This window comes from Microcoleus sp. B7-D4, from assembly GCF_036705125.1.
Classification (GTDB): Bacteria; Cyanobacteriota; Cyanobacteriia; order Cyanobacteriales; family Microcoleaceae; genus Microcoleus.
Genome location: NZ_JAUBTT010000004.1, coordinates 50,714 through 108,384, shown reverse-complemented (window position 1 = coordinate 108,384; position 57,671 = coordinate 50,714). Strand labels below are relative to the sequence as shown.

The 57,671-nt window shown below is 47.7% G+C and carries 44 protein-coding genes (1 of these 44 cut by a window edge); 17 read left to right on the top strand and 27 right to left on the bottom strand.

Translation table 11 applies throughout. The features are described 5' to 3' along the window. The 5 genes from rpoB to QUB12_RS02485 form a co-directional block, all read left to right on the top strand. A protein-coding gene (gene rpoB, locus QUB12_RS02505) for a DNA-directed RNA polymerase subunit beta (RefSeq protein ID WP_333305301.1) crosses the window boundary here: on the top strand, window positions 1-2,196 show its 3' portion. Its footprint begins 1,191 nt before the window's first position; only the last 2,196 of its 3,387 coding nucleotides appear in the window; its start codon lies beyond the left edge, outside the window; it ends in the stop codon at window positions 2,194-2,196. 149 nt (window positions 2,197-2,345) lie between these two features. Then, on the top strand, window positions 2,346-3,434 hold the full coding sequence (locus QUB12_RS02500; RefSeq protein ID WP_333142355.1) for an HNH endonuclease: 1,089 nt from the start codon (window positions 2,346-2,348) through the stop codon (window positions 3,432-3,434). An 83-nt stretch (window positions 3,435-3,517) separates the two neighbouring features. After that, window positions 3,518-5,392, top strand: a complete 1,875-nt coding sequence (locus QUB12_RS02495) for a DNA-directed RNA polymerase subunit gamma (protein ID WP_333142354.1) — start codon at window positions 3,518-3,520, stop codon at window positions 5,390-5,392. A 277-nt stretch (window positions 5,393-5,669) separates the two neighbouring features. Beyond that, entirely contained in the window at window positions 5,670-9,794 is a 4,125-nt protein-coding gene (locus QUB12_RS02490) for a DNA-directed RNA polymerase subunit beta'' (protein WP_333305298.1), read from the top strand. A gap of 27 nt (window positions 9,795-9,821) precedes the next feature. Further along, window positions 9,822-10,007 (top strand): hypothetical protein, encoded by a 186-nt coding sequence (locus QUB12_RS02485; RefSeq protein ID WP_333305296.1) that lies wholly within the window; start codon window positions 9,822-9,824, stop codon window positions 10,005-10,007. Between the two features lie 90 nt (window positions 10,008-10,097). Here QUB12_RS02485 and QUB12_RS02480 read toward each other — a convergent pair whose 3' ends face one another. Then, window positions 10,098-10,493: a response regulator gene (locus QUB12_RS02480; protein ID WP_006632892.1), complete on the bottom strand. Its 396-nt coding sequence runs from the start codon at window positions 10,491-10,493 to the stop codon at window positions 10,098-10,100. 1,907 nt (window positions 10,494-12,400) lie between these two features. Here QUB12_RS02480 and QUB12_RS02475 point away from each other — a divergent pair. The 3 genes from QUB12_RS02475 to QUB12_RS02465 all read left to right on the top strand — a co-directional run bounded on the left by QUB12_RS02475 (window position 12,401) and on the right by QUB12_RS02465 (window position 16,906). Further along, window positions 12,401-14,953, top strand: a complete 2,553-nt coding sequence (locus tag QUB12_RS02475) for a DNA topoisomerase (ATP-hydrolyzing) (RefSeq protein ID WP_333142351.1) — start codon at window positions 12,401-12,403, stop codon at window positions 14,951-14,953. A gap of 187 nt (window positions 14,954-15,140) precedes the next feature. Next, window positions 15,141-16,628 carry an ATP-binding cassette domain-containing protein gene (locus QUB12_RS02470; protein WP_333305294.1) on the top strand — a complete coding sequence of 496 codons (1,488 nt, stop codon included), beginning with the start codon at window positions 15,141-15,143 and terminating at the stop codon, window positions 16,626-16,628. 125 nt (window positions 16,629-16,753) lie between these two features. Then, window positions 16,754-16,906: a chlorophyll A-B binding protein gene (locus QUB12_RS02465; RefSeq protein WP_190735352.1), complete on the top strand. Its 153-nt coding sequence runs from the start codon at window positions 16,754-16,756 to the stop codon at window positions 16,904-16,906. Between the two features lie 210 nt (window positions 16,907-17,116). Here QUB12_RS02465 and rpoD read toward each other — a convergent pair whose 3' ends face one another. The 8 genes from rpoD to trxB form a co-directional block, all read right to left on the bottom strand. Continuing rightward, on the bottom strand, window positions 17,117-18,283 hold the full coding sequence (gene rpoD / locus QUB12_RS02460) for an RNA polymerase sigma factor RpoD (protein WP_333142349.1): 1,167 nt from the start codon (window positions 18,281-18,283) through the stop codon (window positions 17,117-17,119). A gap of 275 nt (window positions 18,284-18,558) precedes the next feature. Continuing rightward, a complete protein-coding gene (locus QUB12_RS02455) occupies window positions 18,559-18,852 on the bottom strand; it encodes a hypothetical protein (RefSeq protein WP_333142348.1) in 294 nt (97 codons plus the stop codon). A 116-nt stretch (window positions 18,853-18,968) separates the two neighbouring features. Further along, a complete protein-coding gene (locus QUB12_RS02450) occupies window positions 18,969-19,133 on the bottom strand; it encodes a hypothetical protein (RefSeq protein ID WP_333054806.1) in 165 nt (54 codons plus the stop codon). Between the two features lie 201 nt (window positions 19,134-19,334). Then, complete coding sequence (locus QUB12_RS02445) at window positions 19,335-19,589, bottom strand: hypothetical protein (protein ID WP_333142346.1); 255 nt, start codon at window positions 19,587-19,589, stop codon at window positions 19,335-19,337. 342 nt (window positions 19,590-19,931) lie between these two features. Continuing rightward, the gene (locus QUB12_RS02440) at window positions 19,932-20,537 is read right to left on the bottom strand and encodes a DUF4276 family protein (protein WP_333142345.1); all 606 of its coding nucleotides are present in this window, start codon (window positions 20,535-20,537) and stop codon (window positions 19,932-19,934) included. Between the two features lie 51 nt (window positions 20,538-20,588). Continuing rightward, complete coding sequence (locus QUB12_RS02435) at window positions 20,589-21,794, bottom strand: AAA family ATPase (protein WP_333142344.1); 1,206 nt, start codon at window positions 21,792-21,794, stop codon at window positions 20,589-20,591. A gap of 172 nt (window positions 21,795-21,966) precedes the next feature. Then, a complete protein-coding gene (locus tag QUB12_RS02430) occupies window positions 21,967-22,851 on the bottom strand; it encodes an ABC transporter permease (RefSeq protein ID WP_333142343.1) in 885 nt (294 codons plus the stop codon). Window positions 22,852-23,256: 405 nt separating this feature from the next. Continuing rightward, the gene (gene trxB / locus QUB12_RS02425) at window positions 23,257-24,627 is read right to left on the bottom strand and encodes a thioredoxin-disulfide reductase (protein ID WP_333142342.1); all 1,371 of its coding nucleotides are present in this window, start codon (window positions 24,625-24,627) and stop codon (window positions 23,257-23,259) included. Window positions 24,628-25,211: 584 nt separating this feature from the next. Here trxB and QUB12_RS02420 point away from each other — a divergent pair. Continuing rightward, window positions 25,212-26,228: a methyltransferase domain-containing protein gene (locus tag QUB12_RS02420; protein ID WP_333142341.1), complete on the top strand. Its 1,017-nt coding sequence runs from the start codon at window positions 25,212-25,214 to the stop codon at window positions 26,226-26,228. A gap of 116 nt (window positions 26,229-26,344) precedes the next feature. On the opposite strand, the gene QUB12_RS02415 is transcribed toward QUB12_RS02420, so the two are convergent. From QUB12_RS02415 to QUB12_RS02405, 3 genes are all read right to left on the bottom strand, one after another. Beyond that, entirely contained in the window at window positions 26,345-27,265 is a 921-nt protein-coding gene (locus QUB12_RS02415; RefSeq protein ID WP_333305291.1) for a hypothetical protein, read from the bottom strand. A gap of 29 nt (window positions 27,266-27,294) precedes the next feature. Next, complete coding sequence (locus QUB12_RS02410) at window positions 27,295-28,413, bottom strand: diguanylate cyclase domain-containing protein (protein ID WP_333305288.1); 1,119 nt, start codon at window positions 28,411-28,413, stop codon at window positions 27,295-27,297. A 546-nt stretch (window positions 28,414-28,959) separates the two neighbouring features. Further along, window positions 28,960-29,454 (bottom strand): DUF427 domain-containing protein, encoded by a 495-nt coding sequence (locus tag QUB12_RS02405; protein ID WP_333305286.1) that lies wholly within the window; start codon window positions 29,452-29,454, stop codon window positions 28,960-28,962. A gap of 113 nt (window positions 29,455-29,567) precedes the next feature. Between QUB12_RS02405 and QUB12_RS02400 the strand changes: the two genes are divergently transcribed. Further along, a complete protein-coding gene (locus QUB12_RS02400) occupies window positions 29,568-30,848 on the top strand; it encodes a GH25 family lysozyme (RefSeq protein ID WP_333305284.1) in 1,281 nt (426 codons plus the stop codon). 676 nt (window positions 30,849-31,524) lie between these two features. On the opposite strand, the gene QUB12_RS02395 is transcribed toward QUB12_RS02400, so the two are convergent. Further along, window positions 31,525-31,683 carry a hypothetical protein gene (locus tag QUB12_RS02395; RefSeq protein WP_333305344.1) on the bottom strand — a complete coding sequence of 53 codons (159 nt, stop codon included), beginning with the start codon at window positions 31,681-31,683 and terminating at the stop codon, window positions 31,525-31,527. Here QUB12_RS02395 and QUB12_RS02390 point away from each other — a divergent pair. Then, the gene (locus QUB12_RS02390; protein WP_333305282.1) at window positions 31,646-33,604 is read left to right on the top strand and encodes a cation:proton antiporter domain-containing protein; all 1,959 of its coding nucleotides are present in this window, start codon (window positions 31,646-31,648) and stop codon (window positions 33,602-33,604) included. The two genes, QUB12_RS02395 and QUB12_RS02390, sit on opposite strands and share 38 nt — an antisense overlap. A 137-nt stretch (window positions 33,605-33,741) precedes the next feature. On the opposite strand, the gene QUB12_RS02385 is transcribed toward QUB12_RS02390, so the two are convergent. The 7 genes from QUB12_RS02385 to QUB12_RS02355 all read right to left on the bottom strand — a co-directional run bounded on the left by QUB12_RS02385 (window position 33,742) and on the right by QUB12_RS02355 (window position 42,606). Continuing rightward, window positions 33,742-34,140 (bottom strand): winged helix-turn-helix domain-containing protein, encoded by a 399-nt coding sequence (locus QUB12_RS02385; protein WP_333142335.1) that lies wholly within the window; start codon window positions 34,138-34,140, stop codon window positions 33,742-33,744. Window positions 34,141-34,368: 228 nt separating this feature from the next. Continuing rightward, window positions 34,369-35,097: a response regulator transcription factor gene (locus QUB12_RS02380; RefSeq protein ID WP_333142334.1), complete on the bottom strand. Its 729-nt coding sequence runs from the start codon at window positions 35,095-35,097 to the stop codon at window positions 34,369-34,371. Between the two features lie 759 nt (window positions 35,098-35,856). Continuing rightward, window positions 35,857-38,553, bottom strand: coding sequence for a tetratricopeptide repeat protein (locus QUB12_RS02375; protein WP_333138537.1), 2,697 nt, complete (start codon window positions 38,551-38,553; stop codon window positions 35,857-35,859). 5 nt (window positions 38,554-38,558) lie between these two features. Next, entirely contained in the window at window positions 38,559-39,314 is a 756-nt protein-coding gene (locus tag QUB12_RS02370) for a DUF928 domain-containing protein (protein ID WP_333300149.1), read from the bottom strand. Window positions 39,315-39,770: 456 nt separating this feature from the next. Continuing rightward, on the bottom strand, window positions 39,771-41,726 hold the full coding sequence (locus QUB12_RS02365; protein WP_333138533.1) for a CHASE2 domain-containing protein: 1,956 nt from the start codon (window positions 41,724-41,726) through the stop codon (window positions 39,771-39,773). Beyond that, on the bottom strand, window positions 41,726-42,397 hold the full coding sequence (locus tag QUB12_RS02360; RefSeq protein ID WP_333305280.1) for a response regulator transcription factor: 672 nt from the start codon (window positions 42,395-42,397) through the stop codon (window positions 41,726-41,728). Before QUB12_RS02360 ends, QUB12_RS02365 begins: the two co-directional genes overlap by 1 nt. A 71-nt stretch (window positions 42,398-42,468) precedes the next feature. Next, a complete protein-coding gene (locus tag QUB12_RS02355) occupies window positions 42,469-42,606 on the bottom strand; it encodes a hypothetical protein (protein WP_333138529.1) in 138 nt (45 codons plus the stop codon). 153 nt (window positions 42,607-42,759) lie between these two features. Here QUB12_RS02355 and QUB12_RS02350 point away from each other — a divergent pair, with 153 nt between their 5' ends. Continuing rightward, a complete protein-coding gene (locus tag QUB12_RS02350) occupies window positions 42,760-43,578 on the top strand; it encodes a class I SAM-dependent methyltransferase (protein WP_333305278.1) in 819 nt (272 codons plus the stop codon). Window positions 43,579-44,338: 760 nt separating this feature from the next. Here QUB12_RS02350 and QUB12_RS02345 read toward each other — a convergent pair. From QUB12_RS02345 to QUB12_RS02325, 5 genes are all read right to left on the bottom strand, one after another. Continuing rightward, window positions 44,339-46,579, bottom strand: coding sequence for a phosphoketolase (locus tag QUB12_RS02345; RefSeq protein ID WP_333305274.1), 2,241 nt, complete (start codon window positions 46,577-46,579; stop codon window positions 44,339-44,341). Window positions 46,580-46,796: 217 nt separating this feature from the next. Further along, window positions 46,797-48,020, bottom strand: coding sequence for a COP23 domain-containing protein (locus tag QUB12_RS02340; protein WP_333138523.1), 1,224 nt, complete (start codon window positions 48,018-48,020; stop codon window positions 46,797-46,799). 212 nt (window positions 48,021-48,232) lie between these two features. Then, on the bottom strand, window positions 48,233-48,418 hold the full coding sequence (locus QUB12_RS02335) for a hypothetical protein (protein ID WP_333138521.1): 186 nt from the start codon (window positions 48,416-48,418) through the stop codon (window positions 48,233-48,235). 12 nt (window positions 48,419-48,430) lie between these two features. Then, window positions 48,431-48,763, bottom strand: coding sequence for a hypothetical protein (locus QUB12_RS02330; protein ID WP_333300151.1), 333 nt, complete (start codon window positions 48,761-48,763; stop codon window positions 48,431-48,433). 118 nt (window positions 48,764-48,881) lie between these two features. Next, window positions 48,882-49,490, bottom strand: coding sequence for a COP23 domain-containing protein (locus tag QUB12_RS02325; RefSeq protein WP_333138517.1), 609 nt, complete (start codon window positions 49,488-49,490; stop codon window positions 48,882-48,884). Window positions 49,491-50,172: 682 nt separating this feature from the next. Between QUB12_RS02325 and QUB12_RS02320 the strand changes: the two genes are divergently transcribed. Continuing rightward, a complete protein-coding gene (locus tag QUB12_RS02320; RefSeq protein WP_333138515.1) occupies window positions 50,173-50,778 on the top strand; it encodes a hypothetical protein in 606 nt (201 codons plus the stop codon). A gap of 21 nt (window positions 50,779-50,799) precedes the next feature. On the opposite strand, the gene QUB12_RS02315 is transcribed toward QUB12_RS02320, so the two are convergent. After that, window positions 50,800-52,233, bottom strand: a complete 1,434-nt coding sequence (locus QUB12_RS02315) for a transposase (RefSeq protein WP_333138513.1) — start codon at window positions 52,231-52,233, stop codon at window positions 50,800-50,802. A gap of 353 nt (window positions 52,234-52,586) precedes the next feature. On the opposite strand from QUB12_RS02315, the gene QUB12_RS02310 reads away from it, so the two are divergent. After that, window positions 52,587-53,963: a cytochrome P450 gene (locus QUB12_RS02310; RefSeq protein ID WP_333138511.1), complete on the top strand. Its 1,377-nt coding sequence runs from the start codon at window positions 52,587-52,589 to the stop codon at window positions 53,961-53,963. After that, on the top strand, window positions 53,960-54,082 hold the full coding sequence (locus tag QUB12_RS02305) for a hypothetical protein (RefSeq protein WP_333138509.1): 123 nt from the start codon (window positions 53,960-53,962) through the stop codon (window positions 54,080-54,082). Before QUB12_RS02310 ends, QUB12_RS02305 begins: the two co-directional genes overlap by 4 nt. Window positions 54,083-54,501: 419 nt before the next feature. On the opposite strand, the gene QUB12_RS02300 is transcribed toward QUB12_RS02305, so the two are convergent. Then, a complete protein-coding gene (locus tag QUB12_RS02300) occupies window positions 54,502-54,789 on the bottom strand; it encodes a hypothetical protein (protein WP_333138507.1) in 288 nt (95 codons plus the stop codon). Window positions 54,790-55,283: 494 nt separating this feature from the next. Here QUB12_RS02300 and QUB12_RS02295 point away from each other — a divergent pair, with 494 nt between their 5' ends. Together QUB12_RS02295 and thrC are read left to right on the top strand one after the other, a co-directional pair. Continuing rightward, window positions 55,284-55,544: a MoaD/ThiS family protein gene (locus tag QUB12_RS02295; protein ID WP_015179186.1), complete on the top strand. Its 261-nt coding sequence runs from the start codon at window positions 55,284-55,286 to the stop codon at window positions 55,542-55,544. A 617-nt stretch (window positions 55,545-56,161) separates the two neighbouring features. After that, window positions 56,162-57,460, top strand: coding sequence for a threonine synthase (thrC, locus tag QUB12_RS02290; RefSeq protein WP_333138502.1), 1,299 nt, complete (start codon window positions 56,162-56,164; stop codon window positions 57,458-57,460). The last annotated feature ends 211 nt before the right edge of the window (window positions 57,461-57,671 follow it).

Here is a 57,671-nt window from a genome sequence, read left to right as displayed (position 1 = left end):
CGCGAGCGCGCCGGGTTTGCAGTACGGGACATTCACCCGTCCCACTACGGCCGGATTTGCCCGATCGAAACACCAGAAGGCCCGAACGCCGGTCTGATCGGTTCCTTAGCAACCCACGCCCGCGTCAACCCCTACGGCTTCATCGAAACTCCTTTTTATCCAGTAGAAAAAGGACGGGTGCTGCGCGACAAAGCGCCTGTTTACATGACAGCCGATGAAGAAGACGATTTGCGCGTTGCCCCCGGAGACATCAGCCTCGACGAAAACAACAACCTCTTGGGCGAAACCGTAGCCGTCCGCTACCGCCAAGAATTCACTACCACCACTCCGATGCAGGTGGACTACATGGCGATTTCGCCCGTGCAAATCGTCTCCGTCGCGACATCGCTGATTCCGTTTCTGGAACACGACGACGCCAACCGAGCTCTCATGGGATCGAATATGCAGCGGCAAGCTGTGCCGCTACTGAAACCAGAACGGCCCCTCGTCGGTACGGGCTTGGAAGCTCAGGCCGCCCGAGATTCCGGGATGGTTGTGGTTTCCCGGATCGACGGCGAGGTGATTTACATCGACGCTACCCGGATTATTGTCAAACCCCTGGCTGTAGATGCCGAATCGAATTCCAGCGAAGAACATTTCCTGATTCGGGAATACGACGATCTCAAAGTCAAACAGCCCTCGGTTTGGAAGCAAAAATATGCTGGCTGCATCGAACACGAACTGCAAAAATATCAGCGTTCTAACCAGGATACTTGTTTAAACCAGCGTCCTTTGATTTATGAGGGCGATCGAGTCGTAGCAGGTCAAGTGCTCGCCGACGGTTCCTCCACCGAAGGGGCAGAACTCGCTCTGGGTCACAACATCCTCGTAGCTTATATGCCTTGGGAAGGCTACAACTACGAAGACGCAATGCTAATCAGCGAGCGTTTAGTGTACGAAGATGTCTACACTTCGATCCACATTGAAAAATACGAAATCGAAGCCCGCCAAACCAAACTCGGCCCCGAAGAAATCACCCGCGAAATTCCTAACGTCGGCGAAGACGCGCTGCGCCAGCTAGACGAACAAGGAATTATCCGCAAAGGTGCCTGGGTAGAAGCCAGCGACATCCTAGTCGGCAAAGTCACCCCCAAAGGCGAATCCGACCAACCGCCGGAAGAAAAACTGCTGAGGGCAATCTTCGGCGAAAAAGCCCGCGATGTGCGCGACAATTCCCTCCGCGTCCCTAACGGCGAAAAAGGCCGCGTGGTGGACGTGCGGGTGTTTACCCGCGAACAGGGTGACGAACTGCCCCCCGGCGCCAACATGGTCGTCCGCGTCTACGTGGCTCAAAAGCGGAAGATTCAAGTCGGCGACAAAATGGCCGGCCGCCACGGGAATAAGGGTATTGTGTCCCGGATTCTGCCGATGGAGGATATGCCTTATTTGCCCGACGGGACTCCCGTTGACATAGTGCTCAATCCCTTGGGCGTACCGTCGCGGATGAACGTGGGTCAGATTTTTGAGTGCTTGCTGGGATGGGCGGGCGAAAATCTGTCGATGCGGTTCAAGATGGTGCCTTTTGATGAAATGCACGGCGCTGAAAAGTCTCGCGAAACCGTACACGGCAAGCTACAGGAGGCACGCGAAAAAACCGGCAAGCCTTGGGTGTTTAATGAAAAGCACCCCGGCAAGACTATTGTCTACGATGGCCGAACTGGGGAACCGTTCGATCGTCCGATCACAGTCGGCATCGCTTATATGCTGAAGCTGGTGCACTTGGTAGACGACAAGATCCACGCCCGTAGCACAGGCCCTTACTCGCTGGTAACGCAGCAGCCTTTGGGCGGCAAAGCGCAGCAAGGGGGTCAGCGGTTCGGAGAAATGGAAGTCTGGGCTCTGGAAGCGTTCGGCGCAGCTTATACTTTGCAAGAGTTGCTGACTGTGAAGTCGGACGATATGCAGGGGCGGAATGAAGCGCTGAATGCGATCGTCAAAGGCAAAGCTATTCCGCGCCCCGGTACGCCGGAATCTTTCAAGGTGCTGATGCGGGAGTTGCAGTCTTTGTGCTTGGATATTGCCGTGCACAAGGTGAATACGTCCGACGAGGGCAGCGAGCACGTTGAGGTGGATTTGATGGCAGATGCTGGGGGCAAGCGATCGCCCTCCCGGCCTACTTACGAATCGCTTTCTCGTGACGAACTTGACGAGGATTAGGCATTAAAGATTTTAGATTAAAGATTAAAGATTTTTTGACAGCCTTCAATTCTTTAATCTTTAATCGACAATCTCAAATTAAAATGCCTCAGCAGTGTTCGTACCACTGCTGAGGCGAATCAACGCTCTAAACAGGAGAGACGCTGAACATGAATATTGTAACAGTTGTCCCAGGAATTCAAGGAGAAGTTGACCGGGCGACGGGCTGTATTAATTGGCAAGGGAGCAAGTTTGGCAACGGTTACGGGCGCAAGTGGATCGATGGCAAAACAGTATTAGTCCACCGTTTAGTCCTCGAGTCGAAAATAGCAGGGTTCCTCGGTTCCGGTTATTTTGGTTGCCATACCTGCGACAATCGAAGCTGCATCAACCCGGCACATCTGGTAGTAGGTACTGCTGCTGAGAATACCGGGCAGATGATTGGGCGCGATCGCAAAACTCCCAGACGCAAAAGTATTCCCGGTATTGGCATATTGTCGATCGCACAACTACGGGAAATTCAGACTAAATATTTATCTGGAACCATCAAGAACCACCTAGCAAAAGAGTATGGAGTACAACATGAAACTATTACTAAGATACTTCAGACAAATATTCCCGATAACTTCACTACAGTTTCACCCAATTTTTTAGGAGAAATTCAAGACAGCGGCTGCATCATTTTCTCAGGTGGAAAGGATGGTCAAGGTTATGGCAGATACTGGAAAAATGGGAAATTAAAATCAGTTACCCGTGCTGTTTTAGCCGAGAAATTAGGATATGAACTTCCGACTTCGATGGATGCTTGTCATACCTGCGACAATCCCAGTTGCATCAATCCAGAACACCTTTGGGCAGGTACTCGCACTCAAAATTTGTTAGATGCTTCTAAGAAAGGACGCACTCAAGGAAAAAGTCATCCTCTTTCCAATGCCAAATTAGATTGGGAAAAGGTGCGAGAAATTCGACAAAAGCTAGCAGCAGGAGAGAGGATGAAGGATGTAGCACAGGAATACAGTGTCGGCCGCAAAACCATACACGATATTAAATATCACGTCACTTGGAAGGAAGCAGGCGAAGAGGTTCCAGTTCCTCGCATGGGTGGATATCTCGATCGAAAATTGACTTTCGAGCAAGCTCTTGAGGTACGAAAAAGGATTAGAGATAGAGAATCAATCTCTCAAATAGCTGATGACTTAAAAGTATCCTCAAGTGTTATCTATGATATTAAAAATAATATCACTTATAAAGGAGTATAAGAGTGATTTAAACCTAAAAAAAGCACAGAAAAAAGATAAACCACCCCAAATAATCTACTGTAAATTATCAATTGGAGTCAAGAATGGCTAAAATAGAACAACGCTTTGATTACGTCAAGATCGGGTTAGCTTCACCCGAAAGAATTCGACAGTGGGGAGAGAGGACTTTACCCAACGGTCAGATAACTGGAGAGGTGACAAAACCAGAAACAATTAATTATCGCACGTTAAAACCTGAAATGGATGGCTTGTTTTGCGAGCGCATTTTTGGGCCTGCAAAAGATTGGGAATGTCATTGTGGGAAGTACAAACGAGTTCGCCATAGAGGCATTGTTTGCGAAAGATGCGGTGTAGAAGTCACTGAATCTCGCGTCCGCCGTCACCGGATGGGATTTATCAAATTAGCGGCTCCCGTAGCTCACGTTTGGTATCTCAAAGGCATCCCGAGTTACATGGCAATTCTGTTAGATATGCCGCTGCGAGATGTCGAACAAATCGTGTATTTCAATGCCTACGTTGTCCTCAATGCAGGTAATGCAGAAAAGCTGCAATACAAGCAATTGCTCACCGAAGATGCTTGGCTGGAAATAGAAGACGAACTTTACAGCGAAGATTCCACGCTGACGGGCGTAGAAGTAGGCATAGGTGCTGAAGCTTTGCAAGTTTTGCTGCAAAATATTCCGCTAGAAAGTGAAGCGGAAAAGTTGCGGGAAGATATTGCTAATGCTAAGGGTCAAAAACGGGCAAAGTTAATTAAACGCTTGCGGGTTATTGACAACTTCATCGCTACGGGTTCTCAACCCGATTGGATGGTTCTCAACGTGATTCCCGTGATTCCCCCCGACTTGCGGCCAATGGTGCAGTTAGACGGCGGCCGTTTTGCAACCAGTGACCTCAACGACCTCTATCGGAGAGTCATCAACCGCAATAACCGCTTAGCTAGACTGCAAGAAATTCTGGCGCCGGAGATTATCATCCGTAACGAAAAGCGGATGCTGCAAGAAGCAGTGGATGCGCTGATTGACAACGGTCGCCGGGGCCGGACAGTGGTGGGGGCAAATAATCGGCCGCTGAAGTCGCTGTCGGACATCATTGAAGGGAAACAAGGTCGCTTCCGGCAAAACTTGCTGGGTAAACGGGTTGACTACTCCGGGCGTTCCGTGATTGTGGTGGGGCCGAAGCTGAAGATTCATCAGTGCGGATTGCCGAGGGAAATGGCGATCGAACTTTTCCAGCCCTTCGTCATCCACCGCCTAATCCGCCAAGGATTAGTCAACAACATCAAAGCAGCCAAAAAACTGATTCAGCGCAACGATCCTAGTGTTTGGGACGTGCTTCAGGAAGTGATTGAAGGACACCCAGTAATGCTAAACCGGGCCCCCACCCTGCACCGTTTGGGGATTCAAGCCTTTGAGCCGATTTTGGTAGACGGGAGAGCAATTCAGCTTCACCCGCTGGTTTGTCCGGCCTTTAACGCCGACTTTGACGGCGACCAAATGGCCGTACACGTGCCATTGTCTCTGGAATCTCAGGCCGAAGCGCGGTTGCTCATGCTGGCTTCTAACAACATTATGTCGCCGGCTACTGGGAGACCGATCGTTACTCCTTCTCAAGATATGGTGCTCGGTTGCTATTACTTGACAGCCGAAAATCCTGACGCTCAAAAAGGAGCCGGTCACTATTTCTCCAACCTCACCGACGCAGTTGTAGCTTACGAGCAAGGAGTTGTTGACTTGCACTCTTATGTGTGGGTGAGGTTTCAAGGCGCTATCGAAAACACAGAACCGGAAGGAGAACCGCTGAAAGTAGAACGATCGACTGACGGCATAGTGACGAAGGAATATAAGTTCCGCCGGGTTCGGGAAGATGGGGAGGGTAAGGTGATTAATCAGTTTATTCGCACTACTCCGGGCAGGATTATTTATCACCAAACTATTGAGTCGGTGATAAATAATTAGGAAGTAATGGGTAAGGGGTGGTGGGTAATGACTGATAAGTAATCGCTAATAAATAATGGTGATTGAAGTTAGAAAAGTTACCCATTACTACTTACTAATTACTAATAAATACGGTTGGGTTAAGAAGGGGTGGGTGAAATGTTGGGTGGGTGAAATGTTGGGGTTAGTTCCACGGGCCCAACCTACTTACTACTACTTACTACTGCCCTCTGCCTCGCAGCAAGAGAGCCTCCTGCGTCAATACTCCAATTACCAATTACTACTACTACTCAGAAAAATGACAGAAAATAAGGAAATTGTTTTTCGCAATCGAGTTGTTGACAAAGGTCAGCTCAAAAAATTAATTTCTTGGTCTTTTATGCACTACGGAACGGCCCGTACAGCGCAAATGGCCGATAAACTCAAAGACCTGGGTTTCCGGTTTGCGACACGAGCGGGAGTTTCGATTAGCGTAGACGACCTACAAGTGCCCCCATCAAAACGATCGCTCCTAGACGCAGCCGAAGAAGAAATCCGCATCACCGAACAAAAATACACCAGAGGCGAAATCACCGAAGTCGAACGCTTCCAAAAAGTAATCGACACCTGGAACAGCACCTCAGAAGACCTCAAAGACGAAGTAGTCAAAAACTTCCGAGCCACAGACCCCCTGAACTCCGTCTACATGATGGCCTTCTCCGGAGCACGGGGAAACATCTCCCAAGTCCGACAGCTAGTCGGAATGCGCGGATTAATGGCAGACCCCCAAGGAGAAATCATCGACCTACCAATCAAAACCAACTTCCGCGAAGGACTCACCGTCACCGAATACATCATCTCCTCCTACGGAGCACGCAAAGGCTTAGTCGATACAGCACTGCGGACAGCAGACTCAGGCTACCTCACTCGCCGCTTAGTCGATGTATCCCAAGACGTAATCGTCCGGGAAGTAGACTGCGGCACCCAGCGAGGAATTCGAGTCCGACCCATGACCGATGGAGCAACAGTGCTCATACCCCTCAAAGACAGGCTGCTAGGGCGCGTCTTGGCCAGAGATGTCCTGCACCCCAAAACAAGAGAAATTGTCACTTATGGCAGCGAGAAAGCAGTCCGAAATCAGCCAATCACCGATGAATTAGCAGGAGAAATTGGTAACTCTGGAGTAGGCGAAGTGTACCTACGATCGCCCCTGACCTGCGAATCTACCCGATCCGTATGTCAGCACTGCTATGGCTGGAGTCTCGCCCACCTGAAAATGGTAGACATGGGAGAAGCCATCGGGATTATTGCCGCCCAATCCATCGGCGAACCCGGAACCCAACTCACCATGCGTACCTTCCACACCGGCGGCGTATTCACCGGAGAAGTCGCCAAACAAGAACGCGCCCCCTTCCCTGGCGTAGTCAAATTCAAAAACCTGCGTACCCGCTCCTTCCGCACCAGACACGGCGAAGAAGCACTCGTCGCCGAAAACAACGGCAAACTTGTATTTGAAGGCGACGGATTTGAAGAAGGGAAAACCAGCGCCAAAAATCAAAAACTCAAAATCGAACTAGCCATCGTCCAAGGCTCCACCCTCATGGTCAAAGACGGACAGCGCGCCATACCCGGTCAAGTATTAGCAGAAGTGCCCATCGTCGGACGCGCAGCCCGCAAAACCACCGAAAAAGTCACCACAGACGTAGCCTCCGACCTAGCCGGAGAAGCCAAATTTGCCGACCTAGTACCAGAAGAAAAAACCGATCGCCAAGGCAACACCACCCGCACCGCCAGCAAAGGCGGACTCATTTGGATACTCTCAGGAGAAGTCTACAACCTGCCCCCCGGCGCCGAACCAGCAGTGAAAAACGGCGATCGCATCCCCGCCGAAAGCGTCATAGCCGAAACCAAACTCATCTCCGAACACGGCGGCGTAGTCCGCATCGCCGACCCCAGAGAAATCGAAATAATCACCGCCCAAGTCCTCCTCGACCAAGCAGTCGTCCGCGCCGAAAGCGCAGGCGGCCGCGACCACTACACCATCGAAACATCCTCCAAACAGCGGTTTTCCCTCAAAACAGCCCCAGGAAGCAAAGTCATCAACGGAGAAGTCGTCGCCGAACTGCTCGACGACAGCTACCGCACCGCCACAGGAGGCATCGTCAAATATGGCGGAGTCGAAGTCCACAAGCGCGGCAAAGCCAAACTTGGCTACGAAGTCGTCAAAGGCGGCACCCTGCTCTGGATACCAGAAGAGTGCCACGAAGTCAACAAAGACATCTCCCTCCTCCTAGTCGAAGACGGCCAATACGTCGAAGCCGGCACAGAAGTCGTCAAAGACATCTTCTGCCAAACCAGCGGAGCAGTAGAAATCACCCAGAAAAACGACATCCTCCGGGAAATAGTCATCAAACCAGGCACCCTCCATGTAGTAGACCGCCCCCCCCTAACATTAGGCGAAGGTCAAATCGTCAACGCCGGTCAAGAAATTTTCCCAGGCTTGATTGCCGAAGAATTGGGCTATGCCGAATATATCGAAACCCCCGAAGGCCCCGCCTTATTGCTGCGGCCCGTCGTCGAATTTCCCGTACCCGACAAGCCACCCGTACCCTCACAGACCGCCCTCAACGAGTCCATCTCCTTGAAAGCAGTGCAGCGACTTCCTTACAAAGATGGAGAGCGCGTCAAATCAGTCGAAGGATTGGAACTACTGCGGACTCAGCTTATCTTGGAAATTGGCTCCGGAGCTCCGCAACTGGCCGCAGATATCGAGCTATTGCCAGACGAAGAAGATGCTACAGCTTTTGGCGCCGATGGTTCTGGGCCCGCTTGGGGTTCCGCCGAAGATGTGTCGCAGGAGTTGGCGGTAGCCGTGGATGATGGGAGCGATCGAACCTCCAAGACTTTCCGCTTGCAGCTAGTAATTTTGGAATCCCTCGTAATTCGGCGGGATGTCTCTGCTGACCCGACTCAAGGCAGCACTCACACGCGGCTGTTGGTCGAAGATGGACAGTCGATCGCCCCCGGTGCCGTAGTCGCCCGCACCGAAATTCTCTGCAAAGAAGCCGGTATCGTTCGGGGCATCCGTGAAGGCCACGGCGAACCAGTGCGCCGACTCTTGGTGATGCGAGATGCCGACTCTATTTCCATTTCTGTAGCCGGCACCCCCGATGTCAGTCCGGGTCAACTGCTCGTCGCTGGTACCGAAATAGCTCCCGGAGTTGTTCTCGAAGAATCCGGCCAAGTTGTGAAAGTTGTACCCGCATCCGAGACAGAACCCGCCAAACTCTTGCTCAGGGTAGCTCGTCCTTACCGGGTTTCTGCCGGTGCAGTCCTGCACGTAGACGACGGCGACCTAGTGCAGCGGGGCGACAACCTAGTGATTCTCGTGTTTGAGCGCGCAAAGACTGGGGATATCATTCAGGGTTTGCCCCGCATTGAGGAACTTCTGGAAGGACGGAAGCCCAAGGAAGCCTGTATTTTAGCCAAGCGGCCCGGCACAGCTCGTGTAGTTACAGATGACGATGTTGTGGAACTGGCGGTGATTGAGGATGACGGCCGGATTGAGGAGTATCCTTTGTTGCCCGGTCAAAACCCGATCGTTTCTGACGGACAGCGCGTAGGCGTCGCCGAAGCCTTGACCGATGGGCCTGCTAACCCTCACGAGATTCTGGAGGTGTTCTTCCACGTGCTCAAGGAGCGGCAGTCTACTTTTGAGGCGGCTTTGGAGAGTTTCCAACAGGTGCAGACCTTTTTGGTGAACGAAGTGCAGTCGGTTTATCAGTCTCAGGGCGTCGATATTTCCGACAAGCACATCGAGGTAATCGTCCGGCAGATGACCAACAAAGTCAGGATGGAGGATGGCGGCGATACTACTATGCTGCCGGGCGAGTTGGTAGAGTTGCGGCAGGTAGAGCAGGTGAATGAGGCGATGTCAATTACTGGTGGGGCGCCGGCGGATTATACTCCCGTGTTGCTGGGGATTACTAAGGCTTCGCTGAATACTGATAGCTTTATTTCCGCTGCTTCGTTCCAGGAGACTACGCGGGTGTTGACTGAGGCTGCGATCGAAGGTAAGTCTGACTGGCTGCGAGGCCTCAAGGAAAATGTGATTATTGGCCGCCTGATTCCTGCCGGTACTGGGTTCAATGCCTATGAGGATGCTGGGGTTCAGGATGCGGGTTTTGATGGTGCCGTATTTGATGACGACATCCACGATTTACAGGAGGATGTTGTACTTGACGATCGCACTGCCCGTCGTGCTTATACGATCGAAAGCGGCTATGAAATTGGCCGCGGGGCCGATCTTGAGCCCGATGAGGATTTTGAGGAAGTTGAGGTTGATGAGGACGATTTTGTCGCTGAGACTGAGGATGATGCCTTGGGGCCTGATGTTGACGATGAGGATGATATTGGTTTTGATTTTGATGAGGATGAAGACTAATCATAGTTTTGAGGTTGCATGAAGTGAGTGAATGGTGTTGCGATCGCTGAGGATAATTTCGTTCCTCGTCGCAACGCACACTCCTATTTCACTCGTCATAAAAATCTCAAATTTGTCCTCAGAAATTACAAGTCCGAACTCATAGCTTTGTGCGATCGGACATCGAAAGGAAGAAGGAAGAAGGAAGATTCAGAGTTCAAGAAAACTTTGTAAATAAGAGAGTTTTAATTGTTTGTTGGTTCAAACAAACAATTCTTTCTTCCTTCTTCCTTTTTCCTTCTTCCTTCTGCATATATGGTTCACTCAATCAGGCAGCAAAGCCTTGATTTGATTAACAAACTCTTGATGGTCTACCACAGGTTTAGAGATGTAACCGTCGGCACCGCTTTGATCCAGAAATGTTTCTTTATCACCGGCCATCGCGTGAGCAGTCACCAAAATAATCGGCAGCGAGGCCGTTTGCGGGTCAGCTTTGAGCAGTTGAGTAATCTTAATGCCGTCAACAGATTTGCCCTGGTACACGCTGCGCGAAAGAGACACATCCATTAAAATCAAATCAGCTTCGCCGTTGGCAGCAATCTGCATCACCTCTTCAACATTTTCCGTGTGCTTTACGGCTAAGCCCCCCCGCTTAGTCAGAATTTTGGAAAAAACCCGAGCATTAACCAAATCGTCCTCTACAATCAGAACGGTTTTCATAAATAAATATGGGAAGTATAGAAACTTTGTGACTTTAGTCCAAAGAGGAACACGGCACAGGGACTACATCCCCGTCAAAAATGCAGAGTTTTTAGCGCCATCAGCCGGGAACCCTGCAAAACCCGTATGTATATCCTTGAGCCACTAGCTGTGAGAGGGTTTACAGATGCTTAGAAGCATCCAGTACCATCATTTAGACTACTACACACAGACAGTTTAGTTCTTTTTTATAACTAGACCTGGAACTGGTGAGAGTCTCAAGATTCTCAGGTAGCAGGTTTCTAGTACAATCCAGGACGGATGGACGACGCCTCGAAACCGGGTTTTTGATCGTTTCGGCGGGCTATAACGAACTCTTGCTATGAAAAAACCCGGTTTCTGACTACCCGTGCGTCCTGGACTATAGTATCCTCTCTTTCGGTCAAGCCTTCGGCTTCTACCATTTTAGATTTTAGATTTTAGATTTTAGATTTTAGATTTTAGATTTTAGATTTTAGATGGGAACTGATTGACTGGATATCCGTTTGGAACACGGGCCTACAGTTGCACTATTTTTTGAACTGGTATTAGATTCGGGAATGTGTGATAATTATTTTCCTTCTTCCTCATTAGAATCAAGCCATGTTTATTCACATACTCCCGTCGCCACAGCATTCGGAGTAGCGAATCGAGCGGGGATTGTTGGAGATTCCTAATACTCAGTTTTAACCCCTCAAAACGGCTGAAAATATCGACGCTTGCGTTCATCAAGGGGATGTCAGACTAGGAGATATCGCCAGGAGAGCTTTTGACTGATGAATTCATCAATATCGGCATTTTTGACACTCTCAGCGAGTCAGGGCCACGCTCTATGGTTGAATAAGCCCAAAACTTGGACTTCCCTCATCAGAAAAAATGGGTAGAAACCCCGTGCTAGAAGCACGGCTTTATATTTTTGATTTACTACCGCCTTGGGATTGGTTAACGGGAGTGTACTTTTGTATTGCACTTTCAACGGGACAATTACCGCTTCCAATCTTCCAATCCTGTACGCATAGTATTTTGCACTGGTTGTGCCTCCCATGAATGGGGTAATGTTAGCTTCGACAATGTTTCGAGAGCTTGTTAGACCTGCAACACTGTTGAGCGTGACCTTAGAACTGTTTAATTGCTTCGGACAGAGCAGGGGACTAGCTACACATCCACAGGGTGTCGTGACTCTCAAAACGTAGGCAATTAAGCCTTAGTCTGGTCAGTACGGCTTGCCAGATTTCTCTTGCAAGCCCCGTGTCTTTAGACCGGGGTTACTGACAGTCCAGTCGCCTCTACACGATCAGAACAAGTACCAGTACCAGAGGTATTCCAATTCCGCTTACTTTTCTTTTTTAATACTTTCGGAGTCCATCACGCTTGCCAAAATACGGTAAGCTCGATCGTCTACCATTGCTGCTCGATCCAAGCTACGACTATACCGAGACGAGATCAATCTGGGGTTTCTCCTGAATATAATATTTCTTCGTGTAGATGGTTATTCCTAATTGCAATTAAATTCTATCATGGATTGACGGGGACTCAAGTCCCTCGTGATGCTTTCCTAGGAAGAGCTACAGCCTCACTACGTTCTGAGTTTCTGGCATTCCGTGTTCTCCTGTGAATCAACCTTCTCACGGCAGAAGGTAAATAGACAGGTAGACACAAATGAAGGCAACATAGAGGTTAGGGTAAGAGTGGAGAGTAAGAGGCCAGTGTGGCCCGTCTTCGGGACTCTGATTCTGCTTTCACAAGTTAAGTTTATTTTTATTCTTCAACTGGGCGGTTGGGTCGAACTTTCGGTTCGCCTGCTGCAAAGGCTTTTAAATCGAGACAGGGAACCTCGGCATTATTGACAGAGGCTGTTTTCACTCAGGAATTAACGGACACAAGGACTCATGGCTAAACAACTCAACCTACTTTCCGGGCAAGTAATTTCTACGCCTCTGCACGCCGAGATGCAGCAATCGTACCTCGAATATGCCATGAGTGTGATCGTCGGGCGAGCTTTGCCTGATGTCCGCGACGGTTTAAAACCAGTTCACCGTCGAATTTTATATGCGATGCACGAACTCGGTCTGACGCCAGACCGACCTTACCGTAAGTGCGCCAGGGTAGTTGGAGATGTTTTGGGAAAATATCACCCCCACGGCGACCAATCGGTTTACGACGCTCTGGTACGCATGGTTCAGGAGTTTTCGAGCCGCTATCCTTTACTGGCGGGTCACGGCAATTTCGGTTCGGTGGACAATGATCCGGCGGCTGCTATGCGCTATACGGAAACGAGGCTAGCACCGATCGCCCACGAAGCTATGCTAACCCAAGTCGGCGATGCAACTGTTGATTTTACTGCTAACTTTGACAGTTCCCAGCAGGAACCGACGGCGCTGCCTGCTCAGTTGCCGTTTCTGTTACTCAACGGCTGTACGGGCATTGCTGTGGGGATGGCAACTAATATCCCGCCGCACAATTTGGGGGAGGTGGTAGACGGTTTAATTGCTTTGATTGAAAACCCGGAACTATCCGACGAGAAGTTGATAGAACTGATTCCAGGTCCTGATTTTCCAACCGGAGGGGAAATCGTCGCTACAGAGGGCATTGTTGACGCCTACACTAAGGGTCGAGGCAGCATTGCGGTCAGGGGTGTGGCCGGGGTGGAAGAAGTGCCAGGTAATCGCAAGGTGCGTACTAAAACGGCGATCGTGGTGACGGAGTTTCCGTTTCAGGTAAATAAGGCGGCTTGGATTGAAAAGGTGGCGGAGTTGGTCAATGCTGGCCGCCTCGACGGTATTTCTGATTTGCGTGACGAGAGCGATCGCGAAGGCATTCGAGTGGTGATTGAACTCAAGCGGGAATTTACCCCTGAAGCGGTTCTGGCTCGTCTTTACCAACAAACTGACCTGCAAACAAATTTTGGCGCGATTTTGCTGGCAATTGTCAACGGTCAACCGCGACAGTTGACGCTGAGACAATTGTTGCAAGAATTTCTCGATTTCCGGGAAGTGACTCTTACCCGCCGCTACAATTACGAGTTGCAAGCTGCAGAACGCCGCTGTCATATTGTCCAAGGCTTAATGTTGGCTTTGACAAATCTCGATACCGCGATCGACATTCTCAGAAATTCTCCTGACGGCTCTACTGCTAAGCAAACTTTCCAAGTTCGCCTCAATTTGAGCGAAAGTCAAGCTGATGCGATTTTGGCGATGCCTATGCGTAGGCTGACTGGTTTGGAAAGGCAAAATTTGCAGTCTGAGTTTGATGAGTTGATGGCTAATATTCAAGAATTGCAGCGGTTGTTGAGCGACAGACGCGAACTTTTGAAGGCTTTAAAGAAGGAATTTCGATCGCTCAAACGCAAGTACGCTGACCCCCGCCGCACTAAATTCGCCAATGGAACTGCACGCGCAGCAAACGCCGAATCACAATTTGCGGGCAAGAAAAATTCTGGGGTGAAGCAGTTGTCGCCGGCAACGATTCAGCCTAACTTATTGCCCGTTCTAGAGGCAGAGGAAACTATTGTTGAATTTTCGCACAAGCAGTACGTGCGACGCTTGCCGCCTGGGGAAAAACCACGCTCGAAAAGTCGCGAAAAATCGGTTTCAGCTTTAGAAAAAAATGAAGATTTTATTGTGACGGCAGATCTGACGAAAACCGATCGCACTTTGGTCGTCTTAACTCCTAACGGCAAAGCTTACCCGCTGAAAGTGGCAGATATTCCTAGTAGTAGCGCCAAAGACCGGGGAACGCCGATCGTTAGTTTGTTGTCGCCGAGTGCTACCAAAGAAAGTGCCGGTCGCGCTTTGTCGGAAATCACAGTCGCACACTTTATTTTGCCGGAAAATTCGGAAGCGGCAGATTTAGTAACTCTGACTCAGCAAGGGAAAATTAAGCGCTTGCCGATGCAGGAATTTGCTGATTTGACTAATCGCGGCGTTACTGTTGTTAAACTCAAGGAGGACGATCGGCTGCGCTGTGCGAGTCTGGGTAAAGTCGGCGAGCAAGTGGCGATCGCAACTTCAGGAGGCCGAGTCCTTCGGTTTGAGATCGATGATGAACAACTGCCGCCAATGGGCCGCGCGGCCCAGGGATCTCAAGTAACCAGGTTGCGGAAGCAGGAAGAGTTGGTGGGTTGCATCACTCTCGACGCGAACGACAGTCTGGTACTATTTTCCGAGTTGGGTTGGGCAAAACGAATGCCTGCAGGTTCTGTCAGACTTACTAACAGGGGCGAAATTGGCACTCAAGCTTTTCGTTTCTCAGAGCCTAAAGATGCTTTAGTTGGCTTGCTGCAGGCTGTTCCGGGTACGGATGTCAAACTTTTTACTAATTCTGGCCGCCTGCTGCGATCGACTATTGATGCTATAGCTTTTTGGGGGAAAGATGCTGCGGGCGATCGAGTTTTTGACCTCAATCCAGGTGAAAAAATTATCAAAGTTATCAGCAGTCAATAGTCATTAGTCATTGGTCATTATTCGCTGTGCCTCGATTGAGACTTGGCCTTGTTGCCTTCGAGCGTCTACGTCCAATTCTATTCCCCATTCAGCCTTGTTCCCAGGCTCTGCCTGGGAATACATACCCGGAGGCTCTGCCTCCAATTCCCCAATCTAAAATCTAAAATCTAAAATCTAAAATTGTTTAATGGCGCAAGTTGTATTAGAAAATATCTACAAAAGTTTTCCGCTCCGCCAAGGAGAACAGGAAAAAGAAGCAAACACCGTCGCAGAAAGTGTCTCGCCTATAGCCGATCGCCCTGCGTCTAACAGCGTTTTGCGGCGCATTAACCTGACGGTCGAAGACGGGGAATTCATGGTGCTGGTGGGGCCTTCTGGCTGCGGAAAAAGCACTTTGCTGCGCTCGATCGCCGGTTTGGAAGTTTTAACGGCCGGCAATATTTGGGTGGGCGATCGGCTCCTTAACGATTTGCCTCCTAAAGACCGAGATATCGCTATGGTATTTCAAAATTATGCTCTCTATCCTCACTTAACAGTTTACGATAATCTCGCCTTTGGATTGCGCCGCTCGGAAAGGGAGAAGGAAGAAGGAAGTTCGGCAACGGATTCTGTAACGGATGTAACGGATGTAACTGATAGAAGGAAAAAGGAACAAGGAACAAGGGAAAAGGGAGCAGCTAGAAGGAAGCAGCTAGAAGGGAGCAGAGAGAAGGGAGAAGAGACAGAAAAAGAAAAAGGAAGCAGGGAGAAGGCAGAAAAAATCAGGAATCAGGTAAAAGAGCTTATTAATTATTTAGCTTCTAATACTTTAAACAACGAGCGAATATATGCTTTATGGGAGGATTTTTTGGTAGGAGCGACTCGCAAGTTGCCTCCGGGTTTGCGCTACTTGTCGGAACGGGAAAAGGCTGTAGGAAAAAGAGTGCGGGAGGTAGCTGAATTATTGCAAATAGAATCTCTTTTAAATCGCTTGCCGAAACAACTTTCGGGAGGGCAAAAGCAGCGGGTAGCTTTGGGTAGGGCGATGGCTAGAAATCCTGAAGTTTTTTTGATGGACGAACCGTTATCGAATCTGGATGCGAAATTGAGGGCCCAAACGAGATCGCAAATTGTGCAGTTGCAGCGACAGTTGGGAACTACAACTATTTATGTAACTCACGACCAAACTGAGGCGATGACTATGGGCGATCGGATTGCTATTATGAAGGTCGGCCAGATTCAGCAAGTAGCTCAACCTCTAGAGCTTTACAATAAGCCGGCTAATCTGTTTGTTGCTGAGTTTATTGGTTCTCCGCCGATGAATTTCTTGTTGGTGGAATTTAGTGCCCCCTTGTTGATTTCTCACCCGCAATTTCGCTTTACTTTACCCGATATTTGGGCAAAAAGTCTACAACAATATGACGGGCGAGGGCTAATTTTGGGCATTCGGCCGGAACATCTGAGCATTAACCCTCCGGCTACCAAAAATATTTCGGTACAAGTGGAAATTGTAGAGGCTTTGGGACACGAAACTTATTTGGGAGTTTGTTTGACGGATGCTCCGGCCGTGCGGATGCAAGTGCGGGTTCCTCCGGAGCGATCGATCCGAGTTGGCGAGGAGCTTTGGTTGGCCATCGCCCATGACAAGATTCACTTGTTCGACCCTGATACCGAGTTGGCTATTTTTCCTCGTTAGGCAAAATCATCAAGGTCGATCGACCGTTGTGACCGATATCACTAATCACAAGCTTGCATTTTTTTCAAGGAATGTTATATTTATTTACATAAGCCTTACACAAGTTAACGAAAGGAGTTCGCACTATGCAAGAACAAAAACGCAACGCTTGGAACTGGGGCTTCAGCGAAGGAGCCGAAAATTGGAACGGTCGTTTCGCTATGATTGGCTTTTCTGCCGCTGTCATCATCGAATTGGTTTCCGGTCAAGGTCTGCTTCACTTTTGGGGCGTGATGTAATTTTCTAGTTAAGATTTTTGTGCCAATGCAAAGCTTGGGAGTTCCGTTACGGACTCCCAAAATTTTGACAGCGCGATTTGGGCCACAAATAGCCAATTGCTCCCTGCAGTTAGCAGCACAAAATTTAACAGCTATAGCTCAAACCGGGTCGGGGGGTTCCCCCCCCAAAAGAGTGATAATCACTCTTTCGGGTGATGCTAGCAAATTACTCTAGCGGATATATTCTTTTAAGATGCTGTTCCGGTTGGGATGGCGCAACTTCCGCAGGGCTTTAGCCTCGATTTGGCGAATCCGCTCGCGGGTGACGTTAAAGATTTGACCAATTTCCTCCAAGGTCTTCATCCGTCCGTCATCTAAGCCGTAACGCAGTCGCAGTACATCCCGTTCGCGGGGGCTGAGAGTATCCAAAACGCTTTCCAAATCTTCCCTGAGCAAGTTTTTCGAGACTTGATCTTCTGGCGTTTCCCCGTCAGATTCAATAAAGTCTCCCAGACGCGAGTCTTCCTCTTTGCCGATCGGAGTTTCTAGAGAGATGGGCAACTGTGCGGACTTAGCAATGAACCGCAACTTCTCGATCGTCATCTCCATCTTAGTGGCGATTTCTTCTTCCGTAGGCTTGCGGCCCATTTCCTGAGACAGGAGTTTGGTAGTTTTCTTGATCCGCGAAATGGTTTCGTAAAGGTGAACCGGCAGGCGGATAGTGCGGGATTGGTCGGCAATTGCTCGGGTGATGGCCTGACGTATCCACCAAGTTGCGTAGGTAGAAAACTTGTAGCCTTTTTCATGATCGAATTTTTCAGCGGCCCGGATCAGACCCAAAGAGCCTTCCTGAATCAAATCTTGGAAAGACAAACCGCGATTCATGTATTTTTTGGCGATCGACACCACCAAACGCAGGTTTGATTGCACCATTTTCTCCTTGGCCCGACGGCCGACGTGGAGTCGGTGACGGAATGCAGGAAGTGCCATATCTACAGCATTAGCCCATTCGCTGTCTTTGGGTTCGCGGTTATACTCTTCGAGCAGTTGTTCTCGAACTCGCTCTAATTCCAGCAAATCTGCAATCTTGCGCGCTAGTTCAATCTCTTCGTCAGCTCGCAGCAATCGAATCCGACCGATTTCTTGCAGGTAAAGACGAATAGAGTCTTCAGTATAATGCTTTTTCTTTGCCTGTGCCCGACGGCGGGCTTTGGCGCCTTTGCCAGATTTAGGGTCTTCCTCAGATTGAGAGTCTAAGAATTCTTCTCGATCGTCTTCTTCGTCGATAAAGAGTTCCAACTCGCTCTCAGGTAGAACGCTTTCGGCGCCCCGAAGCAACTCGAGTGTTTCCATTTCCGGTGTAATTGTGGTTGCGAGTACGGTGTTAGCCTGGATCATGCCGTCTTCCTCATGCTCCTGAATTAAAGAATAAATAACAGTGGAATAGTGTCTGTTTGTAGTTTAGACAAGTTAGCCAGTATTGACATTCCCGCAGGAAAAAATAGTGGGATTTTCGGTCGGCTACCTGAATCTGTTACCGAAACTGCACCTGTTTTATGAGTCACAGTTCGAGTTCTGGTCTGAAGCAGCCAGGGCATTCAATCGATCGCAGATTTTAACATCGCGACCTTGAATTGAGCTTGAGGCTTTTTCTTTCGGAGCGAGTTATCACATCATCTGCGATACCTGGCGTCCAGAAGCAAACCATGAAGTGCGATCGATCGCACTTCCAAAAATACTGGCTTTTTTACTCGGTACTTCGAGCTTTTACCCGTACAAGTTTTCGGCACGGAACCCTCTAACTTTTGTATTCGAGGTGTCGAACTTTTGATGCGCCTTGCTTTCACTCTGGTTGTCAGACATGACAGTTGCACGGCAAATTTTCGCCACCTTGGATGCTGGTCTGCTGCCTCAAATGCAACAGCAGAGGGTTGAAGCACCAAACGGGGAGAATCGGATCTTGCCAAGACCTTTCCGATTGTAGCCTTTCTCACAAAAAATGGAAGTTGTTTTCCATTGTTGGTCAAGAACTAGGAAAACTCTGTCAGCTTAGCTTGACAATACTAACTCATGTCCGGCTCTGCTAAATCCTGAGAACGGCCCGCAAAAACTTTGGCACGATCGAACGGCGCTGTTTTCTGCGTATATCTGGGTGAACGGCTGCGGCGTAGTTGGCCAGACAGTTAGCAGACAATTTTTGAGTTGCCCAAATTGGAACCAATACCATCCGTGTAGATACACCCATCATTACCCTGTTTCCCTGAATTGAATCATACGCAATCTGCGATTGAATAAAGCTCGTAGCTTTAGTTTTAAGCCGGCAACTCTGGATTAGAGACCGACTCTGACCCCAAATGAAGCGTTGCGGGTTGAGTAGTGCAACAGGGGCTTTAATTGTTAAGTTAGCTCAAATCTCAGAAATTGGGTTTAATTTTCACGTTAAATCACATTAAGTTCTTAACGTCACATTCTTATTTAAGCAGTTCGACACGAGTTTGTCGCGTCCGTGGCAAAAACCACCCGGATAAATTCTACTGAGAGTTAAGCCGCCGCGCAACTCTGGGCTGCGGACTTCTCTAAAATTTTTGGCTTTCGGTTCGCACTTACGCGATCGCACGTTCTCACAAACCATACAATTAGACATCTCCCGGAAGTATAACTTCACGATTCCTTTAAATATATCGTGACAGCGTAAAGATTCCATAAAGCCCTTTAATTAATTTTAGGTAGCATTCCCGAATTGTCTTGATAATTTCAAGCAGACGCAAAAAAATCCCCAGCGGACGTTGATGCAACTACCTGCAGATAATAACTCCGCCAGGGAAGAAAAATTTACCCAGTTAGCGATGTGCTTGCTATTGTGAGAGAATGCCTAAACCGCAGGATGCGCTTAAAGATGTGGAGGGGTAGGACGCTGGTGCGATGCTCAAAATTTTGTTATTATTTACAGCGTGTCATCAGAAAGCGCTGATCTAGGTTTGATCTCTAAATCATTCCTGGCTCCTAGCTCAGCAATGACGAGAGCGAAAATTGTCTATAAAGTTGATTATACTTGCTTACTATTGATGATTTCTAATAAAGCTTTATAAAAGACTTTGAAGCTTTTAGAGCGATTCAATTCAGGATTCATATATTGAGAAATTTCGCTAGAGGCTTTATATTTTTCTAGTCCTCCCGGATGATATCCAGCTTTTTTCAGGACTCTTTCCAAAGCCTCCCATGTACCCCCTTTAATAGCATCGGGGTCGCGATACGGTTGTTGAGTAGCTAAATTGGGAGAGACTTTAGGGTAAGCTTGGCGAATTGCTTCAACCTCGCCGAAAAACCACGCTTCTAATTCTTCAACTACAATTCGATTTAAGACTTGGAATGATTTATCTTTTTGACAGGAAGATTTAGTGATTAATCCCGATGATATTGCTATTATTTCTAGGTGTTGTTTTAATTTTATACAATCTTCTCGATCTTCATCTATTAAAATAACAATTTTCCAATCAGGCGGAAGCCATGCTTGATAACCTTTCAAACGGTTAGGCAATTTAGCCAGTAAATCGGTTTTCCCTCGAAAAGCATGAATTTTATAGGTAACAGTCGATGGCAATATTTTGGGTAAAATCTGGGTTAAAGCTGATTCTAGTGATGCTTCTTCCACTAAAAACTCAAGATGCAAAATCCTCACCTTCTCTTTATTTTAAGTGTAAAATCATTGCGGTGCACCCGCATTTTTAAGCGGATTTCCCACCTCAAAGAAATCTTCCATCCACAGCGAACCCAGTAAGGCACCGTGTTCCATAAATTGTTTTACTCCCTGCATATCTGCGGTTCTTTTTGCTTGAGTAAAACCTTTCTCATCTCGATATAATACCCATAATTCCTCTGGTTTCAAACTATCCACAAAAAAGGGAGAATGCGTTGTCACCATTAATTGAGTATTCGCAGAAGCAGAACGACATTCTTCTGCAAGCTGAGGTAATAATCTCGGATGTAAATGATTTTCTGGTTCTTCTATCCCCACTAACTGCGGGGGATTTGGGTCAAATAATACTATCAAATAAGCTAAGAGCTTTAAGGTACCATCGGAGGCAAATTTTGCCAGAATTGGATGAGAAAAAGGAGCATCTTTAATTTCCAACAAAAGTCTGCCATCCTGCATGATTGAGGCTTCGACTTTTTCGAGGCGTGGAATACGACCGGAAAGGGTTTTTAGTATTTCTTCTAACCGTTGGGGATGTTGTTCCTTGAGGTATTGGATAACATTTGGTAAATTATCCCCCGTGGCGGACAATCTTTCCTGTGCACCTGCTTCGGTAAGGCTGCGGGTATGATCTGCGGTTAAATATGATAAATACCAGCCTGTAATAAAACGTCTTAATGCACTAACGCGGGGATGTTTGGCAAATTGTCCTAATGTATTTACTGCTAAAAATTCAGATGATTCTAGTTTTTCGGTTATCCTTTCACCTTCTTCATCAGGACTTTCGCCACTAATGACTTGTCCTTCCCCTTTTTTGAAGTCTAAAAAACGAAAGGGTTTTCCTTTTCCCGATTGTCCGCGTCGCCAATGCAACCATTCTTCAGCAATGAAGGGACGATTATTTTCTTCATCTATAGCGAGATGATAGGTAATTAAAGGCGAGTCGGATGTCTCTCGATATTTTAATTCAATGATAATGCAGCCTTCGCTGTCTCTGGTGCGTAATTCTCGAAATCGGCCCCGTCTATCCCAGGCTTTTCTGAGGCTTTCGGTAAAACATTCGGATAGGAAAGCGAAAACATCGAAAATAGTTGACTTGCCGCTACCGTTGGGGCCTAAGAATACAGTTAAGGGGGTGAGATTTTTGAGTTGGAGATTGTGCAAAGCACGGTAATTTTGTACTTTGAGATATTCTATACGGGGAATAGATTTCATGATTTCACCTCCTCAATTATAATCTCGGTTTTTTTTATCCTAATTTCTCCTTTAACGAACCGCGAAGACGCGAAGTGCGCGTTCGGCGAAGCCGTTCCCGAAGGGTAGGAAGAAAAGAGAAGAAGAAAAAACTAAAGTCCTGACGGAGAACTTAATTTAACCGCGAGACAGATTACTGCTGATTCCGCAGGCGGGGGTTCACAAACTCGTTTAATCCTTCCCCCACCAAAGACAGTCCCACCACCATTAAAGTCATCGCTAAACCGGGAAACAAAGCTGTCCACCAAATGCCAGTAGGTAGCGCATCTAAAGCTAAACGCAAGTCGTGTCCCCATTCAGGAGTTGCTTCGGGAAGTCCTAATCCGAGAAATCCCAAACCTCCTAATGTTAAAATTGCATCGGCAGCGTTGAGGGCAAACAGCACAGGTACGCTCTGAATCACATTCAGAAACAGGTAGCGCGAAAGCACTGTCCAAGTGTCAGCACCCATTGCTCGCGCGGCTTCGACAAATAATTCGGTTTTGACGCTGGTGGTGTGATTCCTGACGACGCGGTAGTATTGAGGGATGTAGGAAATGCTCAGGGCGATCGCAGCATTCAAAACTCCTTTTCCCACTACAAACGCTAGCGTCAAAGAAAGTAGCAGCCCCGGCAAAGTATAAATTGTATCCATTAAAAATAACAACACTCGATCGAGCTTACCGCCCAAATAACCGCTAACCAAACCCAGCGGCACACCGATAAACAAACTCAAAGCAGTGGCTAAAATCACCACTTGCCAAGCCGCGCGAGAAGCAAACAGCGTGCGCGAAAACACATCGTAGCCGCTGCGGCTAGTACCAAACCAATAATTCGCCGACGGCGGTTCGTGGATGGGGTTACTCAAAGCCTCGGTAGGATTTTGCAGCCATCCCCAAGCTTGCATAGCTGGAGACAAGGTTGCTACCAATATAAACACGGCAGTTATTGTCAAACCTGCCCACATCATTTTCATTGACAGGCTTGACGGTGAGGCACTGTTGAGAAATCGCGGGAGTCGGAGGCGGCTTTGAGCCATAATGACGATCGACCTATATAAGACTTTTCGATTTTAGTAGCACTCAGGCGCAAAAACCCGGAACAGTCAATCGATTTTAGATTTTAGATTTTAGATTTTCGATTGACCCCACGGATAAATGCGGGGGCTCTTCTGATTTTCGCTTTTCGATTTGGGATTGATTCCACGGATAAATCACGTGGCGGGTACCACCTTTGAAATTCCTGGTCAAAAATCCTCTTTCTCATTCGCCAAACACTCGCGACAAACCGGGTTTTTTCGGGAGATGCGGCTAAAAAAGACCCGGTTTCTCCCCTGTACGGGACTGGCGCGCAGGGGAGAAACCGGGTTTTTGGCAGGCGGGACGCAAGTCGAGTTTAGGTTAAATCTCTCTTGGCAAACCTCAAATCTAAAATCGATCGAATTCTACAAATTGCTGGCAATTAACTCGCGGTACTGGCTTTTCGGCTTAACTCCCTTGAGCTCAGCTACCAAATCTTTGTCTTTGAAATACTGAATCGTCGGCGTACCAATCACGCCAGCATTTTCAGCAATTTCTGGATCTTCTTCGATGTCAATTTCCACGTAGTGGATTTTGCCCTCGAACTCATCTACTACTTTGCTCAAAATCGGCTTGAGGCTGTGGCAAGGCCCACAACTCGGAGAGGCATATTTGACCACAATCAGTCGATCGCTATCGTGGAACAACTTCCGCAAAGCATAACCTCCTTCGTGGCGCGTGTCGTTGATATCAAAGTTCTCGCTGGTTTTGCGTACTTTTGGAGCTTCCGGCGCTGCTGTGGGTTGCTCGGATTCCTCAGTTTGATGGAATTCCTGCATTAAACCGTTAACTGACAGCCAACGTTCTGCCAGCATCGCCCCCATGCAGCCACTGCCTGCTGCGGTGATTGCTTGGCGAAACTCGTGGTCTTGCACGTCGCCGACGGCGTAAACTCCCTCGACGCTGGTTTCTACCGAACCGTGTTTGGTAACGATATAGCCTACTTCGTCGAGTTCTAGCTGACCTTGGAACAGTTGAGTGTTGGGAGTGTGACCGATCGCATAAAACAATCCTTTCACCAGCAAATCGCTCTGGGCGCCTGTCACGATATTTCTAAGTCTCACCCCGTCCATTTTGCCACCGGCTTCGCCCAAAATATCCAGTGCTTCGGTGTTCCAGTGCACGGTAATTTTGGGATTGCTCAGCACTCGGTCTTGCATGGCTTTGCTCGCGCGCATTTGATCGCGCCGCACCAACATATGTACGTGAGAGCCGTATTTTGTCAAATAAATAGATTCTTCCGCTGCTGTGTCGCCCGCGCCGATTACAGCTAAGTCTACTCCTTTAAAAATTGGGGTAGCGCCGTCGCAAATCGCACACGCAGAAATGCCGTGACTCCAAAATACGTGTTCGCTAGGCAGCCCCAGCCTTTTCGCCGTCGCGCCTGTAGCGATTACTATCGTGTGGGTTTTGATTTCTCTGTCTTCCGATCGCACTGTAAACGGACGCTTGGTCAAATCCACCGAAATTACATCTTCTGTGTATAATTCGGCACCCCAGCGCGCTGCTTGAGCTTTCATCCGATCCATCAGTTGCGGCCCGGTGATGCCTTCGGGAAAGCCGGGGAAGTTTTCGACTTCTGTGGTGGTCATCAGTTGACCGCCGGGGACGCCTCCCATTTGGTAGCCTTCAAAGACTACGGGTTTCAGGTTTGCCCTCCCGGCGTAGATTGCTGCTGTGTAGCCTGCTGGGCCTGAGCCGATAATTACTAGGTTTTCTACGGTTTCGTTGGTCATAGCTATTTAATTAAACTCATAACGACTTCGTTTTACTAATTCTAGCAGAGTTCGATCGAGTTTGGTTTGATGCCATTGGGCGATCGAGCATCTGTATCTATTGTTGAGGGTCGATCGGTCTTCGGGGCAATTCCAGCTACTTTAATAAGCAAAAACAATCTAAAAGTCGATTTAGTTTTAAATGTTCGATCTATTTTAAGGGCTGAAATCTTAAGAAAATCTAAAGACGACCAAAATTATTGACTTCATTCTCAATTATTTTACCTATTTACTTGTTTTGAGGCTTGTGGTACGATTTTCACAATCCAGGGGCATTATGACTAATTTAAGTTTTTGACGCTGAAAGCTTTTAAAATCGTAAAATTAACGAATTCGCAAATGTAATAAGTACAATTATTTATGCAAAATCCGCATTTTATGGTTTAAGAATTGTAACGGAGATTTTGCCGGATTTGACAAAATACAGTATTTGTGGTATGCAAGGTGCGATCGGGGGAAAATTAGAAGGAAATTTTTAACCGCTTTGGAAGCACAGGCGGGACGCCCGTGCCACAATTAACATAGAATTTTGTATTTGTGTGTGAATGGATAAAATCAAGATATTGTTTGTATGCAGCCGGAATAAGTGGAGGAGTTTGACTGCCGAGAAAATATGCGAGAAGGTTAGTGGCTACAGCGTGCGATCGGCGGGAACGGAAAAAGGTGCAAGAATTAGAGTAACTGAGGGTTTGCTGGGTTGGGCGGATTTGATATTTGTGATGGAGAAGAAGCATGGCGATCGACTTCGCAGCAAATTTCCCGAAAGTCTCGAAGGCAAGAAAGTTATTTGCCTGCAAATCCCGGACAATTACGAATATATGGAACCGGAATTAGTCGAGCTTTTGCAGGCGAAACTGAATCCCTATATGGAAATTCCAGAGAACGAGATAAATTTTATGCAGCGAGTTTTGGAACCGGAAGTGATGGATTCCTTGGAAGAGGCGATCGAATACGATTCGATGGATTTTACTGAGGTTAATGCTGCTTTTGCTCAGAGTGCTGCGGCGTTGGGGCCGGTTTTTGGAAACGTTTTGGATGCGGGGACGGGTACGGCGAGAATTCCGATCGCCCTTTGTCAACTCCGGCCAGCATGGAAATTGACTTGCATTGATTTGTCGGCAAATATGCTGAAAGTTGGGGCCCAAAATGTGGAAAAGGCGGGCGTGCGATCGCAAATAAGTCTCGAATTAATCGATGCTAAAGCCATGCCTTACCCTGACAATTATTTTGACATGGTGATTTCTAACAGCATTATCCACCATTTGCCCGATCCGCTGCCGTTTTTGCAGGAAGTCAAGCGGGTATTGAAGCCGCAGGGAGCAATTTTTTTGCGGGATTTGCTGCGGCCGGAAAAAGCGGAAATCAGGGATAATTTAGTCAATCTGTATGCGGGAGATTGCAACGCGCATCAAAAACAGTTATTCAGCGATTCGTTGCAAGCAGCATTTACGCTGGATGAAGTTGAGGAGATGATCGAAAATGCCGGGTTGGATGGGTTGAGGATTTATGAATCTTCAGACAGACACTGGACGGCGGAGCGTGCTTGGTGCGAGTCTTTGTAGGCACGGGGCGATCGGTTGCAAATATCTACTTTTGGGCAGGAAGAATTAGTATGATTGAACCGCGAAGACGCGAAGGACACGAAGGAAGAATAGGGAAGAAAAAGCCAGAATCAGCGTTAGGGTAATGGAATTATGCGGCGCATGAGGTTTCCGCTAATGTCTTCATCCAACCACTCAAGTGCATCGGGTTCCCAGTAGGCAGTTGCTAGTGGCAACCAACCAAAAAAAGAGCCAAGTCCACCGCAAATGGAGCATCCGCCGTCTCCGCCTCGGACTGTATGTTTGTCGCTAATTACCTCGCCATCGTAAGGATTTTGAGCGATGTGGAGTCCGAAAAGGTTGGGCTGCAAGTGGAGTTTCCAGTCGGCTGCCTTGTCAGTTGGGTAGCAATCGCTAGGATTTAAGTCTCCCCAGCGAAATAGAGTGGTACTTCCGGCACCGCAAGCATACTCCCATTCGTCGAAAGTTAGCAAGCGCAGTCCTTCAGTCGCCAATTCAGTCGCGAGTTCTTCATGCGTTTTGCTCGTAATTTGCCAAGCCTCAATCGAGCCATCCTCAGCACGATCGAATCCGTATCTATCGTTACATATCATCCTCTGCCTGTCTGGAAACTCTTTTAATAAATTCTGGATTTTAAGTGACTCCGAACTAATTGCCTCAAGACCGATTTTTGTCGGTTGAATTTCTACAAGCATCGGCGAAAATGTCACCTTTCGAGGAGGTGTAGTGACGCTTTGGACGTAAGAGTATATATCTCGATCGATCTCATACTCCTCAGAACTATTTTGAAATGATTCAATTTGCTCGTCTGTCGGGTGAAAGTTGCTGGCTTCGTATCCGACTTGAACTTCGCCTCCTGGCATCAGAGAAAATAAAGCTCCTCCATACTCAAAAATGGCAATAGAGAGTTCGGGGCCGCCATCAGGGTAAAATCGCAAACCTTTAAAAATTACTGACTGTGGCAGATGTGCTGCTAATTCCTGTGAGTAGCGATTTTTTTGTTCTTCGCTCAAATTTTGCCATTCCTGCAATTCCATAAGCCAAAAGTTCCTCAACTAAACCTCTTCTACTTATCTAATTTTATAGCATCTAAAATCACTCGATCGCGCCCTAAGTCTTTAGCTTGATAAAGCGAACGGTCTGCCGCTGCAATCAGGTTTTCCTGGGAAGTTTCGGGCTGAGGAAAGGTGCTCGCTACCCCCAAACTCAGCGTTACGAAAGAACACACCGCTGAATTAAGGTGTTCGATTTCTAGTTCTTTGACGCAAACTCGAATTCGCTCTGCAATCCAAACAGCTATTTCAGACGAAGTGCGGGGTAAAACTACCGCAAATTCTTCACCTCCGTAACGAGCTACCAGAGTCTCCTCCGAAACTTCGCCTGCTGAGTAATGTACAGCCTCAACAATAGTTTCGGCTACCTGCTGCAAACAAGCATCTCCCGCCTGATGTCCGTAAGTATCGTTGTATGTCTTAAAAAAGTCAACATCGCATAAAATCAAAGATAGTTCCGCTGCTGCTTCTCCCAATTCTTGCCATTTTTTCTCTAAGTATTCGTTAAAACAGTGGCGGTTGGCAATCTGAGTTAAGCCATCTAAGTTGGCAAGGCGATACAATTCGGAATTAGCTGCTTTTAATTGAGAATTAGCTGCTTCTAACTCGGATTGCGTGATCGATAAATTGTAATAAAGTTCGCTCATAGACCAAGTAGCTTGTTGGTGAATTTGGGATAAAGCTACCCAGAGTTGATGCACGTCTAAAAGTCGGTAAACTTGAGGTTCTAACTGCACAACAATCGGCTCGTAAAGCAGTTCCGGCGGTCGCTGCACGGAGCGCTGAGCTGCCATGACAATTAAGGCTACTCCTGGTAAAATTAAAATATCGGTTTGAGCTATTTGATAGAAGGCTATAATCGGTCTGCAAGCAAATATATCTACTCCGTAAGGGCGGCTCATTCGTTCCATAAATCGCCGACGCGATATCATCCCTAAAAATTCCCCATTTACGGTCAAGATAACTCCCGGAAGCAGCGGGTGAGATTGAAACAACCGAGCTACTTCTTTGGCTAGATATGAGGAGTCAACCTGAAAATTGAATAGAGCCAGATCCTTAAGGGTAGACTCTAAAGATAAATTTTGGGGTGAGTGTTCTGGCGAGTTAGACGGCTCAATAAATTCAACAGACACAGCGCAGATCCGAATAAACAATAAACCAGCAACAAAGCTAGTGTCAGCTCTTAAATTATATAATTATTTATTTCTTACCATTGGTTGTATTATTTACTACACTATTTTTAAATAATGGAAACTGCTGCTGCCTGAGTTTTTGCCGTAGCTGCATTGCATTGATTCATGCTCACTAAATTACAGATTTATTGAATTATTCTCTATTTTTTTCCTCGATTTTTGATGAGGGGCTTTTTACGGCGTAAAAAAACCGATTTCGACGCCATTCCTCAACTCATTGACCGAAAGCATCCAGGATACAAGCCCCCGTACTCATCCGTGGAAAAATAAAAAACCTGTATCCGATAAACAAGTCCCCCGAATTTATTTGTGGGGTCAATGCTTCAATCTAAAATCTAAAATCTAAAATCTAAAATCGATTGACGGTGCACACAAACTCAAGAAACCTGGTTTTTAAACCGGGGTCGAGGCTGTAACGAGGTTTTGCGTAAAAAAACGCGGTGTCTGCCCCTGTCCTCAACTTAAAACTCAAAACTCAAAACTTTCTCACCACCCCCAAGTTCCTGCCCCTCCCTTAAACGGGCCGACAATATCTTTGGTAATCCAGCCGCCGTAAAAATCCCCTGGTTGAGATTGCACTAATTCCCCGTCCACATAACAGGCATCCATCTTGCTCGGATAAAAAGCCACATAATCTTTAATAGCTGCAAAAACCTGATTAGGATTGGGATAAAACCAAGCAGCATTTATTACTTCTTTCGACTCTACCATCACAGTGTAATAACCGGCTTGTCCCTTCCACTCGCACCAAGAGCCTCGTAAAGTTTTGTGCAAATATTCCATTTTGATGTCATCGGGGCAGATATAGTAGGCAGGAGGGTGACTCGTCTCCAATACCCGCTGAGGACGGCGCGTGTCGGCGATCGTCACTCCATTAAAAATTATCTGTACGTGTTTGGTCGATTCCTCAAGCCGAGGGGGACGCGGGTAATCCCAAACAGACTCTTGACCAGGGCCGGGCTCTATTCGATCGAAGTTCATGTGCACCATCTCCCCTCCAAAAAAAACAATTAGCGACTTAGCATTACAAATTAATGTACCCTTAATCGAGTCGCTGCTTCAGAGCAAACCAGCTTTTCTCAACTCTTTGTAATATGAGTATTCGCGGTATAGATGTTTCCGACTACCAGCCCAATGTCAATTGGCAAGCAGTTGCCAGGGATGGTATTACCTTCAGTTTTGTCAAATCGACCGAGGGTGCAACGTTCGTTGCCCAAACTTTCGCCCGCAATTGGGCGGCCATGAAAGCGGCGGGGATTCAACGCGGTGCTTACCACTTTTTTCGACCTGCAAGCAGCATTCAAGGACAAATAGATTTGTTCTTGAAAACTGTAAAACTCGAAGCGGGGGATTTGCCCGCAGTCTTGGATATCGAAACTACAGGCGGTTTGAGTGTGGATCAATTGTGCGATCGAGCCGCAATTTGGCTAGAAGCCGTCGAAAAAGCCACCTTGATGCGACCGATTATCTACACCTACCCCGGTTTCTGGGACAACCTGGGGACAACACGGTTTGCCGATTACCCGCTGTGGATTGCTCACTATACCACTGCTGAGGAACCTTGGGTTCCCGGCGGCTGGAAAACTTGGACTTTTTGGCAGTACAGCGACAGCGGCAGCGTCTCCGGCGTATCGGGCAATGTAGACACCAATATTTATGAAAGCGTCCGAGAAGGCGCCGTAAGTTATAAAGTTGCAGACATCCAGAGGGAATTAAGAATTAAAGGTTTCTATCAAGGCGCGATGGACGGTAAATTTGGAGCCAACACCACAGCGGCGCTAATCTCGTTTCAGAAATCTCAAGGTCTCAATCCAGACGGCATTGCCAGCCTCAAAACCTGGGCCGCTTTGATGCGAAAATCTCCCAAAGTAGTTGTCCCCCCTCCAGCGCCGACACCCACTCCGCGGCCGACACCCACTCCGACTCCCACTCCCATATCAGACGTGCGGCTGACTCAGGTATTCTCGTCTTATCAAGCTAAGGCTAGCCAAGATACTGCCTTAATTTGGCTGCAAAGTCAGGTTCCTACCTCTGTTTTAGCGGACTTTGCTCAAAAATGGCGGGCAACTGCCTTACCTCCAGACACTAATTTGCGATTGATAGATGTCGGCAAATTTTATCGCGGTTTAGCACAACAAGACCAAGCTTTAGATTGGCTGCAAAAACAACTTTCTCCGGCTATTATTAACGAGTTTGCACAAAAATGGCGCTCTCAATCTATTGTCACTAATTCTCCGATTCGGCTGATAGATGCGTGCAAATTTTATCGGGCTGCACCAAACCAGAACCAGGCTTTAGATTGGCTGGAAGGGCGAATTTCGCCGGCAATTCTATCGGAGTTTCTTCGCAGGTGGCAGAATGCCAATCGATTATAGATTATAGATTTGAGATTGACTCTACAGATGAATCTTGCGATTTTAGATTTTATATCATGTCCGATCGAGTGACCGCGATTAAAAGGGCGGGTTTTTGAGATGGTCAATTATTGGCCGGTATTGTTGGCTCACGGGCCCCTACCGTATTAGGGGTAATCGACCGGACATAATATTAGATGGGAACTCTACTCTAAAGATGAGTCTGAGGGCGATCGATTAGATTTTAGATTTGAGATTGACTCTACAGATGAATCATGGGATTTTAGAGTTTTTTAGATGGAAACTACTCTAAAGATGAGTCTGGCGGCGATCGATTTGAGATGTGAGCTTTTTGATTGGAGATTGACAATCAAGCATCTAGGATACAAGCCCCCGGATTCATTCCGAAAGCAGACTCAGGACCGGTGAAATAAAAAACCTGTATCCGATGAAACTTGCCGAACGTATTTATCCGTGGGGTCAATGCTTCAATTCTTTAATCTAAAATCTAAAATCTAAAATCGCGCAATCGATTGACTCCCCATCAAAATTAGTCAAACCCTCTCCCTCTCTGCCCGCACCCCATCAGACTCTCGAACATAACAGATAATCTCTCGCTTAGCTACAGCGATCTGCCATCTTTGACGCCAAGAGAATTATCTGATAAAGTTATAGCGACTATCAAGGTTTTTTAATCTTATTGGGAAAAATGCAGGGCCGTGCCGAGTTTGTAAGCTGCGCCGAAAATAGCGCCTGCACTCCAATTACCCGCGATCGCACATTTAAAACTAAGCGGGCAGCCTGTAACAATAATATCTATGGAAATCCCCTTTAACATCACCCAGTTGATGGTCATGACCGTCATCTGTGGCATCAGCGCTCAAGTTCTCGCCGCTTATCTGAAAGTTCCGGCGATCGTCTTTTTGCTGTTGTTTGGCATTTTAGCCGGTCCAGACTGCTTCGGAGTGCTGCACCCCAATCTGCTGGGCAGCGGTTTGGAAGTTATGGTATCCCTTTGCGTAGCTTTAATTCTGTTTGAAGGCGGCTTGAATTTGGAATTGCGAGACTTAGGCAAAGTTTCCGGCAGCATCCGCAATTTAGTTACGGTAGGCACTTTAATTACGCTAATAGGCGGCGGAATGGCCGCACACTGGTTGGGGGAATTTCCCTGGCCGATCGCATTTCTGTATGCTTCTCTAGTAGTCGTCACAGGCCCGACGGTAATCGGCCCTTTGCTCAAACAAGTATCCGTTGACAAAAAAGTTGCCGCCTTGCTAGAAGCAGAAGGCGTTTTAATCGATCCTGTCGGGGCAATTCTGGCAGTATTGGTGCTGAATATTATTTTGAACGGCAATGCTGATTTGCTGGTTGTGTTCCGAGATTTAATCGTGCGACTCTTCGTTGGCGCAGTCATCGGAGTTGCAGGAGGTTGGCTGCTGGGATTCATTCTCAAGCGATCGCAATTTCTCTCCGAAGACCTCAAAAACTTAGTAGTTTTAGCTGGTTTGTGGGGATTTTTCGGCTTAGCAGAAGAAATCCGCAGCGAATCGGGACTGATGGCAACAGTCCTCTCCGGCATCGTCCTCAGAGCCGCTGCTGTCCCGGAAGAAAGGCTGCTGAGGAGGTTTAAAGGTCAACTCACAGTCCTGGCTATTTCCATGCTGTTCGTGCTGCTGGCGGCCGATTTATCCCTCGCTAGTGTGGTCGCGCTCGGTTGGGGAAGTTTGTTTACAGTTTTAGCTTTAATGTGGGTAGTGCGGCCGATCAACGTTTGGCTGTGTACTTGGAACAGCGGACTGAATTGGCGGCAGAAATTATTTGTTTGTTGGGTAGCGCCGAGGGGAATTGTCTCAGCGTCGATCGCATCTTTATTTGCAATTTTGCTCACCCAGCGGGGAATCAACGGCGGCGACTCGATTAAAGCCTTAGTTTTCCTAACAATTATTATGACAGTTTTCGTCCAGGGACTAACCGCCGGACGGATGGCTCAAATTTTGGGCATCACCTCAAAATCCGCAACAGGTGCAGCAATTGTCGGGTCAAATCCTTTGAGCAGATTAATTGCTCGCTTGTTTCAAGAACGCGGAGAATCGGTGGCAATTATCGACACAAATCCCGAAGCTTGCGAACAAGCAGAACGAGAGGGTTTGCGGGTGTTTTTGAGCAGTGCTCTGGATCACAGCGTGTTAGAAGAAGCCGGACTGGAATCGATGGGAACTTTTCTGGCAATGACTAACAACGGCGAGGTAAACTTAGTGTTAGCTCAGCGAGCGGCCGAAGAGTTTGCACCGCCGAGGGTTTTGGCAATATTCCCCAAAGATCCGCAAGCAAATACGCCTGCAAATCCGACTAAAATCAATCAAGCTTTTGTCTCCGATTTGTCGCTGAAGGATTGGAACGAATATTTAAGCGACGGCGAAGTGAAATTGGGGGAAACTGAGTTAAAAACAGAGGGATTGCAGTTTCAGATTGCTCACTTGCAAGCTTTGGTTAAAGCCGGGGAGTTGGCGCCGCTGCTGCTGGAAAGGCAAGGGTACTTGCAAGTAGTGTCGGCGACTCAGATTTGGCAAGCAGGCGATCGAATTATTTATTTGCTGTACGATCCGACACCGAAATTGTTGAAAAGATTGTCGGGTTCGTCGCAGTCTCGTTTGACTATGGAAAAGCATCAGGTAGTTGAAGAAGTGCCAATTCCTTCTCCGGTTTTAGAGGAGGTTTTGGAGTCAGCGGAAATAGCAAAGGATGCTAAAGTTTTGCAGCCACCAGTTTCGCGATAAGGGTTAGTATCCCGATCGTACTCTATAATCTGCTTGTCGCGATCGCGGCTTTGCTTTCATCGATCGGCATAAAAATACAGCAGGTAAATTGACCAGACTATAGCGGTGTTCAATTTACCTGATATAATAATGATTCTTCAATTAGAAACTACCCTGTGATTGCGAGCGATCGGATGGAAAATGTAACCGTATCCTTGAGTAGTTTTAATGAAATTCGGCACTGCGGCATCGACTTTAGCCATTTTCCTGCGAATCAGACGGATATACACGTCCACCACTTGCTCGTCTCGTGCGTCATTGCATTTCCATCCCCAAACTTTTTCGATTAGCTGTTGGCGACTCCAGGCTTTACCCGAATGAATGGCTAAAAAATGCAATAGCTGAAATTCTAAAGGTGTGAGAGCTAAAGTTTTCTCTTTCAATCTCACCTCTCTACTGATTAAATCGATCGCTAGTTCACCGAAGACAAGATTGCGGACGGGGGCGTCATCCTCTACAACCAGAATTTGGGAATTTCGAGCGGTAGATATCGTCATAATTTTTGACTCTATTGCGACTATTTCAAAGTTCAAGAAAGCGAGTAAGCTGTTCACCATGTAAAACTCAGAGGCTATCTAAGCAAGTATTGGGTTTCAGTCTGTAAAATACGCAGTTTAAATGCTAAACAGCTTAACAGTCTTTTAATTAGCCCTTAGATATCCCCTTGCACGCTTAATAAAGAGGGGAAGATGCTTCAAAGTCCTCCTTCTTAAGGAAGGACTGTTTCAATTACAAACTACCTTGTTACTCCGAGCGCTCGGAGCAAAACTGTAACCGTATCCCCGAACAGTTTGAATAAAATTGGGAACAGCGGCATCAACTTTAGCCATTTTCCTGCGAATTTGGCCGATATGCACGTCCACCACTCGCTCTTCGGTTGCATAATTGGATTTCCACCCCCAAACTTTTTCGATTAGCTGTTGGCGGCTGCAAGCTTTACCCGAATGAGTTGCCAAAAAACACAATATTTCAAATTCTAAGGCTGTCAGCGTTAGAATTTGCTCCTTCAATCTCACCTGCCTACCCACTAAATCGATCGCTAATTGACCGAAGATAAGGTTGGGCGGAGCGACGGATCTCGCCCGCCTCAACAAGACTTCAACTCTCACTGCCAATTCTTCAAGATTAAACGGTTTGCAAATAAAATCATCGGCACCTGCTTTCATGATTTTAATCCGATCTTCTTGGCCGGTGCGGCTGCTCAGAATTGCAACTAAAACATTAGTTTGATTTTGCATTTGTTGGCAGAGTTTATACCCAGTTGTGTCGGGTAAATTCCAATCCAATATCACCAGAACAGGGTTGAATTCCTCAAAAATTTCGAGAGCTGTTTTGCCGTCTGCCGCAACTTGTACTTGATATGTCTGGTTCAAAAAGCGGTAGACGAGAGTGCGGACGGGGGCGTCATCTTCTACAAGCAGAATTTTGTGATTTTGACCAGTAGATATTGTCATAATGTTCGACTCTCTTGTTAGTTAATGGTGCCAAGTTAGGAATTGTAGGTTCAAACTCTGTTCTAATTAGATTCATTCTTTACTTAAATCTTAAGCAGCTCCGATCAAAAAATCATTCGTTCTACCCACAGAGTTGATGAAGTATCAGGTGCAAACTTGATTGCGGGAAAGTGCAACGTATGCGAATATCAGGACTTACGCATTGGGACGTAGTTCTGTCCTTCTGAGTAAAACGAAGAATCTCCAGCCCTATAAAAAGTTAAACCTATAGTCCGGCAGGGGTTTTAACCCCTGCCTCAAAGCGAAAGTCCTCGCTATCAGGACCCAGAAGAAAAATCCGGGTTTTCTACCCCCTTTATGATTCGGCGGTTGAAACCGCTACTACACACACGAAGTCTGCCTCCGCAGACTAAGGAATGAGAATTAAATAACTTCCACAAGTTTGTGGGATGGGCGTCCCGCCCGTCCTTTTTGGACGGGCGGGACGCCCATCCCACAATAACAATTAAAATTGTAAGTTATTTAATTCGCGCTCCTAAGAAATAAAGAGGGTATTTAAGTTAGATTTGGTATTAGTCCTCATAGCGAGGACTTTCGCTATAAGCCCCGTGGAATTCATTCCCGCTAAGGACTACCGGGTGGGCGGGAGGACTGGGCAGATGACAGCTTCAGATCAACCTGCAAAAGTGCTGTAAAAACAAACGATTGCGATTAAAATTTAGTAGAAAAACATTGAGCTGATTCGCTATTCATAAAAACTTACTCTGATTCCCCAATAAGAGTAAATGCCGCCCAATTTCGCGGCTGGGGATGAGTTTTCATCGTGGTTAACATCGCTTGCCGCAATGCCTGTGCTTTGTCGGGATTATTTTGCAAGTTTTGGTAAAACGATCGCATCAATTCGGATGTCGGCGCATCGGGAACCGCCCATAAAGAAACAATTACACTCGGCACTCCTGCTGAAATCAAAGCGCGCGACAAGCCAATCACGCCATCCCCGGTAATTCTGCCTTCTCCAGTGTTGCAAGCACTCAAAACGACTAAATTTGCTTGCAGTTTCATATCGAAAATCTCTTCTGCGGTCAATAAGCCGTCATCGCTGCCAGAGGGAGCCAGCGCGATCGCACTTCCCAATCCGCGCACATCATCCAGCAATCCATGTGTTGCCAGATGAATAATCGATGCTTGGGGCATTTTTGGGACGATCGCAGCTTTTGTACCTTGAGCGCCTGTGATGGCTTGGGTTTTGAGCAGAGGGGCGATCGCTCTGGCTTCGGCTTCTGCTCCTGGTAGAGGAGACAATTGCTGTTTGGGTTCTCCCGGAGAGAGAGACACACTCGGCATCGTGGGATTGCCCAAGACTAAAGCGTTACCGCTATGGGATGCCTGAGATGCTAACTTCTGTCGTTGTTGTCTGGTTAATGCCAGAACTTGAATCGAAGGTGCAGTTAAGATGGTGTGTTTCTCGATTAAGTAAGTGCCGTTGGCATCTTGCAGAGCGGGGAAAGGCACTTGGAAGAGCGAAGCTTGAGGAATGAAAATGACATGGGCATTGGGATCTTTTGGTAGAAGCGTTTGAATTGGATCGATCAGCAGTTGATGCAGCGTCGGTAAATCGGGTTGGGTTTGAAGAACGGGGGAACTGCCACGACTGCGGACGGCAAGGAATTCTTGATTGCCAATAATTAGATCGGCTAGGGAGACTTTGTGCTGCTGCCAGAGAGGTTTGAGGTCTACCTGGCGGAAGGTGATTTCGCCCGTGGGTTGAATCACCCAAATGTAGAGCGCGGATTCTCGCCCTACTTGTTTGCCCTGAATCTGAAAGTTGTCGTAGATGATGGAATACTGCACCAAAGTGGCGTTCTGTGCTTTGGCGATTTGTCGGATTTGATCCTGGTTGGGAGAAGTGTTAATAACGGGATTGGTAGAACCTGACGATAAGCGTTCTGTCAGGAGATCGACAAAGGCACGAGCACGTCCCCGTTCGGCAATTTCTAAAGCGGCGATCGGGTTATTCTGAGCCACCCGGACTTTTTGTAAAGTCCGATAAGTGTTAGCTTGTCCTTCAAAGATGGAGACTTTATTTGCATCGTTGGAGCCGAGCATTTGCCGCATCGATTCCCAAACTTGAATCCCATTGATGAGCATTTTTTCAGATTCTGTTGGGTTGCCAGCTTGCAAGAACGCCACTCCGAGGTTGTTGAGTGCATTACCCTCCTGAAGGCGGTTTTTAATTTCGCGGGCGATCGCTAACTGTTGCTGTGAATACTCGATCGCTTTGGCATAGTTGCCCAAATAGAGGTAAGCGAGTCCCAAATTGCCGAGTGATCCACCTTCCCCGTCGCGGTCTTTAATTTCGCGGGCGATCGCTAACTGTTGCTGTGAATACTCGATCGCTTTGGCATAGTTGCCCAGAGAGTGGTAAGCAACTCCGAAAGTCTCCAATGCCACACTCTCCCCAAGGCGGTCTTTAATTTCGCGTGCGATGGCTAAACTCTGCTGTGCATAATCAAGGGCTTTGGCATAGTTGCCCAGAGAATGGTAAATGACTCCCAAATTTCTCAGTACCCCACCTTCCTCTTGGCGGTCTTTAATTTCGCGTGCGACGGCTAAACTCTGGTGTGCATACTCAATGGCTTGGGCATAGTTGCCCAAAGAACGGTAAATGACTCCCAAATTTCTCAGTGCCCCACCTTCCCCTTGGCCGTCTTTAATTTCGCGGGCGATGGCTAACTTTTGCTGTGTATACTCAATGGCTTTGGCATAGTTGCCCAAATAGAGGTAAGCGCCTCCCAAATTGCCCAGTGCTGTCCCTTCTCCGTCCCGGTCTTTAATTTCGCGTGCGATGGCTAAACTCTGCTGTGCATACTCAATGGCTTTGGCATAGTTGCCCAGAGATTTGTAAGCGATTCCCAAATTGCCTAGTGCTGCGCCTTCCCCAAAGCGGTTTTTAATTTCGCGGGCAATGGTTAAACTCTGCTGTCCATACTCTATCGCTTTGGCATAATTGCCCAGAGATTTGTAAGCGATTCCCAAATTGCCTAGTGCTGCCCATTCTCCGTCGCGGTCTTTAATTTCGCGGGCGATGACTAAACTCTGCTGCATATACTCAATGGCTTTGGCATAGTTGCCCAGATAGCGGTAAGCACCTCCCAAATTGTTCAGTACCCCACCTTCCCCTTCGTGGTTTTTGAGGGCGCGATAAATTTGCAGTGCCTGTTGCCAAGAATTCAGCGCTGCTGGGAATTGGCGAGTCTGAAATTGTTGGTTGCCCTGCTGCCACAGCCGATCGGCCTCTGCTTCACTAGCCTCGATCGCCTGAGCAGCAGCCGGGAGTGGGGAGTGCGGAGGAATGTAAAAGGCAACAGACAAAAGGCAAAAGGCGAGGGGAAAGAGGAAGCCCGATCGCACTTTACGATTACTGGATTTGAGCAGTTTTAGCGAGAAAGGCTTCATGGGATTTAGGGTTTGGGCTGAGAAGCTTGTCGCTGTTGTTCGATCGCTCTTATTTGCTTCAATTGATCGCTCCAGTCTTTCAAAGGTGCGGCTTCCGAACTCGCAAGAGCATCTAGCAATTCCAGCACAGCCGCTTGGCTTTGAGAAGTCTCAGAAGCTTTCCGCGCTTCTGCGATCGCGTCATACCACAGCCCAGACTCCGCATACAGGTCGATCCGCTGTTGGGGAGTTTGGGCGGCTGCAAGTTGAGTCTGCAACGACGCCGCAGGCCCAACGACTTGGATTTCTGCCGTCGCCACCACATTCCTCGAAGGAACATTCGGATCGCACACCAACACCACTTGCCACTGATAGGATTGCCCGATCGACAGTTGGGGCAGATTTGAGGGCAAAGCAACCGACATGATTCCTGGCTGACTCTGCATCTCGGTTCTGTAGAGAAGTTGTCCCGTGCGAGTAAACAGCCTCAATTGCAGCGGACGAGGAGTGCGATCGGGTACAAACCAGGTAAAGGTCGGATGCCCAGAAATCGTCTCTCCTACATGGCTAAACGGCACTAAGGCAGTCAATCTCGCCGATGAATTAGCTTCGCAACTGCCGCCGCGAGTGGTATTCGTCCCCGTTTCTTTCGGTTTAGAAGGGTTTTCAGGAGGAGTGTATTGTGCCAGCGCTACAGGAGCGATCCAGAACGAAACACTCAGCATTAAACTCGCAATGCCCGCAGAGTAAATGGTTCGACGTTTCAACTCGTGAGTCATCATCGCAATCCCCTCTGTAACTATTTCTACAGTAATCAACAATACAGAAACACAATAGAGGACTACCCGCAACGGTCGTTTGCCCGAAGGTGCAAAGATATTGGTGTCAGCTTAAGGGCAAACCCTCAGTCCGGCAGTCCGGCAGGGGTTTAAACCCCTGCCTCAAAGCGAAAGTCGTCTGAAGACGACTAATGAGTTCTTCAGTCCTCTTTGAGAGGACTTTCGCTATGAGACAGGGAATTCATTCCCTGGCGGACTGCCGGGCGGGCGCGAGGACTGGGCGGACTGACAGCTTAAGTTGACACGCTTTGGGCATTGCCGTATCCAGAGTTCGTTATATCTGAGCTCTTGAACCATTCTCAAGAACGGGCAAGATGCCCGTTCCACAAAGAGTGAATTTCTTGTGGAACGGGCATCTTGCCCGTTCATAAACGATTTGACAAGGGTGAACCCAACCAATTACCAGAACCAGCGCCGTTTGGCTGACCAAGTTAACTCGCACACTGTCCCCCTCGGTACATTTGGGTAGCGCCGAAATGTTCCCCCTAATTGTTTGGCTAAATTGTTTGCCAATTGCGTTCCTAATCCTGAAGGTTGGAGTTTAGAGTTTAGATATTGAGTTGTCTCCCTGTCACAGTTCGTTTCACCGGAACTCAGCGCTTCTGCGTCAGACGGGTTCCCCTTGGCATTATCCGCCACCCGAATCACCTGCCGATCGCCTTCTTGAGTGCAAATTACGGTCAAGCGAGTGGCTTCGATCGCGTGTTTGCCGACATTGCAGAGCGCTTCTTCCAGAAAGCGGCAGAGTGCTCGCTTGTGTTCCAACCGCAGATGTGAGGTGTTCAAGGCATCGAACTGCACAATTTTGAATTTGAGCGTTTTGAGGTAAGGCAGTTCTTGTTCTAGCGTGTTGCAATAGACCTTGTAGAGCAATTCATGCAATGGAGCCTGCAGGGCCAATTCGATCGCACTTCCCATGCGGAGATGCGGTTCATCCGCGATCGCTTCTCGTTGCACTGAGCCGTAAACTGCCCGTAATTCTTGATTCAGGCGTTGCAACTCTGGTAGAAACGGCGGCGGTGGATCTTGCTCCCCAACTGTTCTCAAAATCACCACTAATGTTTGTAAAGGCCCGCTATGAATCGCATTAAAAGTTTGTTCGATCGCAAATTGACGTTCCTCCAACCGCAGTCGGAGTTCCTGTTCGTGGCGATAAAATAACGCTGCCGTCAACCCAGCCCCATTCAACACGAGTACGAGCAATACAGGCACGATCGGCACCCACCATCCCAAAAGAATCAGCCAGTAACAGAGCGCGATCGGGCTAATGCTGGCGACTAAGAGCCCGATCAAAATTTTCCAGGGCGATCGCAGAAATCGTCCCAAACTCATCCCCAAGAGTCCCCAGACCGCAATCCAGAGCGTTTCCCAGCCCTCCCCCCAAACCTGAAGCAACGCTCGCCGATCGAGTACCGCGCTAATCATCTGGCTGGTTTCGTGGGCTTGCATTTCGACTCCGTAAATCCGTCCGGGATTGATGCCTGCGATCGCACCCGAACTTGCCAAATCCTTCGCGCTAAAAGACATCATCCCAATCAGCACAATTTTGCCTCGAATCCAATCCGGGTTGACCTGTCCAGATTTGATTTGGGCCAGGGAAAGCACGCGAAATGGCATTGTCCCGCTGCGAACATTCAGTAAAATTTGGTTCCCGCCTGCATCCGCCCCCACATATCCGCCAGAGTTTGACTGCACTCTGGTAAATTCAATGCTGCCAAAGCGCATCGCCTCCGGATCGCGAATTCCATTACCTAGCTTAATTCCTCGGGTTGCTAAATAGAGTTCTGCCAGCCGGATCGCGAAGGAAAAACGGTATTCCTGTCGATCGTTGTTAGTGCCCAATAAACTGCGGCGCTGGTAGCCATCCGCATCGAGTACGAAATCTGCAAAGCCAACCTGTTCGGGTGGTAGCGCGGGCGGAGGTTTGACGATAAAGCCACTGCGATCGGGCAGTGCAATCTCCACTCCGATCGCATTCTTGCTGCTGCGAAACACCGATGTTAGTTCAGCATTACCTGGTTCCACCGGAATATCGCGGACAATATCTAGCCCGATCGCGATCGGTCGATACGTTTGCAACCGTTTGAGTAAATCGGCAATATCGCGATCGGGAATCGGATAAGTTCTAGCGCGTTGAATATCTTCCTCAGTGATGCCGACAATTACAATCCGTTCATCCATTGACTCAGGAGGACGCAAACGCAGAAATCGATCGAACGCAACCAACTCCCAAAACTGAAGCGCACCGCTCAATCTAGCCATCATCACAGCGACAATCACCATCACCCCTGGAAGCGCTCCTCGTCCCCAAGTCGTGACGCCCGCTTTCACTGCTTGCCATCGATCGCGCTTCACTAATCAATCAATCCTTCTTCCCTAGCTCGCACTTCCGTTTGAATCCGCAGATTCTTATCATCCTCAGGATACACCTCTAGCACATCTCGAATCTTAGTCCAGTAATACTGCACAGTGCGTTCAGAAACATTCATCCGTTTGGCGATCGCAGTATCCTGCAAGCTCTCGTGAAAAGCAAATTGCAACACTTGCATCCAGGCGGGTTTGAGTTGGAGCCCATTGCGGATCTCTCTGGGTGTATAAATCCGCTCGTGCAGTGCCCAATCAACCATTGCCAGCAAGTCTTTCATCGGCTGGCTCTTATCGACAACTGTGAAGCCACCCATGTGATTGTCGATCGACGGTTTCAGCCAAACTAAAGTCCGAACATGGGCACTCTGCACCACAATATTCAGACTCGGATACTTATCCATCAACGTTTTGAGGAGTTGAAGCCCTGAATTTGCTTGAGCTATTGCGCCGATCGTCTCTGGCATCACCAGATCCACAATCACCAAATCCGGGGTAGTCTGCGCTATTTGCTGAAGGGCAGCTTGAGCCGTCGGAGCCGTCAGAATGTCTGCCTCTGGATATTCTTGCTTCAGAATGTTAAGCGTGCCACCTAACACCATCGCATGGTCATCCACAACTAAAAATGTTCGTTTCTCCGGTTGAGGTAAAGTCTGGGGCATAGTGCATAAAATAAAAATAGTAAGGGATGCGGGAAAATCAGCGTCTTTAGTTTAGGTAATCCGTCATCTTCTTACAATAGAGGAATTACCGGGTTTCCGTCCTGCATCTGTCCGCCAACTGTGGTTGTGGAGGTCGGCAACGAGAATTGCGCTAAAGCGCAGTTCTGATGATTGTGTTGCAAAATCCGCACTTCATCGGAATTATTCATCTCTCTCTTCTCGAACTCTGCGTTCTCTGCGTCCTCTGTGGTTAAATCATTCCCATGCCACCGGAAACTATCTTACGCACAGATAACTCGATCGGAGATTTGATTATATTTCTATTATAATCCTGGTATCCTAGTAAGAATAAGGATAATTTCATGCCAGCAGAAGGTTCGTATCAAGCGATCGCGTACAATCTGGAATTTGAGGGAGAAATCCAACGGTTAAAAGCTCAAGTTCTCCTCAGTTGGGAAAAGGAAGCGCGCACTTTAAAGTGGTTCGGTTTAGCCGACGGGATGAAAGTTTTGGAAGCGGGTAGCGGACCGGGATTTTTCACCGAAAAATTGTTAGAATTGCTGCCAAACAGTTCGGTAACAGCGGTAGAAATTGACCCGGTACTGCACGAAAAAGCAGTAGCATATTTGCAGGACAAAGGGGGCGATCGAGTAGAGGGAATCCAAGCATCTATTGCGGATACTGGTTTGGCGGCTAACACTTTCGATTTTGCGATCGCCCGTTTGCTGTTCGTTCACCTTCCCGATCCCGTCGCAGCAGCTAAAGAAATATTCCGCATCTTGAAGCCTGGGGGAAAACTGGTGATTATCGATAGCGATGCGGATCTGTTTTGGCTGACAAATCCGCCTTGGTCAGTCGAGATTGTCAGGGAGAAATTCAAGCAGGTGATGGCATCGCGGGGCGGCAATTTATGCGTCGGGCGAAATCTGTGCCGCATTCTCAAAGAAGCTGGGTTTGTTAGCGTTGATTTAGAAGCGGTTGTCAGCCACAGCGATATCATCGGAATTGAGGCGTTTCAACCTTTGCTGGACTCCGGGCCCATTTTGCAAATGGTCAAACAAGGGTTCATTTCAGAGTCGGAAATAGAAAGCTATCTGGTTTCGCGGGATGAGTTTGTAGCTGCGGGCGATCGATCGATGATGAGTTTTTGGTTGATGGCTTGCGGGGGAAAAAATCCATAAATTTAAGACCCATTTTTCACAAAACATTGATGTTCGGCCGCAGCAAAACCTCTAGCACTATCGCTAAATTACCAGCTAACAAAGCAAACTTATCTAACAGTAAAACAATAAAAAGTTCACACAATAAATTCTGCCCTCGCTATTAGGTTAAAGCTGCAGGTATAGCTCTAGAATCGTATCATATCAAATGCGCTAGCATCGTCGGGCGTCAAATCTACTCAACAGCAAAAAATCAAGGAGCGAGTAACCAGACTTGAGATAATCCATCTGCGTTAATCTGTGTTTATCTGCCCTCATCTGCGGTAAAAAAAAGAGAATGTATTAACCGCAGATGACAAAGGATTGACGCTGATTCACGCCGATGAAGAGAATAGAGATAAGAATAATTCCGGTCCTAATACCAATTTAATGTGAAGTTGCACATATCTCGATCCCCCTAAATCCCCCTGATTGTTGGGGAGTAGGGGTTGACTTTGAGAAGAATCTTGTCCCCCCTTAGTAGGGGCGGTGCGACCCCTACTCCCCGTGCCCGCCCTCTTGGCTAGGGGGGATCGGATTCTATGCAACCTCATAAAAAATTGGTATAACAGATTTAATATCAAAGTTATAAATTTTCATATTAGCGATCGCTTTTTTAAAGCTTTCATGTTCTTCGCCTTTCTTCTAAAATTTTTGCTGTCATAGGTATCACCATCCTATTTGAATATTACTAGCCCCTACCCAGCACAAACCAGGCAGGGGCATTCACTCACATTCTAACTTAATGAACTAGCTCGATCGCCCTTTTAGTCAACGCCTCAGCAGTCAACCCATTAAACGCCATCAACTGACCAGCACTAGCAGTAGTTTCCCCCCGCTTCCAAGCGAAAGTATCCCGCTTGCAATTGCTGCGGAGCATCACAGGTTCCAACATCCCAGAAGCACCGCCTGTCACGCCTATCAAGGCATCTCCGCCAAACAATTCGGCAAATTTCTCATCGCTCAAAAAGCCGCCGTCAGCTTCGGAACAAGTATCCCAAGCAACATCGCTAGCACGGTACAAACGCCGAGGATTGACAACAGAAACAATTCGCACTCCAATGCCTTCTGTTTCCAAAAATGCGGCTGCTTCAAACACTGGCATTAAAGTCATGTCGCCGACAACTGCAAACACAACTTTCTTGCTTCCCCCTTGATTGTGGGCGGCTTGCGGGGAATCGACTTCGTGCAGCACTATTGCACCGTCTTGCAAACCTTGGCGAGTCTGTTCAAGAGTAGTGCGAATTGGCAGCGGCGACTTGCTTGCAGTAATCACAACTCCCTTATTTTTAGCAGTCAAAGCCCACTCATAACAAGCTTGAATGCTGTTAGCATCCGGTGGAAACAAAGGAAACACATTTCCGTTCCGCATCATCGCCGCAAAATAAGCCTCAATTTCCGGCCGCTGGTGCGTCCAACCGTTGCGGCCTTGTTCCAATGCACCCGCTGTAAATAAGGTGACAGTTGCCGGAGTTGGACGGCGCAATTCTGCCATTGCTTGGGTTACAGTTTGCCAAATTGGTAAACCGTTAATGGCAAAAGATTCGTAGGAACACCACAAACTCCGCGCTCCAAATAGCGATAAACCTACGGCTAAACCGGCGCAAGCATCTTCGCTCAAAGGTTCGTAAACTTGACCGTTGGGCGATTGATTGTACAGGTCATCTGTCGTCGGGTGAATAATCTTAAGAGCTTGGTTGATATTGGCAATTGCCGATGCTTCGTTGCCGTCAGCATTAGTCACAAGAAAAGTCCGATCGCACTCGCCTACTTTCCCTACCAAACGTCCCATTGCTGTTGTCGAAATCTTCGGTTCTCCGCCAACTGCAAATTCTTCTAAAGGCAATTCGCCTAAATCTGCCAGCGGCAATGTAAACTCAGTAACAACTGTTTTCGCAGCCGGCCCGCCGCCCGCACGCTCGCAATTTGTCCGCACCAACTCCCAAGCAGCAGCAGTCAAAGCGCGCTCTTTTAAAGCACTGATAATGTGCGGAGCATCCAGCGTATCTTTCGGATAAAGGTTGTGAGATTTTGCTCCGCGCGCGTGGACGCCGGCACCTTTTAACTGTTTGATAATAAACGCAGTTAATTTGCCGCCGAGAGCAGATTTTGCCGCTTTGTCAACTCCTTGTAAAACAGCTTTGGTAAATGCCATCCGCTGTTCGAGCGAAAAAGCAGTGCTGTCAACATAATCTTCCGGTTGATTTTTATCGTCAAATTCCTTAGCATCAACTAAGATAACTTCTTCAAAACCGTTGCCTTGCCAATAAGCAATCATTTCAGCATTAGTTTTAGTCGAAACCATGCTGTGATGTTCCTGAGAATATCCGTTCCAAACCAACACAGGCAAAAAGTTAGTAACGCTGGGATAAGCAGTGTGGAAATGCGCCATGCTGCTCATCGGATAGGGTTCGCCCATGCCGCCGTCGCCCATTGTGAAAGCAAACAGTTTTTCGCGGTGCAAAAGCGCTCCCGCCATTGCGAAATGCTGCCCTTGTCCGAGGGGGCCGGCCGGTGCTAAAAGGCCGGGAATGAAACCGGAAAGATGTCCTAATAAACCGTCTTTTTCTCGGAATTTATCGCGCACTTGCTGCACGTTGAAAATTCCCATATCCTCTAAAGATCGATCGAGAAACATGGCGCTGTAAAAGCCGGGGGCGTGATGGCCGACTTCGGTGACAATGTTCTTGTGTCCGAGCATCACCAAAGCGGCATAGGCCTCAGCTTGGCTAGCAAAACCCCCCGGATGTCCCGATGCCTTGCTGGCGGTGACTTGCAGTGTCAGGTACCGCAGGGCGTCTGCTCCCAGCATCGTTTGAAAGACGGCGACGGGATCGGCAGGATCGGCGATCGACTTGCTCCCCTGGGCGATCGCAGGTGTTTTCCCATAAGTATCAAAACCAGGGACTGTTTCAGAAAAATATTGAATGCCTTCGCAAAAAGCGGGCGTTGTTGACGTTGCCTGCGGGGTAGTTGCTGTCATGCTTGATACCTGAAAAATTTGAATTGGATTAATGTAAGAGTAATTTTATAGCTTCCGTGTTCCAAAAAATCATGAGTTCTATTATGTCAGTGATAAATAAGTAAAATCTCTCAAATTTTCAGCTAATAAGTAGTTTTTTGAGACCCCCGACTTATTAAAAAAGTCGGGGTTCTGTGTTTACCCATTACTAATCCCTCTAAAATCTCCAATCGCCAATCTAAAATTGTTCCAGCCGTTCCCGGACATCGATATACAGCACAGTACCGCTTTCAGAAAGAGAAGGCACAGCCTTTTGATTCCGCAGCCAAACAAAAAAACTGCTAAGTGCAGGAGTCGGATCTTGATCGCGGCGCAGCGTGTAGATCAAACCTTCGCAAGGCCCATTAACGCGGCTAGTCGTGCAAATCGCTTTCTGGTTATTTACCATACCCACAGTCACATAATTTAGCTGTTTATTTCGGTTATAATTCTCAAGGCGTTGAGTCACTTGTTGGCAGCGAGTTAGAGGATCGTAGCCAGAACTCGAAAAGAAATTAGAATTCCAGCGAATCCAAGGTTCCCTGAACCCTTGTGGATTTTGATACACAGTCACCGGCTCGCCCGTGGAGGTATCGCACACAAATCCTCCATAACCCAGATGCGGTTGGTTTTGACCAGAGGCGCTGCTGATAGAAAGATTGCTGAGAATATCCAAGCCGTTACGCTTATTTTGTGATAGCAACTCCCTAAAAGCATCGATCGGGATTGCCGCGTTCAATCCCGTTTTTATCTCTTCAATCTGACCGTTCCACTGACTCCTAATTGTGCCAACAGTATCCCCCTGGCCGTGAATTCCTATTACCCTGCCATCAGCATCAAATACAGGCCCGCCGCTCATCCCGCGCCTGGTTACAGCTTGGTAGCGCAGACGATACCCTGATGAGGCGCTGCCCAAGCGAGAAGAGATGATACCAGTAGTAAACTCAAGTTTTCGTTCAACTCCCGAAATTGGCAGCGGATAGCCCGAAACGTAAATAGCAGAACCAACAACAGCACGTTCTGACTCGCCCAGTGGTGCTACTGGATACTGTTCTCGGCTCTGAAACTGTATCAAAGCCAAGTCTATATCCGTGTCATTTTTAGGTAGGCGCTGTATTCTAATCGCAGCATAGTCCTTCTCCAAATGAGTGCGAATGCTGTATTTTTGAGCGAGGCTTGCCACCACATGATTAGCTGTCAGAACAGTGTAAATATTACCCTGTTTGGCAATAATTACTCCCGATCCACTAGCAAAAAAACCCAGCGTATTGTTGACTTCCACAGTTGTCAACGTCGCTAGCTGGGCAATTTCTTCGGCTGTTTTGGCACAGGCAGCATATTGTTGGCTAACAACCGCCGTCACTGTTAATGCACCTGTCAAGATGATTGTCAGCGCGTCAAACCGCAAACTCCACACATTCATCGATAACTCCCTAGATGAAACGAGGCGAACTGCCAATATATATAGCCTTTCTCAGTAACATGAGGTGCTCTCGCGGGCATAGGGCATAGCGCATAGAGCATAGGCCTCCGTCGGCATACCTCACCAAGATTGAGAACTGCTGTACTAATCGGAATTCCCCAACTGGATTTAACCATTTTTTCCAATAATTCCGCTGTTGGTTCACTTCCATCTTAAAAAGCATAAACGCCAAAATTTGGATCTCGATACTTGCCCCTACAGTTAATCCCCACCAAGAAACCTTTGGCATGAAAAATCGGGTCGCGGCTCATACCGATTTTAACCTCATTGGTATAACCCAAGCTATAACCGTGAGGCAAAGATTTGGGTAGCAGCACCGAAACGAAGCCCGCGTCCATCGATTTTAGATTTTAGATTTTAGATTTTAGAGGCGACCCCACGGATAAATGCGGGGGCTTGAGGATTTTCGATTTTCGATTTTGGATTGACTCGACGGATAAATCACGTGGCGGGTACCACCTTTGAAATTCGTGGTCAGCGAAACTCCCAACCTCAGCACCCGCAGGAAAGCCGACTACCAGCATTGCCTCAGACACCGCTCCTGCCTCAAGGCTTAAGCGTGCTATTTTATACTCGATCGCGCTGCGAAACAGAACGATCGCCAGATCGGTATTGCCCAGCCGGCTCAGAACTGCTAGCAGTGGGTAGAGGAGGCAGTCGTCGGTGACAAGTCCGATCGCCACAACGTGCTATTTAGTCAGCACCGTATAGCTTTGGCCATGCTGCCGGACGATCGTCCCAGAACCAGGAGATATTCCCGTCGGGATGCGTAGCGCTGTTTGACGCACCAAATTTTCCACCTCAATCCTTGGAATTGGCGATCGGATGGAAAATTTGCCAATCTTTAAGGCTGTCGGAACGGTGGGGAAAAGGGGGCAGTTGCACGCCATCAACAGTGTTTTCCCCTAGCTTTTCCCTGACATCAATGTAAGGAATTTTACTGGTTTCATCAAAAGACGGCATCCCAACATATCCTTGGCGCCAAGCCAACAAATTATACAAAGAGCCGATCGGGTCTTGGCCAGGTCTGAGGGTATAAATCAAATTTTGACACCGCCCATTGACTTGATTCGCCGTGCAGATGACGTTCTGGCCGTTCATTTGGCCCGCAGTAATGTACTTAAGCATTCGTTGGCGGCGATAGGTTTCGAGGCGTTGACTCACTAATTGACACCGAGTGGCCGGATCGTAGCCAGAACCGGAGAAATAATCGGAAGTCCACTCAATCCAAGGCTCTACGGCACCTTGAGCGTTTTGGTACACTGTCACCGGCGCACGGGTCGAGGTGTTACACCAAAATCCACTTTCCCCCGGTACTTGCCGACCGTAACTCGATCCAGAAGCAACCGTCAGGCCGCTGAGGGCGATGGCTGTTGCCACCAAAACTTTTGTCAATAATTGCTGTCTCATGATTTTTTCCCTGTGTTTTATGAGATTCGGCACAAAAATCACCGAATGCTGCGATAACACCCTTGACACGCTTGTTCGTTACAACTCCGCTGACTTGGAAATTATGTTCTTCGCGACTTGACCAGAAACCTGTTTTTTTTACGAAAACACTTCGTTGTAGCCCTTATGCCTGGTTAAAAAACCCGGTTTTTTTGCTCTTGATGCGTAAGTTTTGATATTGTTCGCGACTTGCACGTTTCCTCTAACGGCGATTTCGGCGCTGTTAAAAAAAACGCTCCGAAGCCGAGCTTAAAATGCCCGCGCAAGTCGCAATTCTGTCCTCATTACTACTAATCCAGCTCGGGCTGTCGCAAACCGGAAAGAGGCTCTTTGCCTCAGATATTGGAATGGCTCGAATTGCAAGGGTACATCACACCTAGTGACACGATATTTGATATCACTTACGTGCTCGGTCGCGAGCTTGATCTGCTGAGACAGGTAGACTCCTGGGTTACTGCACTGAAGGGTAAAACCCATCTTGCTGGAGATAACACTAAAATCCAGGTATTAAAAAGAACTCTTAACTTGTTTTCATCTCCGTACTGCGGGAAATACTTCTAAGTGAGTGTAATCAGGGTCTAAGTGCTTTCTACCACCAAAATTTACCCTCCATACACTGACGTTTAGTAGAGTATTAAAAACTATGAACCGTATCTGCAAACAGTTAGGATATTTAGGCGTTTGGTTAATTTTGATGGGCGGTAGCAGTTGTTCTAGCTCAGATGCAGCTACCTCAACCGAAAACCAGAGGCAACTCTCAGCAAGCGCCCCTCAGTTCCAACACCTACAGCTAACGGGAAATCAAATTGAGGGCCGATCGAGTCAATTAACGCAGCCTTCTAACTCTGTTGCCTCAGTTTTAGGCAGTGCTGCCCTCTCAGAAAATACTGCCACCGTTACGGTTTATAAGGTAGATAATTTGTGTCAAACTCTGAAGCAGGAAACAGTTACAGGCCCAGAGAATCAGTTAATGTCATCGGCGGTTAATGAAGTGTTAAAGCAGCAGATTTTCGATAGTCTTGGTTTGGCTGGTTATCGCCTCAAGATCGATCGCGACCTCGGAATAGCTACCGTGGATCTGCGAGCATCGGGAAATTCGCGGCAGAAATTGCAAAATCTGTCGAGTTGTCAGATGTTAGGTTTGTTCGGTGGGCTGCGCCAAACTTTAACCAGTTATGCTCCTTGGCAAATCAAAACTGTGCGTTTTACAGAGCTTGGGGAGGACATTTTGAACACGGTTAAAGAATAAGCTAGTGAACTAACCTGACGGTCAACGGAGTACCGTTAGACCGCAGGCTTCTTTTTCCTTTTGTTCAAAGGCTTTTTTGAGTGACGGAGTTCCCCCGCCACTTTCGTAAGTTAGACCAATCCTTCTTATAAGTTTGGCTGAATTTTCATCTCGATCTAAGGATTCTCCGCACTGGCAATAATGCCATCGCTCCGACAATTCTTTTGGTACTTTATTAAGGCAATTCCAGCAATGCCCAGATGTGCCTTTGGGGTCAACAAATAAAACGCTTTTACCTAATTTCCAGGCAACATATTTGAGGACGCTGGCGAATTGTCCGTGAGCAGCATCAAGCATGGATTTATTCAAACCACTTTTAGCTGATTGACCATTAGGTAAATAAACCAAGCTACCATTCTCAATGTCAGTCTTCGGCTTGGCACGTCTAGTCAGATTTTTGACACTCAAATCTTCAACAACTAAAACATCACATTTGCCGAATAGCTCCTGTGCCGTTTTGAATTGAAAATCTACTCTATATCTAGCTATAAACTGGTGAAGTTGAGAAATCTTATCCTTGATTATTTTCCAAGGCTTAGAACCTTTAACCCTACTAGCCAGCTTCGCTTGAAGTTTTGCTAATTTCTGGGCAGATTTTCTCAAAAATCTAGGATTTTCAACTCTTTCACCATTGGAAAGGTAAATGTAATTCGTGATTCCCAAGTCGATACCAAGAGTATTTTTATCAGTTGGTTGAATTTCTGCAACCGTTACGGGAACAGTCTTATCTTCTAGCGTTAAGGAAATATACCACCCATCCGCTTCTCGAATAACCGTTCCCGTCTTAACCTTAAATCCTGTTGGTATTGGACGATGGAAAACCATCGGTACTTGACCTATTTTTGCGAGGTCAATACAAATCCTATTCTGCTCATCCTTAATAATGTCAAGATTGTCTAATTGAGGATAAGTGAAAGATTTGTAGTAGTGAAGTCCTTTGAACTTGGGCTTGCCTCTACGATTGCCATTTTTGTCGGGCGTTGTAAAATTTGAAAAGGAAGTTTCAACCCTGTTGACGACATCCTGTAAAACCTGAGAATCCAACACTTTATAATCAGGAAATTGCTTTTTAGTGTTTTTCATGTCGGCAAGCTGTATGGTTTGCCACTGTACATATCCGCCTTCAATGTTCGAGAAAACCTCACCTTTTTTAGTTAAAGGATTGCCTGATTCATCCTTTTTTCTACCATCCCTAGTCTGCACCCTAGTTAAAGGAATATTTTGATAAATTTCCTCAACAGTAACTATCGAAACAATCAGGGGGCAGGCCTTGATAGGTGTTCTCGTGGCTTCCCACCATCTAAATCTTTCGCCAAGTCGGTAGTTGTACTGCCGACGACAGAGTTCTAAATGAGCCACAATTGTTGCTAATTGGGCTTTGGTGGGTTTGAGGCGGTATTTGTATGTGAGTTGCATCGGAAACTCCTTTTTCGACCTACCTTAATGTACCATTTGTTTTGATTTAATATTTAGAAAGTACATCAAAATTTAAGGTACTTGCAATGTTTAATTGTCGGTTTCCGTCCGCGACACCCGACGCTTCTGGACATCACGCTCGGTAATTTATTCGGGGTACTTCGCGTAGCGCTCAGATTCATCCCCTCTAAATATACCGAGGGACTTCCCGGCTGATAGTTAAAATTATTGGAGATGGGACTTACGCAATTCTCCCCTTAAAAACAAGGGTTGGGAGGGATTAAATAAACCTTCAAACCCTTTGAGGTTTTTTGATGCTGCTAAGTCCTGTGACCAAAACCCCGGTAATTCCTATGACACTACCTGACGGCCCCAAAAGCCCCCGCTTCGTGCAGCTAATTCAATGGATCGGCGATCCGCTGACATACATGGATAAATGTGCCAAACAATACGGCGACATTTTCACGGCTCAAGTGAACAACGGGAAACCATTGGTGATGATCAGCCACCCGCAAGCTATCCAGGAGATGCTCAACAGCAACGCGTTTCACGCTCCAGGCCGCCTGAACAGCCTCCTCAAACCCCTGCTGGGAGAACAATCCATGTTTCTCCTCTCAGGAGAAAGGCACAAACGCCAGCGCCAATTATTGATGCCACCCTTTCACGGGGAACGGATGCGGAATTACGGTCAACTAATTTGCGATATAGCTCAAGATGTTGCCAGCAAATGGTCGGCCGATCGACCTTTTGTGGCCCGCAGCGCCATGCAGGAAGTCACCATGCGGGTAATCTTGCAAGCTGTCTTCGGCATGGATGACGGGCCGCGGTTACAAGCACTCAGACCACTACTTGCCTCAGTCGTCGATATGACCAACTCTCCCCTGCGATCGAGCATACTGTTTTTCGGCTGGATGCAGCAAGATTGGGGATCTTGGAGTCCTTGGGGACGCATGAAACAGCGGCAGCGGAAAGTTGACGCACTCATCGACGCGGAAATTGAAGAACGCACACAGCAACCAGACGCCAGCCGCACCGACATTCTCAGCTTAATGATGGCCGCGCGCGACGAAAACGGGCAACCAATGACGAAGGAAGAATTGCGCGACGAGTTGATGACGCTGCTGCTGGCAGGCCACGAAACCACAGCAACGGCCCTAGCTTGGGCGTTTTACTGGATTCACCACCTGCCCTCGGTGCGCCAGAAGTTGCTGCAAGAATTGGACAGTTTGGGGGAAAATCCCGACCCGATGGAGATTTTCCGCTTACCTTACCTGAGTGCAGTTTGTCAGGAGACGCTGCGAATTTACCCCGTGGCAATGCTGACGTTTCCGCGAGAAGTTCTCACGCCCGTGGAACTGATGGGACATCAACTCGAACCGGGCACAGTTGTCGTCGGCTCGATTTATTTGACTCACAGACGGGAGGATTTGTATCCAGAACCGCTGCAATTTAAACCGGAACGGTTTTTGGAGAGACAATTCTCGCCTTACGAGTATTTGCCCTTTGGAGGCGGCAGCCGCCGCTGTATCGGCTTGGCGCTGGCGCAGTTGGAGATTAAACTCGTGTTGGCAACCATTTTGCGGGATTTCGACCTAGTATTGGCCGAGAAAAAGCCCGTACAGGCCAAACGCCGAGGGGTGACTTTAGGGCCGGCCGGCGGCGTGCGGATGGCCCTGCTGGGGCGGCGGATGTCGCAGCAGAAGCCTGAACCTGTTGTTAGTGGGGTTTGAAGTCGCAGCAGTTGCAGGTGGCGATCGAACTTTCAGCTTTGAGTGCAAACAATTTAGCGAGAATGTGCGATCGTCCGCCAATGCCACCATTTTTTGTAGCCCCCGCTACAGATAAATAGCTAGAATCCTTGACCTGTAAGCCTCCCCCCTCTCAATTTTCAAATTCTCAGTCTAAAATAGTATGAACCTCGCAAACACAGCCTGAAAGCAAAAGTGGGTGATTGCAATAGTCCTCTTGATATCTCAAAAGCCTCCCTGCCATACTGTAAAAACATATGCATACCCTGTTATTCAGCAAGGTCGGAAGCGCGTTGGCATTGCCTGCAATCTTCCGGCCTCTTTATTTTTTGGGCTACTTCCGGCATTGGGTACAAGATGCTGAAGGGAAGGCAAAAATATAAATTCTCCCCCTGTTCCCATCTGCCCCTGTCCCCAATCTAGAGTTCTGCCTCTCATTGAAATAGAATCCGACAGCAAGTTTAAGGAATCACTAAGGAATAATTAATAACTTGTTAAATCAGCTCCTTTTGCCCTTCTCTCAATCTTCTGTTTTCAGAAATTCCGATACCGAGACAGACTTCGGGAGACTATCCAGATCCTGAATTTCGCTTTCGTGGGCAAAAAACTCGACTTCTTTGTCGTCAATCTGGATCTGATAGCTAGCGGTAGCTGTCACAACCCGTCGCTTTTTTTTATCTTCTATTAAAACCCAACACACAACAGGTCTTACCCATCTCTCAACGTGCTGGTTTTGCTTCGTACTCCCAAAGGCATACCAGCCTTTAGCTTCAATAATTTGAAGCACTTTAAACTCGTTATTTGCCATATATCTCTATCGCGTTAACTTCAGTATTCTTCTTAGATAGAACGGCTAGCTTGCTAAGCAGGGCAAAGGTTTGACTATTCCAAGCCGCACTTGATAACCTGATTTTTCGTCAGGAGAAGCGGGTTTACAGGCCCTTGTCTGCGTTGTTGCCTGCTAAATTTAGTGGGATCTTTTTGTACTCTCCCACAATTACGGTAAAGTATCTATACCCCATCCTCAAAAATTATTCTCGCATTAGCCTCAACAGCAGCCAACTAGACGTTAGCTAGCTGCATCTAAGTGGATGCCAACTGCTTCTAACGCCTGGTTGGTGAGAGCGATCGGCATACAATCCGGTTAAGACTTTTTGCTGCAATCAACTATCATCTTTACCCGATGGGGTAAAACTTAACTAGAGGTTGCCGCTTTCAATTCTAAGCCTCGGCGCGCCTAATTCCTAATTAATTGTATGGTGTAGTTGATAATTGCCAAACCGTCGATCGCACTCAACAGCCGTGTCTAACTCTTCGATTACCATTACCGTTAAACTGTTTGCCGCCTTCGGTGAAGCCTACGGCGTTTCGGAACTTACCTTAGAACTTCCTCCCGAAACCCCAGTGTCTCAAGTGCTCGAAAGCTCGATCGCCCAATATCCTCAATTAGAACAATGGCGCGATCGCACCCGCTTTGGCCTCAACCTGGAATTCGTCTCCCCCGACACCATCCTCCAAGACGGCGACGAAGTTGTCCTCATCCCTCCCGTCAGCGGCGGGTAGGCTAAGTTGGTTAATCTGAAATGTTGCACCATTCTCAATAAGCTTTTTATGAACAGGCAAGATGCTTGTTCCACAAAGAATGAATTTTGTTGTGGAACAGGCATCTTGCCTGTTAAGCGAGAAGGGTGCAATATCTCAGTTAATCTGAAATGTTGCACCATTCTCAATAAGCTTTTTATGAACAGGCAAGATGCCTGTTCCACAAAGAATGAATTTTGTTGTGGAACAGGCATCTTGCCTGTTAAGCGAGAAGGGTGCAATATCTCAGTTAATCAAAAATTCGAGGTTTTGTAGTTGTGTTCGATCGCACGACTGCCCAATTCTTAGCCCAAAAAAGATTTATTAAGTTTTGTAACAATTTCGTCGGCAAATCATCCTTGAGCTCGATCGGGCTTGCGTGCAGGGCTGACAATCTGGATTAAGAACCCGATCGTGAAAACAACTCAAATCCTTGTGGTGTGGGCGTCCCGCCCGCCCAAATATCAAAGTTAAATACACCACCTTTTAACTGAAAAATCAATCCCGACTAAAAAAATCGGGTATGGTTGACGGGCTAAATTGACCGTGCTAATCTTGCACAAGACTAAGAAAACATCGCAAAACTAGAGAGTTGAGCTATGACCCAGGCGACCAGAACCCAATCCACAGCAGCAACCTTCACAGCCCTCAAATGTAAAGAATGCGGCGAAGAGTACGAACTCCAAGCCAAGCACGTCTGCGATTGCTGTTTTGGCCCGCTTGAAGTCAAGTACGACTACGACGCCATCCGCCGCAGCGTCACTCGCCAAACCATCGCAGCCGGCCCCAACTCGATCTGGCGCTACCGCGCATTTTTACCAGTCGCTACAGATAACGTCATCGATGTCGGCACTGGGATGACTCCTCTATTAAAATCCCACCGCTTGGCGCGCCGCCTCGGTCTAAAAAATCTTTATATTAAAAACGATGCCGTCAATATGCCCACTCTCAGCTTTAAAGACAGAGTGGTGTCAGTCGCCCTCAGCAGAGCGAGAGAATTGGGTTTCACAACGGTATCCTGTGCCAGCACCGGCAATTTAGCTAACTCTACGGCTGCGATCGCCGCCCACGCCGGACTCGACTGCGTAGTCTTCATCCCCTCCGACTTAGAAGCAGGCAAAGTCCTCGGCACTCTGATTTACAATCCAACTGTCATGGCAGTTCACGGCAACTACGACCAAGTTAACCGCCTCTGTTGCGAAGTCGCCAATACACATGGCTGGGGATTTGTCAATATCAACTTGCGTCCCTACTATTCCGAAGGCTCCAAAACCCTCGGTTACGAAGTTGCCGAACAACTAGGCTGGCAATTGCCCGATCACATCGTCGCTCCCCTCGCCTCCGGCTCTTTGTTCACAAAAATTTACAAAGGTTTTCAAGAATTCATCGAAGTCGGTTTAGTTGATGAAAAGAAAGTCCGATTCAGCGGCGCCCAAGCTGACGGCTGTTCCCCCATCGCCCAAGCCTTCCGCGAAGGCCGTGATTTCGTCAAACCGGTGAAACCGAATACAATTGCTAAGTCGATCGCGATCGGCAATCCAGCCGACGGTATGTACGCCTTGGAAATCGCCCGCAAAACCAACGGCAACATTGAATCCGTCAGCGACACCGAAATCATCGAAGGCATGAAACTGCTAGCAGAAACTGAAGGCATATTCACAGAAACCGCAGGCGGCACGACCATCGCAGTCTTGAAGAAACTTGTAGAAGCAGGTAAAATCAATCCCGATGAAACCACCGTCGCTTACATCACCGGCAACGGTTTGAAAACGCAAGAAGCAGTTCAAGGCTACATCGGCGAACCCATCACCCTCGAACCGAAACTAGAAGCGTTCGAGCGCGCCCTAGAACGCGCCCGCACGCTCGAACGCTTGGAATGGCAACAAGTTTCGGTTTAATAGTCATTAGTCATCAGTCATTAGTCATTAGTTATTAGTTATTAAGCTGTTGACTAATGACTGAGGACTACTGATTAATAGTCATCAGTCATTAGTCATTAGTTATTAGTTATTAAGCTGCTGACTACTGACTAAGGACTACTGATTAATAGTCATCAGTCATTAGTCATTAGTTATTAGTTATTAAGCTGCTGACTACTGACTAAGGACT

Bases quoted from the DNA above. Each gene is read 5' to 3' on its own strand.
- QUB12_RS02385 (WP_333142335.1), bottom strand. From the start codon at position 34,140: ATGACGATATCTACCGCTCGAAATTCCCAAATTCTGGTTGTAGAGGAT.
- QUB12_RS02450 (WP_333054806.1), bottom strand. From the start codon at position 19,133: ATGATGGGTGTATCTACACGGATGGTATTGGTTCCAATTTGGGCAACT.
- QUB12_RS02405 (WP_333305286.1), bottom strand. From the start codon at position 29,454: ATGAACTTCGATCGAATAGAGCCCGGCCCTGGTCAAGAGTCTGTTTGG.
- QUB12_RS02315 (WP_333138513.1), bottom strand. From the start codon at position 52,233: ATGCAACTCACATACAAATACCGCCTCAAACCCACCAAAGCCCAATTA.
- QUB12_RS02500 (WP_333142355.1), top strand. From the start codon at position 2,346: ATGAATATTGTAACAGTTGTCCCAGGAATTCAAGGAGAAGTTGACCGG.
- QUB12_RS02370 (WP_333300149.1), bottom strand. From the start codon at position 39,314: ATGATGACTCACGAGTTGAAACGTCGAACCATTTACTCTGCGGGCATT.
- QUB12_RS02300 (WP_333138507.1), bottom strand. From the start codon at position 54,789: ATGGCAAATAACGAGTTTAAAGTGCTTCAAATTATTGAAGCTAAAGGC.
- QUB12_RS02390 (WP_333305282.1), top strand. From the start codon at position 31,646: ATGGAAATCCCCTTTAACATCACCCAGTTGATGGTCATGACCGTCATC.
- QUB12_RS02375 (WP_333138537.1), bottom strand. From the start codon at position 38,553: ATGAAGCCTTTCTCGCTAAAACTGCTCAAATCCAGTAATCGTAAAGTG.
- QUB12_RS02480 (WP_006632892.1), bottom strand. From the start codon at position 10,493: ATGAAAACCGTTCTGATTGTAGAGGACGATTTGGTTAATGCTCGGGTT.
- QUB12_RS02350 (WP_333305278.1), top strand. From the start codon at position 42,760: ATGCCAGCAGAAGGTTCGTATCAAGCGATCGCGTACAATCTGGAATTT.
- QUB12_RS02310 (WP_333138511.1), top strand. From the start codon at position 52,587: ATGACACTACCTGACGGCCCCAAAAGCCCCCGCTTCGTGCAGCTAATT.
- QUB12_RS02475 (WP_333142351.1), top strand. From the start codon at position 12,401: ATGGCTAAACAACTCAACCTACTTTCCGGGCAAGTAATTTCTACGCCT.
- QUB12_RS02355 (WP_333138529.1), bottom strand. From the start codon at position 42,606: ATGAATAATTCCGATGAAGTGCGGATTTTGCAACACAATCATCAGAAC.
- rpoD (WP_333142349.1), bottom strand. From the start codon at position 18,283: ATGATCCAGGCTAACACCGTACTCGCAACCACAATTACACCGGAAATG.
- QUB12_RS02345 (WP_333305274.1), bottom strand. From the start codon at position 46,579: ATGACAGCAACTACCCCGCAGGCAACGTCAACAACGCCCGCTTTTTGC.
- QUB12_RS02380 (WP_333142334.1), bottom strand. From the start codon at position 35,097: ATGACAATATCTACTGGTCAAAATCACAAAATTCTGCTTGTAGAAGAT.
- QUB12_RS02435 (WP_333142344.1), bottom strand. From the start codon at position 21,794: ATGAAATCTATTCCCCGTATAGAATATCTCAAAGTACAAAATTACCGT.
- QUB12_RS02470 (WP_333305294.1), top strand. From the start codon at position 15,141: ATGGCGCAAGTTGTATTAGAAAATATCTACAAAAGTTTTCCGCTCCGC.
- QUB12_RS02360 (WP_333305280.1), bottom strand. From the start codon at position 42,397: ATGCCCCAGACTTTACCTCAACCGGAGAAACGAACATTTTTAGTTGTG.
- QUB12_RS02465 (WP_190735352.1), top strand. From the start codon at position 16,754: ATGCAAGAACAAAAACGCAACGCTTGGAACTGGGGCTTCAGCGAAGGA.
- QUB12_RS02495 (WP_333142354.1), top strand. From the start codon at position 3,518: ATGGCTAAAATAGAACAACGCTTTGATTACGTCAAGATCGGGTTAGCT.
- QUB12_RS02490 (WP_333305298.1), top strand. From the start codon at position 5,670: ATGACAGAAAATAAGGAAATTGTTTTTCGCAATCGAGTTGTTGACAAA.
- QUB12_RS02420 (WP_333142341.1), top strand. From the start codon at position 25,212: ATGGATAAAATCAAGATATTGTTTGTATGCAGCCGGAATAAGTGGAGG.
- trxB (WP_333142342.1), bottom strand. From the start codon at position 24,627: ATGACCAACGAAACCGTAGAAAACCTAGTAATTATCGGCTCAGGCCCA.
- QUB12_RS02415 (WP_333305291.1), bottom strand. From the start codon at position 27,265: ATGGAATTGCAGGAATGGCAAAATTTGAGCGAAGAACAAAAAAATCGC.
- QUB12_RS02430 (WP_333142343.1), bottom strand. From the start codon at position 22,851: ATGGCTCAAAGCCGCCTCCGACTCCCGCGATTTCTCAACAGTGCCTCA.
- QUB12_RS02395 (WP_333305344.1), bottom strand. From the start codon at position 31,683: ATGACCATCAACTGGGTGATGTTAAAGGGGATTTCCATAGATATTATT.
- QUB12_RS02325 (WP_333138517.1), bottom strand. From the start codon at position 49,490: ATGAGACAGCAATTATTGACAAAAGTTTTGGTGGCAACAGCCATCGCC.
- thrC (WP_333138502.1), top strand. From the start codon at position 56,162: ATGACCCAGGCGACCAGAACCCAATCCACAGCAGCAACCTTCACAGCC.
- QUB12_RS02340 (WP_333138523.1), bottom strand. From the start codon at position 48,020: ATGAATGTGTGGAGTTTGCGGTTTGACGCGCTGACAATCATCTTGACA.
- QUB12_RS02320 (WP_333138515.1), top strand. From the start codon at position 50,173: ATGAACCGTATCTGCAAACAGTTAGGATATTTAGGCGTTTGGTTAATT.
- QUB12_RS02400 (WP_333305284.1), top strand. From the start codon at position 29,568: ATGAGTATTCGCGGTATAGATGTTTCCGACTACCAGCCCAATGTCAAT.
- QUB12_RS02335 (WP_333138521.1), bottom strand. From the start codon at position 48,418: ATGGACGCGGGCTTCGTTTCGGTGCTGCTACCCAAATCTTTGCCTCAC.
- QUB12_RS02445 (WP_333142346.1), bottom strand. From the start codon at position 19,589: ATGGAATCTTTACGCTGTCACGATATATTTAAAGGAATCGTGAAGTTA.